Annotated in this window: 55 protein-coding genes and 1 pseudogene (1 of these 56 only partly in view); 36 read left to right on the top strand and 20 right to left on the bottom strand. The window is 75.2% G+C overall.

Annotated elements, in window-relative coordinates; all coding sequences use genetic code 11:
- Nucleotides 1–396 carry the start of a pyridoxal-phosphate dependent enzyme gene (locus MUU72_RS19725; protein WP_248014632.1) on the bottom strand. Its footprint begins 525 nt before the window's first position, so 396 of the gene's 921 nt are visible here — the first part of the coding sequence; its start codon is at nt 394–396; its stop codon lies beyond the left edge, outside the window.
- Nucleotides 397–638: 242 nt separating this feature from the next.
- Here MUU72_RS19725 and MUU72_RS19720 point away from each other — a divergent pair, with 242 nt between their 5' ends.
- Both MUU72_RS19720 and MUU72_RS19715 read left to right on the top strand, forming a co-directional pair.
- Nucleotides 639–1,622, top strand: a complete 984-nt coding sequence (locus MUU72_RS19720; RefSeq protein ID WP_248014631.1) for a LysR family transcriptional regulator — start codon at nt 639–641, stop codon at nt 1,620–1,622.
- A gap of 259 nt (nt 1,623–1,881) precedes the next feature.
- Nucleotides 1,882–2,490 (top strand): N-acetylmuramoyl-L-alanine amidase, encoded by a 609-nt coding sequence (locus MUU72_RS19715; protein ID WP_248014630.1) that lies wholly within the window; start codon nt 1,882–1,884, stop codon nt 2,488–2,490.
- 33 nt (nt 2,491–2,523) lie between these two features.
- On the opposite strand, the gene MUU72_RS19710 is transcribed toward MUU72_RS19715, so the two are convergent.
- Together MUU72_RS19710 and MUU72_RS19705 are read right to left on the bottom strand one after the other, a co-directional pair.
- Nucleotides 2,524–3,018, bottom strand: coding sequence for a hypothetical protein (locus MUU72_RS19710; RefSeq protein WP_248014629.1), 495 nt, complete (start codon nt 3,016–3,018; stop codon nt 2,524–2,526).
- A 191-nt stretch (nt 3,019–3,209) separates the two neighbouring features.
- Nucleotides 3,210–3,836, bottom strand: a complete 627-nt coding sequence (locus MUU72_RS19705) for a PadR family transcriptional regulator (RefSeq protein ID WP_248014628.1) — start codon at nt 3,834–3,836, stop codon at nt 3,210–3,212.
- 100 nt (nt 3,837–3,936) lie between these two features.
- On the opposite strand from MUU72_RS19705, the gene MUU72_RS19700 reads away from it, so the two are divergent.
- A complete protein-coding gene (locus tag MUU72_RS19700) occupies nt 3,937–5,163 on the top strand; it encodes an FAD-dependent monooxygenase (RefSeq protein ID WP_248014627.1) in 1,227 nt (408 codons plus the stop codon).
- Between the two features lie 33 nt (nt 5,164–5,196).
- Here MUU72_RS19700 and MUU72_RS19695 read toward each other — a convergent pair whose 3' ends face one another.
- Nucleotides 5,197–5,802: a LysR substrate-binding domain-containing protein gene (locus MUU72_RS19695; protein WP_248014650.1), complete on the bottom strand. Its 606-nt coding sequence runs from the start codon at nt 5,800–5,802 to the stop codon at nt 5,197–5,199.
- 201 nt (nt 5,803–6,003) lie between these two features.
- On the opposite strand from MUU72_RS19695, the gene MUU72_RS19690 reads away from it, so the two are divergent.
- Nucleotides 6,004–6,639: a PadR family transcriptional regulator gene (locus MUU72_RS19690; RefSeq protein WP_308403840.1), complete on the top strand. Its 636-nt coding sequence runs from the start codon at nt 6,004–6,006 to the stop codon at nt 6,637–6,639.
- Between the two features lie 202 nt (nt 6,640–6,841).
- Nucleotides 6,842–8,020, top strand: a complete 1,179-nt coding sequence (locus MUU72_RS19685) for a DUF2306 domain-containing protein (protein ID WP_248014625.1) — start codon at nt 6,842–6,844, stop codon at nt 8,018–8,020.
- 371 nt (nt 8,021–8,391) lie between these two features.
- On the opposite strand, the gene MUU72_RS35905 is transcribed toward MUU72_RS19685, so the two are convergent.
- Nucleotides 8,392–8,718 carry an alpha/beta fold hydrolase gene (locus tag MUU72_RS35905; RefSeq protein WP_372503219.1) on the bottom strand — a complete coding sequence of 109 codons (327 nt, stop codon included), beginning with the start codon at nt 8,716–8,718 and terminating at the stop codon, nt 8,392–8,394.
- Nucleotides 8,699–9,085: pseudogene (locus MUU72_RS35900) on the bottom strand (alpha/beta fold hydrolase); the annotation flags it as partial. The pseudogene MUU72_RS35900 and the gene MUU72_RS35905, both read right to left, overlap by 20 nt.
- A gap of 263 nt (nt 9,086–9,348) precedes the next feature.
- Between MUU72_RS35900 and MUU72_RS19675 the strand changes: the two are divergent.
- Entirely contained in the window at nt 9,349–9,762 is a 414-nt protein-coding gene (locus MUU72_RS19675; protein WP_248014624.1) for a winged helix-turn-helix transcriptional regulator, read from the top strand.
- A gap of 413 nt (nt 9,763–10,175) precedes the next feature.
- Entirely contained in the window at nt 10,176–11,039 is an 864-nt protein-coding gene (locus MUU72_RS19670) for an isocitrate lyase/PEP mutase family protein (RefSeq protein WP_248014623.1), read from the top strand.
- Nucleotides 11,040–11,224: 185 nt separating this feature from the next.
- On the opposite strand, the gene MUU72_RS19665 is transcribed toward MUU72_RS19670, so the two are convergent.
- A complete protein-coding gene (locus MUU72_RS19665; protein WP_372503218.1) occupies nt 11,225–12,226 on the bottom strand; it encodes an AI-2E family transporter in 1,002 nt (333 codons plus the stop codon).
- A 266-nt stretch (nt 12,227–12,492) separates the two neighbouring features.
- Entirely contained in the window at nt 12,493–13,119 is a 627-nt protein-coding gene (locus MUU72_RS19660) for a DNA polymerase ligase N-terminal domain-containing protein (protein ID WP_248014648.1), read from the bottom strand.
- A gap of 573 nt (nt 13,120–13,692) precedes the next feature.
- On the opposite strand from MUU72_RS19660, the gene MUU72_RS19655 reads away from it, so the two are divergent.
- The 7 genes from MUU72_RS19655 (at nt 13,693) to MUU72_RS19625 (ending at nt 19,776) form a co-directional block, all read left to right on the top strand.
- Nucleotides 13,693–15,003, top strand: a complete 1,311-nt coding sequence (locus MUU72_RS19655) for an NAD(P)/FAD-dependent oxidoreductase (protein WP_248014647.1) — start codon at nt 13,693–13,695, stop codon at nt 15,001–15,003.
- Between the two features lie 135 nt (nt 15,004–15,138).
- Complete coding sequence (locus MUU72_RS19650) at nt 15,139–15,294, top strand: DUF6131 family protein (RefSeq protein WP_248014622.1); 156 nt, start codon at nt 15,139–15,141, stop codon at nt 15,292–15,294.
- 111 nt (nt 15,295–15,405) lie between these two features.
- A complete protein-coding gene (locus MUU72_RS19645) occupies nt 15,406–16,929 on the top strand; it encodes an aminotransferase class I/II-fold pyridoxal phosphate-dependent enzyme (RefSeq protein WP_248014621.1) in 1,524 nt (507 codons plus the stop codon).
- Nucleotides 16,922–17,752, top strand: a complete 831-nt coding sequence (locus MUU72_RS19640) for an Fpg/Nei family DNA glycosylase (protein ID WP_248014620.1) — start codon at nt 16,922–16,924, stop codon at nt 17,750–17,752. Before MUU72_RS19645 ends, MUU72_RS19640 begins: the two co-directional genes overlap by 8 nt.
- A gap of 68 nt (nt 17,753–17,820) precedes the next feature.
- Nucleotides 17,821–18,420, top strand: coding sequence for a hemerythrin domain-containing protein (locus MUU72_RS19635; RefSeq protein WP_248014619.1), 600 nt, complete (start codon nt 17,821–17,823; stop codon nt 18,418–18,420).
- A gap of 238 nt (nt 18,421–18,658) precedes the next feature.
- Complete coding sequence (locus tag MUU72_RS19630) at nt 18,659–19,003, top strand: Ig-like domain-containing protein (protein ID WP_248014618.1); 345 nt, start codon at nt 18,659–18,661, stop codon at nt 19,001–19,003.
- 104 nt (nt 19,004–19,107) lie between these two features.
- On the top strand, nt 19,108–19,776 hold the full coding sequence (locus MUU72_RS19625) for an AAA family ATPase (protein ID WP_248014617.1): 669 nt from the start codon (nt 19,108–19,110) through the stop codon (nt 19,774–19,776).
- On the opposite strand, the gene MUU72_RS19620 is transcribed toward MUU72_RS19625, so the two are convergent.
- Nucleotides 19,751–20,737, bottom strand: coding sequence for a quinone oxidoreductase family protein (locus tag MUU72_RS19620; RefSeq protein ID WP_248014616.1), 987 nt, complete (start codon nt 20,735–20,737; stop codon nt 19,751–19,753). The two genes, MUU72_RS19625 and MUU72_RS19620, sit on opposite strands and share 26 nt — an antisense overlap.
- Before the next feature lie 184 nt (nt 20,738–20,921).
- On the opposite strand from MUU72_RS19620, the gene MUU72_RS19615 reads away from it, so the two are divergent.
- Nucleotides 20,922–22,238 carry an MFS transporter gene (locus MUU72_RS19615; protein ID WP_248014615.1) on the top strand — a complete coding sequence of 439 codons (1,317 nt, stop codon included), beginning with the start codon at nt 20,922–20,924 and terminating at the stop codon, nt 22,236–22,238.
- A 125-nt stretch (nt 22,239–22,363) separates the two neighbouring features.
- Complete coding sequence (locus tag MUU72_RS19610; protein WP_248014614.1) at nt 22,364–22,960, top strand: Type-2Aa cytolytic delta-endotoxin; 597 nt, start codon at nt 22,364–22,366, stop codon at nt 22,958–22,960.
- Between the two features lie 85 nt (nt 22,961–23,045).
- On the opposite strand, the gene MUU72_RS19605 is transcribed toward MUU72_RS19610, so the two are convergent.
- The 3 genes from MUU72_RS19605 to MUU72_RS19595 form a co-directional block, all read right to left on the bottom strand.
- A complete protein-coding gene (locus MUU72_RS19605) occupies nt 23,046–23,219 on the bottom strand; it encodes a hypothetical protein (RefSeq protein ID WP_248014613.1) in 174 nt (57 codons plus the stop codon).
- 343 nt (nt 23,220–23,562) lie between these two features.
- Nucleotides 23,563–24,903: a PP2C family protein-serine/threonine phosphatase gene (locus MUU72_RS19600; RefSeq protein WP_248014612.1), complete on the bottom strand. Its 1,341-nt coding sequence runs from the start codon at nt 24,901–24,903 to the stop codon at nt 23,563–23,565.
- Nucleotides 24,904–24,931: 28 nt separating this feature from the next.
- Nucleotides 24,932–25,633, bottom strand: a complete 702-nt coding sequence (locus MUU72_RS19595) for a UdgX family uracil-DNA binding protein (RefSeq protein ID WP_248014611.1) — start codon at nt 25,631–25,633, stop codon at nt 24,932–24,934.
- 232 nt (nt 25,634–25,865) lie between these two features.
- On the opposite strand from MUU72_RS19595, the gene MUU72_RS19590 reads away from it, so the two are divergent.
- From MUU72_RS19590 to MUU72_RS19580, 3 genes are all read left to right on the top strand, one after another.
- Complete coding sequence (locus MUU72_RS19590; RefSeq protein ID WP_248014610.1) at nt 25,866–28,448, top strand: ATP-dependent Clp protease ATP-binding subunit; 2,583 nt, start codon at nt 25,866–25,868, stop codon at nt 28,446–28,448.
- Nucleotides 28,449–28,488: 40 nt separating this feature from the next.
- On the top strand, nt 28,489–29,010 hold the full coding sequence (locus MUU72_RS19585) for a DUF6328 family protein (RefSeq protein ID WP_372503217.1): 522 nt from the start codon (nt 28,489–28,491) through the stop codon (nt 29,008–29,010).
- A gap of 83 nt (nt 29,011–29,093) precedes the next feature.
- Nucleotides 29,094–29,330, top strand: coding sequence for a metallothionein (locus MUU72_RS19580; protein ID WP_248014609.1), 237 nt, complete (start codon nt 29,094–29,096; stop codon nt 29,328–29,330).
- 68 nt (nt 29,331–29,398) lie between these two features.
- Here MUU72_RS19580 and MUU72_RS19575 read toward each other — a convergent pair whose 3' ends face one another.
- The 3 genes from MUU72_RS19575 to MUU72_RS19565 all read right to left on the bottom strand — a co-directional run bounded on the left by MUU72_RS19575 (nt 29,399) and on the right by MUU72_RS19565 (nt 31,721).
- Nucleotides 29,399–30,511, bottom strand: a complete 1,113-nt coding sequence (locus MUU72_RS19575; RefSeq protein WP_248014608.1) for a hypothetical protein — start codon at nt 30,509–30,511, stop codon at nt 29,399–29,401.
- Nucleotides 30,512–30,706: 195 nt separating this feature from the next.
- The gene (locus tag MUU72_RS19570; protein ID WP_248014607.1) at nt 30,707–31,507 is read right to left on the bottom strand and encodes a VOC family protein; all 801 of its coding nucleotides are present in this window, start codon (nt 31,505–31,507) and stop codon (nt 30,707–30,709) included.
- A gap of 10 nt (nt 31,508–31,517) precedes the next feature.
- Complete coding sequence (locus MUU72_RS19565) at nt 31,518–31,721, bottom strand: hydrophobic protein (RefSeq protein WP_308403839.1); 204 nt, start codon at nt 31,719–31,721, stop codon at nt 31,518–31,520.
- A 204-nt stretch (nt 31,722–31,925) separates the two neighbouring features.
- Here MUU72_RS19565 and MUU72_RS19560 point away from each other — a divergent pair, with 204 nt between their 5' ends.
- From MUU72_RS19560 to MUU72_RS19530, 7 genes are all read left to right on the top strand, one after another.
- Nucleotides 31,926–32,114: a DUF6381 family protein gene (locus tag MUU72_RS19560; protein ID WP_248014606.1), complete on the top strand. Its 189-nt coding sequence runs from the start codon at nt 31,926–31,928 to the stop codon at nt 32,112–32,114.
- Nucleotides 32,115–32,160: 46 nt separating this feature from the next.
- Nucleotides 32,161–33,138, top strand: a complete 978-nt coding sequence (locus MUU72_RS19555) for an alpha/beta hydrolase family protein (RefSeq protein WP_248014605.1) — start codon at nt 32,161–32,163, stop codon at nt 33,136–33,138.
- A gap of 129 nt (nt 33,139–33,267) precedes the next feature.
- Nucleotides 33,268–34,380: a hypothetical protein gene (locus MUU72_RS19550; RefSeq protein ID WP_248014604.1), complete on the top strand. Its 1,113-nt coding sequence runs from the start codon at nt 33,268–33,270 to the stop codon at nt 34,378–34,380.
- Nucleotides 34,361–37,483: an AAA family ATPase gene (locus tag MUU72_RS19545; RefSeq protein WP_248014603.1), complete on the top strand. Its 3,123-nt coding sequence runs from the start codon at nt 34,361–34,363 to the stop codon at nt 37,481–37,483. The genes MUU72_RS19550 and MUU72_RS19545 overlap by 20 nt, the downstream gene beginning before the upstream one ends.
- The gene (locus MUU72_RS19540; protein ID WP_248014602.1) at nt 37,480–38,631 is read left to right on the top strand and encodes a trypsin-like peptidase domain-containing protein; all 1,152 of its coding nucleotides are present in this window, start codon (nt 37,480–37,482) and stop codon (nt 38,629–38,631) included. Before MUU72_RS19545 ends, MUU72_RS19540 begins: the two co-directional genes overlap by 4 nt.
- Before the next feature lie 78 nt (nt 38,632–38,709).
- Nucleotides 38,710–39,780: a trypsin-like serine peptidase gene (locus tag MUU72_RS19535; protein WP_248014601.1), complete on the top strand. Its 1,071-nt coding sequence runs from the start codon at nt 38,710–38,712 to the stop codon at nt 39,778–39,780.
- 221 nt (nt 39,781–40,001) lie between these two features.
- A complete protein-coding gene (locus MUU72_RS19530; RefSeq protein ID WP_248014600.1) occupies nt 40,002–40,778 on the top strand; it encodes a hypothetical protein in 777 nt (258 codons plus the stop codon).
- Nucleotides 40,779–40,823: 45 nt separating this feature from the next.
- Here the strand turns inward: MUU72_RS19530 and MUU72_RS19525 are convergent, their stop codons facing one another.
- From MUU72_RS19525 to MUU72_RS19515, 3 genes are read right to left on the bottom strand one after another with little or no spacing between them, the layout of a single operon-like run.
- Nucleotides 40,824–41,855: an ABC transporter substrate-binding protein gene (locus MUU72_RS19525; protein WP_248014599.1), complete on the bottom strand. Its 1,032-nt coding sequence runs from the start codon at nt 41,853–41,855 to the stop codon at nt 40,824–40,826.
- 44 nt (nt 41,856–41,899) lie between these two features.
- Nucleotides 41,900–42,775 carry an ABC transporter permease gene (locus tag MUU72_RS19520; RefSeq protein ID WP_248014598.1) on the bottom strand — a complete coding sequence of 292 codons (876 nt, stop codon included), beginning with the start codon at nt 42,773–42,775 and terminating at the stop codon, nt 41,900–41,902.
- Nucleotides 42,765–43,580 (bottom strand): ABC transporter ATP-binding protein, encoded by an 816-nt coding sequence (locus MUU72_RS19515; protein WP_248014597.1) that lies wholly within the window; start codon nt 43,578–43,580, stop codon nt 42,765–42,767. Before MUU72_RS19515 ends, MUU72_RS19520 begins: the two co-directional genes overlap by 11 nt.
- Nucleotides 43,581–43,881: 301 nt before the next feature.
- Here MUU72_RS19515 and MUU72_RS19510 point away from each other — a divergent pair, with 301 nt between their 5' ends.
- Both MUU72_RS19510 and MUU72_RS19505 read left to right on the top strand, forming a co-directional pair.
- Nucleotides 43,882–45,528: a sensor histidine kinase gene (locus tag MUU72_RS19510; RefSeq protein WP_248014596.1), complete on the top strand. Its 1,647-nt coding sequence runs from the start codon at nt 43,882–43,884 to the stop codon at nt 45,526–45,528.
- On the top strand, nt 45,525–46,217 hold the full coding sequence (locus MUU72_RS19505) for a response regulator (RefSeq protein WP_248014595.1): 693 nt from the start codon (nt 45,525–45,527) through the stop codon (nt 46,215–46,217). The genes MUU72_RS19510 and MUU72_RS19505 overlap by 4 nt, the downstream gene beginning before the upstream one ends.
- Here MUU72_RS19505 and MUU72_RS19500 read toward each other — a convergent pair.
- Nucleotides 46,214–47,110: a LysR family transcriptional regulator gene (locus MUU72_RS19500; protein ID WP_248014594.1), complete on the bottom strand. Its 897-nt coding sequence runs from the start codon at nt 47,108–47,110 to the stop codon at nt 46,214–46,216. The genes MUU72_RS19505 and MUU72_RS19500 overlap by 4 nt on opposite strands.
- A gap of 161 nt (nt 47,111–47,271) precedes the next feature.
- On the opposite strand from MUU72_RS19500, the gene MUU72_RS19495 reads away from it, so the two are divergent.
- The 8 genes from MUU72_RS19495 to MUU72_RS19460 all read left to right on the top strand — a co-directional run bounded on the left by MUU72_RS19495 (nt 47,272) and on the right by MUU72_RS19460 (nt 54,695).
- A complete protein-coding gene (locus MUU72_RS19495) occupies nt 47,272–48,081 on the top strand; it encodes an alpha/beta fold hydrolase (RefSeq protein ID WP_248014593.1) in 810 nt (269 codons plus the stop codon).
- A gap of 221 nt (nt 48,082–48,302) precedes the next feature.
- On the top strand, nt 48,303–48,740 hold the full coding sequence (locus MUU72_RS19490; RefSeq protein ID WP_248014592.1) for an alpha/beta fold hydrolase: 438 nt from the start codon (nt 48,303–48,305) through the stop codon (nt 48,738–48,740).
- Nucleotides 48,686–49,000, top strand: coding sequence for an alpha/beta fold hydrolase (locus MUU72_RS19485; protein ID WP_248014591.1), 315 nt, complete (start codon nt 48,686–48,688; stop codon nt 48,998–49,000). The genes MUU72_RS19490 and MUU72_RS19485 overlap by 55 nt, the downstream gene beginning before the upstream one ends.
- A gap of 190 nt (nt 49,001–49,190) precedes the next feature.
- Complete coding sequence (locus tag MUU72_RS19480) at nt 49,191–49,799, top strand: GNAT family N-acetyltransferase (protein WP_248014590.1); 609 nt, start codon at nt 49,191–49,193, stop codon at nt 49,797–49,799.
- 631 nt (nt 49,800–50,430) lie between these two features.
- Nucleotides 50,431–51,189, top strand: coding sequence for a FadR/GntR family transcriptional regulator (locus MUU72_RS19475; RefSeq protein WP_248014589.1), 759 nt, complete (start codon nt 50,431–50,433; stop codon nt 51,187–51,189).
- On the top strand, nt 51,186–52,256 hold the full coding sequence (locus tag MUU72_RS19470) for an asparaginase (protein ID WP_248014588.1): 1,071 nt from the start codon (nt 51,186–51,188) through the stop codon (nt 52,254–52,256). The genes MUU72_RS19475 and MUU72_RS19470 overlap by 4 nt, the downstream gene beginning before the upstream one ends.
- Before the next feature lie 58 nt (nt 52,257–52,314).
- Entirely contained in the window at nt 52,315–53,739 is a 1,425-nt protein-coding gene (aspA, locus tag MUU72_RS19465; RefSeq protein ID WP_248014587.1) for an aspartate ammonia-lyase, read from the top strand.
- A 161-nt stretch (nt 53,740–53,900) separates the two neighbouring features.
- Entirely contained in the window at nt 53,901–54,695 is a 795-nt protein-coding gene (locus MUU72_RS19460) for a carbon-nitrogen hydrolase family protein (protein ID WP_248014586.1), read from the top strand.
- A gap of 20 nt (nt 54,696–54,715) precedes the next feature.
- On the opposite strand, the gene MUU72_RS19455 is transcribed toward MUU72_RS19460, so the two are convergent.
- Entirely contained in the window at nt 54,716–55,099 is a 384-nt protein-coding gene (locus MUU72_RS19455; RefSeq protein ID WP_248014585.1) for an ArsR/SmtB family transcription factor, read from the bottom strand.
- Between the last annotated feature and the right edge of the window lie 220 nt (nt 55,100–55,319).

Here is a 55,319-nt window from a genome sequence, read left to right as displayed (position 1 = left end):
GTAGTGATTCAGCCATACCAGCCGAGGATCGGCCGTCAGCAGTTCCCGGACGCGCTCGATCCGGCTGAGCAGAAACCCACCGCCGGGATCCCGCCTGGTCACGCTGACGAGGTGCGCTCCCAGGGATTTCAGCAGGGCCCGGCGCCCCGGCGGGAGTTCGGGATCGGTGACGCAGGTGAACGGATAGCCTTTTTCGGCGCAGGCGGCGGCGAGGGCCGCCCCGAGACGTCCGGAGGACGCTTCGACGACCGTGCCGCCGGGCCGCAGCAGCCCTTTGGCCTCCGCGTCCTCGATCATCCCGACCGCGGTCGCCAGTTCCGGGATTCCGGCCCCGCCCCGGCCGCCGGGCGTGAGGCAGACCTCGCTGTTCGTGAGATAGACGTCGCTCCCCGGCACCAGTCCGTCCAGTTCCAGAAGTGGTTCAGCGAAAGCCTGCCGCCGGAGAATCCCCGCACAACCAGAAGCAGGAAAGGGAGAGGGCATATTCGACAAGGTTTTAGCGCCGCCACATACTCACAGATCTCGACACCCCCGCGCGAAACAACGGAAATCCCCCTGGAACCGCTGGTCTCGACTATGCCGAGCCACCCGCAAGCGTGTCCAAGACCTGTTGATCATCGGTCTTATAACCTCTGGGCATGGCAATGACCCTGAGACAGCTTCAGTACTTGGTGGCCATCGTGGAGACGGGTTCCTTCACCCGGGCCGCCGACCGGCTCCATGTCTCACAGCCCGCCCTGTCGCGCCAGTTGCAGATCCTGGAACGGTCCTGCGGCGGCCCGCTGATCGAACGCAACGTCCGCCCCATCATCCCCACACCCCTGGGCCGCGCGATACTCCCGCACGCCCGTGCCGCCCTGGTCGAGATCGACCGGGCCACCTCGGCCGCGCTGCGGGTGGTCGGCGTGCACGGCGGCGAACTGCGGCTGACCACCCTGCACTCCATCAGCCTGGGCGTGCTGCCCGCGGTGTTAGGTGTCTGGCGGCGGCTGCACTCCGGCGTGCGGCTGTCGCTCACCGAGAAGCTCTACGACAGCGAGTTGCAGCTGACCATGGCCGCGGGGCAGGCCGATGTGGCGATCGGACCGCCGCCGATGGACTGGGCCGGTGCCCTCTTCCCGCTGGACGCCGAGGAGTTCGTGGTGGTCCTGGCCGCCGACGACCCGCTCGACTGGCCGCCCGGCTGCCGGCTGCCGCTGTCCGCGCTCGCCGGCCGCGAGTGGGTCCACTTCACCGAGCCGAACGGCCTGTCCAGGATCCTCGACCATGCCTGTGCCGGCGCCGGCTTCCAGCCGCGCATCGCGGTACGGACCCAGCAGACGGCCGCCGCGCTGCAACTGGCACTGGCCGGGGTCGGCCCGACCCTGCTGCCCGCCAACATGATCCCCACCAACCACGTCGCCCGGGTCTTCCTCCTCGACCCGCCCGTCCGCCGCTCGCTGGCCGCGTACACCCGGGGCCGGCCCGACGCGCTCACCGCCGCCTTCATCGACGTGCTCACCGAGCACGCCCGCCCGCTCCCGGCTCATGTCGCCGCCCTCGCCGGTCTCTCCGCCACTCCCCCGCCCGGGACACCCGACCCGGTACGACCCACCGACGGCCCGGCCAACCCGCCTGGCTGAGCAGGGACTTGGGCGGCATGACTCTTCCCCTCTCCCGCCGCCAGGCATCGCACGGCACCCCCGCCACCCGATCGGCCGATCCGTTCCCGCCGGTCGCCGCCCTGTCCGGGTCACCCACCAGGGCCCGTGTCGGAGCGCGGACACCGTGCGGGTCGCGGGTAGCTTGCTGTCGGCTGTCCACCGTGTCGTATGCACCGCAAGGCGCCGGGCCGCGCCGACCGCGGGCGCCGGGCACCGAGGCTGGAGGGAACGTCACCCGATGCGTCCGTGCTCGCCCCACCGGCTCAGCCGCCGGCACCTGCTCACGGGCCTCGCCGCGCTGGCCGCCGCCGGGTGCTCGGGCGGCGGCGCGCCGGGTCCCGCCCCGACGCGCCCCTCCCCCGGCTACCCCGAGACCCAGTGGGTCCCGGCGAACGCCACCAACTACACCCCGGCCGACCGGCCCGCCGGCCACCCGGTGCGGATGGTGATCCTGCACGTCACCCAGGAGACGTTCCCCGACACCCTGATGCTCTTCGGCCGCCCCGGCTACCGGGCGTCCGCGCACTACGTCCTGCGGTCCCACGACGGGTATCTCGCCCAGTGCGTCAAGGAGCAGGACGTGGCCTGGCACGCCGGGAACCCGGCGTACAACTGGCGCAGTATCGGCATCGAGCACGAGGGGCGGGTGGACGAACCGCGGTGGTTCACCCCGGCGCTCTACGAGCGGTCGGCGGTGCTGACCGCCGCGATCTGCCACCGCTACGGCATCCCGGCGGACCGCCGGCACATCATCGGCCACAGCGAGGTGCCGGGCGCCGACCACACCGACCCGGGTCCGCTCTGGGACTGGAAGCGCTACATGCGGCTGGTGCACGCCGCGTTCTGAGCGGCCGGCCCGCCGGTCACCGGCCGCCGCGGATCAGCGGTTGCCGTTGAGGTAGGTGATGTCCCAGTGGGAGCCCTCGCGGGCGTAGACGTTGCCCGCCGGGGACCGGTACCTCTTCGCCCGGTCACCGGGGCGCGGACCGGCGTAGTGGAAGTGGCGGGTGATGTACCGGTCGACGCACGACGTCACGTGCACATCGACCTTGTAGCCGTTCGCGTGGCTGTACGTGCCGGCCGCGTGGCCGCGTTCGGTGCCCGCGGTGAGGGTGACCGCGCAGCCGCTCGTCCTCTTGAACGCGATGACGCCGGCGACGGTGGTGCGGTTGATCCCGTCGAAGGAGGTGCACCGCCGGTTGTTCCGGTCGCTGCACCGGCCGGAGGAGGTCCAGGTGATGCCGGCCTTGCGGAACTGCTGGGCCGCGGCGGCGTGGGTGTACTTCGCCGGTGCGGCGGTCGCGGCCGGAGCGCCGGCGGCCAGCAGACCGGCGGCCAGGAGGGCGGCGCACGCGGTGCGGAGGCGTACGGTCATGTCCGTCCTTTCGGGAGGCGATGTCGGATTCCCGTACAGTGCCGCATCCCGCGGACGGGTCCAAGGGGCCGGCGGGGGCGCGTGAGGGCACCCGGCGCCGCGCCGGACGGCCCCCGCGCCCCGCGCGGCTCCCGTTGTCAGGTGGCATACGGGACGGCGGGGGCGTGCCACCACCCACCGCCCGCCGGCGCTCAGCGCGTCTGCTCCCCCGGCTCGTCCGGGTCCGCCTCCTGGAAGGCGGCGAGCATGTCGGGCGTCCAGGTCAGGCTGCCGTCCCGGAGGTCGTCGAGCACGCCGTGCAGCCAGCGCTCCTCGGCGCCGAGGACGGTGATCAGGTACTCGTTCTCGATGAGGGTGATGCGCGGCAGGCCGGCCGGGGCCGCCGCGGTCTGGCGCTCCAGCTCGGCACGTTGAGCCGTGATCCGCTCCAGTCGCCGGCCCAGGAGCGGCGCCACCTCGTCCGGGGTGAGCATCAGCATGTTCGACAGCGCGACCGGGAAGACCGGGAACTCCGCCTTGGGGACCGCGAGCATCTGCTCCAGCCAGTCACGGGTCACCGCCCGGCCCGCGTCGGTGACCTCGTAGACGGTCCGCTCCGGGTACTGCTGCTCGCGTTCGGTCTGCCGGACGGCGATCAGTCCGCCGGCCTGGAGCCGCTCGATGGTGCGGTAGAGCCCGGTCCGCTGGCCGACGTTGACCACCTGCTCCTTTCCCCACTGCTTGAGCAACTGCTGGATGCCGTAGGGGTGCAGCGGCCGGTGGTGCAGCAGGACCAGCACGGTCAGGCCGAGCGGCGAGCTCTTCACGGTGGTGGTCATGGACGTCATCGTAGTCAGCGCGGTAACTAGTTGCGCTGAGACTAGTTGCTTTGCAACTATGGCGGGGCAAGGGTCACGGAGACGGCACCCGGGAGGGGTCATGCACGACAGCAGGGGCGGCGGGGAGCAGCCCGCCGCACACCGCACCGGCCAGGCGCGGACCGCGCTGGTCATCGGCGGCGGGGTGGCGGGCCCGGTGGCCGCGCTCGCGCTGCGCAGGGCGGGCATCGCGGCGACGGTGTACGAGGCGTACCCGGCCGCGGCGGACGGGGTCGGCGCCTGGCTGGGACTGGCGCCGAACGGGCTGGCGGCCCTGGCGGCGGTCGGCGCCGACGCGGCGGTACGGGCGGCCGGGCAGCCGGTCCCGGGGGTGGTGATGGCGGACGGCGCCGGCCACCACCTCGCCCGCTTCGGCGGCTTCCCGGAGCTTCCGCCCACGATGACGATGCCGCGGGAGCGCCTGTACCGGGCGCTGACCGACCACGCGCGCGCGGCGGGCGTCCCCTTCGTCCACGGCAAGCGGCTGGTCGGTGCAAAGGAGGTGCCCGGCGGGGTCACCGCCCGCTTCGCCGACGGGACTTCCGCCACCGCCGATCTGCTGGTCGGCGCCGACGGCATCCGCTCCACCGTCCGCGCCCTGATCGATCCCCGGGCACCCGCGCCGGAGTACGGCGGCGTGCTGAGCTTCGGCGGGTACGCGGCGGCGGACTGCGGCGTCGACGCGGAGCCGGGCACCATGTACTTCGCGTTCGGCCGGGCCTTCATGGGCTACTGGCGGGGCCCGGACGGGCGGCTGATCTGGTTCGCCGGACTGCCCGCGGACCCCCCGCCGAGCCGGGCCGAGGCGGCGCGGGTGCCCGCCGCCGCGTGGCTGGCCCGGCTGCGGGAGCTGTACGCCGGGCACGTCCCCGGTGAGCGGATGCTGCGGCACACCGGGCCGGAGGCGCTGATGGCGGTCGGCCGGATGGAGCGGATGCCGTCCGTACCGCACTGGCACCGCGGCCGCACGGTGCTGGTGGGCGACGCGGTGCACGCCCCCTCGTCCAGCTCCGGGCAGGGCGCCTCCCTGGCCATCGAGAGTGCGGTGGAACTGGCCCGGTGCCTGCGCGATCTGCCCACCCACCAGGAGGCGTTCGCCGCCTACGAGGCGCTGCGCCGGCCGCGGGTGGAGGCCGTCGGCCGCAGCGCCGCGGCCGTCAACGAGGTCAAGGCCGGCAAGAGCGCCCACCCGGTGCCGGAGTTCCCGGCACCGGAGGAGATGTTCCGGGCGCTGCACTTCCACCGCATCGACTGGGCGGAGCCGGTGCGGAGTCCGGCCGGGAGGTAGCGGTCCGCCGTCGCGGCGGGCGCCCGCGCCGGGTCAGCCGGCCCGCACGGGCACCCGCTCCGCGGCGTCGGCGAGGGCGGCCAGGCAGGCGCGGACCGGCGGGCCCTCCCCGCGGGTCAGCCAGGCGGCACGGATATCGCGGCGCAGGGCCGGGCGGAAGGGCAGGAAGCGGACGCCGGGCGGGGCGGCGCGGCGGGCCGTCGCCGGCGTGAGGCAGACCGCCAACCCTCGCTCGACCAGGGTGAGTTGGCTGAGGTGGTCGGCGAAGAGGTAGCGGACGTCCGGTTCGGCGCCGCGGGCCCGGAGGGTCTGGACGAGCGCCTCGTACGGTTCGGCGCCGGGCGGGCAGCAGGCCCACGGCGTGCCGGTGACCGCATCGAGGTCCCCGGGGTCGGCCAGGTCGAGAGCGGTGCGGTCACCGAGCGGGTGCCGGGCGGAGACCGCGAGGAAGACCTCCTCGCGCTCGTCATGCTGGCGCCGGCGGCCCGGTGGGAGGTGCGGCGGGCCGGGTCGCGGCCGGCGCGGTACCTGGCGTTGGACGCCGGTGCCGGGGGGCTGCTCGGCGCGGACCTGGTCTTGTGGGCGGCCGGTGTGCTCAGCGTCGGCGCCTGGGTCGCCACCGTACTGCTCAACGTCCAGGTGCTGGTCTTCCCGCTGCTGGCCCGGCTGGTGACGGGGACCCGGCTGCCGGGGCGGTTCCTGCCGACGGTCCCGGTGCTGCTGGCCGGGGTGGCGCCGGCCGGCGGGGCGCTCGGGCGTCCGCGGCCGGGCAGCGCTCCGGTCGCCGGCGTGGCCTTCGGGACGGCGGCGGGGGTGGCGTACGCGGGGTACCTGTTCCTGATGCGGCTGGGGGCCGCCGCGGGGACGGCGGGACGCGCAGCGGTGAGGCGGGAGCCGGCCACCGGCCGGACCGCCCGCCCGCCGCCTCGCGGTACGGTCCCGGACATGGCTGATTCCCGCAGGGCCGACATGCGCCTGACCACGCCCTCCTTCCTGGTGCTCGGATTCATCGACCAGCTGGGCGAGGCCAGCCCGTACGACGTGAAGGTCGAGGCCGCCCGCACGGTGGCCCCGTTCTGGTCGATGCCGCACGCGCAGGTCTACGCGCAGTGCGACCGGCTGGTCGAGGCGGGTCTGCTGTCGGAGTCCCGGCAGACCGGCGGCCGCAACCGCCGGCTGCTGAGGCTGACCCCCGCGGGCCGGGCCGCCCTGGCGGAGTGGCTGGCCGACTCCTCGTTCGTACCGGTCGAGGCGCGCGAACGCAGCATCCTGAAGCTGTGGTTCGGGGCGCGGCCCGAGGTGCACTCCCCCGTGCAGATCGACGAGCACCGTCGCACCCTGGCCGCGTACGAGGAACTGGCCGACGAGGTCGGGGAGTTGCTGAGCCGGGGGCAGCGGGAGGCGCTGGAGTTCGGGATCCGCTACGAGCGGATGATGGTGGACTTCTGGCAGTGGGTGGAGCAGCGGGGCGCATAGCCCGCGCGCCCGTTCCCCGGGTGCCGTCAACGGCCCAACGTGCGCGGGCCATTGACCGCGGCGGCGGCTCCCCCTTACCTTCTCGATGGTCCAGTTAGGACGGTCCAAGAAGGACCATCACGCAACCGGACCGCTCAGGGCAGGACCTGCCGGGCACGGGGGGCCCGGCAGGCCGCGGCCGCGATCCACCCAGGGAGTCGCCATGAACCGTCCGAGCCGGGCCGCGTGGCGCCGCACGGCCACCGTCGCCGTGGTCGCGGTCTGCGTCGGGTACGCGCCGATCGCGATGACCGAACTGTGGCCGTACGCGTACCGGGGCGCCCCGGCGATCGGCGAATGGCTGCTGAGCCGGGCGGTCTCGCCGCGCTATGTCGCGGACGCCCTCGCCACCCGGATCGGCCCGTACGGGCGCAGCCTGGCCGCGCTCGTCCTGCACGCCGTGCTGGGCGGCGCGCTGATGCTGCTGGGCCCGGCGCAACTGCTGTCCGCGGTGCGGCGGCGGATCCGGCTGCACCGCGCCCTGGGCGTGGTGTTCGCGCTGACCGTGTACGCCTCGATGGCGGGCGCGGCGGTCTATCTGGCGCGGACCGCGCCGGGCGACGCGTTCAGCGGGGCGGCGTTCTGGATCGTGCTCGCCACGATCCTGGTCGGCACGGTCATGAGCGTGACGTTCGGCCTCCTCGCCGCCGTCGGCGGGTTCCCCGACCTGCACCGGCGGTGGATGCTGCTGTGCTACGGCTACCTGATGACCGCGCCCCTGCTGCGGCTGGAGTGGGGCGCGCTCCCGGCGCTGCTGCCCGGGCTGTCCATGGCGGACGTCAACCGGGTCGCGGTGATGCACCTGGGGTCGGTCGTGGTGTTCGGCGCGCTGATCGCCTCGCGGGCGGCGGACCGGCGGGCGGCGGTGCCCGGTGTGCGCGGCACCTGGGTGCCGGGCCCGGTGCTGGTCGCGGCGCATCTGGTGGGCGCCGCGGCGCTGGTCTGGATCGCCCGGTCGTTCCTGGAGTGGGGCGCCGCGGGGGAGCGGCTGCTGGCCGGCTATCTGGTCCCGTTCGCCGCGGCGTACGCCGTCATGGCCGGCTGCCACCGGCGGGCGGGCCGGGCCGGGCGGAGCTGGGCCCGCGAGGAGTGGCGGCTGCACCTGACCGCGCTGTGCCTGGCCCCGCCGTTCTCGGCCGGTGCGGCCGCCCTGTTCGAGCGGTACGCGGGACTCGACCGGTACACGGCGCTGACCGCGGGCGTCGCGATCGGCTGCGGCATGCTCGCGTTCGCGGCGACCACGGTGGTCAGCCTGCGGGTACTGGCCGGGCGCGAGGTGCGCAAACGGGAGCGCGTCACCACCGCCCGCGCCCCGGAGCCGACAACCGCCCCGGCGGGCTGAACGGCACCCCGGCCAGGGCAGCGACCGGAGGCGAGGCGCAGATGAGCAGCACACCGGGCACCCCGGCCGGCGCCGAGAGGGAGACCTCCGGGACCGCCACCCCAACGCCCACCGGCGGCCGCCGACTCAGCGCAGGAATACCCCTGTTGACCTCCACCGTGGCCGTGGTCAGCCTGCCGGTCATGGTGGGCGGACTGCTGGCGGCCGGGGTGACGGGCCGCTGGCTGCCGGCCCGAGGGCAGGCCGCACCCGCGGGGTCCTGAGGGGCGTTGCGGAACGCCGACCATGCTGTCCGTCCGCCTGCCCGCCTGCCCGCCTGCCCGTAACTCCCTTGACAGCAAGGCGGGTTACGCATGCCGGGCCCGCTCCGGTCACGCTGCCTGTGCCTCCTCGCCGGCCAGGAACGGGCGCAGCAGGGCGAGCAGGGCGCGCGGCCGGTGCAGCGGGATGATGTGCCCGCAGTCCTCGATGACGTGTCCGGTGAGATCGTCGGTGACCGGGCGGAGCTGGCGTTCCAGCGCGGCTCCGACGGGCCGGGCGCCCAGTGCCATCGTCGGCACCGTCAGGCGGGCGGTGGCGACCGCCCGCTCGATCTGTGCCGCGCTCTCGGGCAGCGCCCGGTAGTACGAGAACGCGCAGCGCAACGCCTGGCGGCCGGTGTAGGCGCGGGCGAAGGCGTCCCGGAGGGCGGGGCGCACCCCGTCGCCGAGCGTGCCGGCCCGCCAGCACCGTCTCGGCGAGGCCGGGCGCGGCGGAGTGGAAGCCGAACCACCACGGCGGCCCGTCGGCGAGGAAGTCCTCGGCGCCGGGCAGCCCGCCCAGCAGGGACTCCATGACGACCAGGCGCCGGACGAGACCGGGGCGGCGCAGGGCGAGCAGGAAGGCCGGCGCGGTGCCGGCGTCGATGCCCACCACCGCGGCCGAGGGCACGCCGAGCGCGGTGAGGAGCGCCGCGGCGTCCTCGGCCAGGGTGCCCGCGTCGTATCCGGAGGCGGCCCGGCTGCTCGCGCCGAACCCGCGCAGGTCCGGCGCGATGACGCGGTAGCGCCCGGACAGGTCGGCCATGACGTCCGTCCACACCTCCCAGGTGTGCGGGAAGCCGTGCAGCAGCAGGACGGCCGGGCCCGATCCGGAGAGGGCGACGTTCAGGTGGACGCCGTTGGCGAGGACGCGCCGAAGCTCAGGCATGGAGGAACTCCAGGAGTGGTGAGGGGTGGTGAAGGGTGAGGGGTGGTGAGGGGTGGGGTGAGGAATGGTGACAAGGTCACGCTAGGGAACTAACCTGGCCCCTCCAAGACGGCACTTTCCCTTCAGGTGGTGAGCCCCAGGTGACCGCATCGAGGCCCGGTGAACCCGGTCGGCGGCCCGGTGAGCGCGGGGACCTGCTGGATCCGCTCTGCCCGACCCGCCAGTTGCTCGACCGCATCGGCACCAAGTGGACGTCCCTGGCGGTCAAGGTGCTGGCCGAGGAGGCTCCGGACGAGCTCCGCTTCGCCGAACTCCAGCGGCGCATCCCGGGCATCTCCCAGAAGATGCTGTCCGTGACCCTGCGGAGCCTGGTCCGCGACGGCCTGGTCGCGCGCCGCGTCGAATCCACCGTGCCGCCCGCCGTCCACTACCGGCTCACCGAGCTCGGCCTGTCCCTCGACGTACCGCTCGCCGCCCTGCGGCTCTGGGCCGAGACGCACATGCCGGAGATCGCCCGCAGCAACCAACGCGCCGACGCGTCCCGCTCCGCCTAGAGCGCGGAGCGAACGCGCTGGTCACAGCCGGTCGTTGCGGACCGCGACAAGGTCGGTCACCCCATGGCGGGCCGCCAAGGCGCCCGCCCGCGTTCGCTCACGATCCACTCGTGCCGGGCGCCTCAGGCCGGCCCCGCCGCAGCCGCTCGCGGCGAACGGCTCAAAAGCGACGCCCACCAGCGCGCATTACCCGCTCGTGATTGTGCCATGACCAACCCTTTGCCTAATCTGCTGGTACGGAGGGCGCCGAGCCGCGCTCCGCACGGGCCGGTTCGGACGGCACACAACGGGGGCACGCCGCAGCGGCGTGCCCCCGTTCCCTTCGGCCCGTGACGCCTCGCGCCGACCACCGCTCCAGCAGGCAACGGGTCGGCCGCGACGCGTAGTTCACGCGACACGCATCGGAGGGTACCGTGAACCACCCCGACCGATTAAGGGCCTCGATCCAGGCGCCGGGCACCACCCCGCTGATCGGCGTCTTCGACATGTTCTCCGCGTCCCTGGCGGCGCGCCACTACGACGGGATCTTCGTCTCCGGCTTCGGCTTCGCGGCGTCCCACTACGGTCTGCCGGACATCGGGTTCATCGCCTGGCCCGACATCGTCGCGTTCGTCCAGCGGCTGCGGCTGGCCTTCCCCCGGCAGCACCTGCTGGTGGACATCGACGACGGCTACGTCGACCCGGAGACCGCCTGCCACGTCGTCCAGCAGCTGGAGGCCATCGGCGCCTCCGGGGTGATCCTGGAGGACCAGCAGCGGCCCCGGCGCTGCGGCCATGTCGACGGCAAGCGCGTGCTGCCGCTGGACGAGTACCTCGCCAAGCTCGACCTGGTCCTGCGGTCCCGACGGGACCTGGTCGTCGTCGCGCGCACCGACGCCACCGAGGAGGGGGAGATCCTGCGGCGGGCCAAGGCACTGGCCGCGACCGACGCCGATGTGATCCTCGTGGACGGCGTACGCAGCGCCGACCGGATCCGCCAGGTGCGCCGGGTCATCGGCGACAAGCCGCTGCTGTTCAACCAGATCGCCGGCGGCAAGTCGCCCCGGCTGTCACTGAGCGAATTGCAGCGCCTCGGGGTCGATGTCGCGATCTACAGCACGCCCTGCCTGTTCGCCGCCCAGACCGCCATCGACCAGGCACTGGCCGAACTGAAACGGGCCGACGGGCGGCTGCCCGAGCACGTCGAGGGCGCCGTCGGCGTCGGCGAGTGCCTGGCACTGCTGGAACGCAACCTCAGCCGCCACCACGACCGCGCCCCGGCCGACGCCACCCGCTGACCCCGCCCCACACCACTGACACCCCACCGGCACCGGGGCCGGGCCCGCGCACCGCCTGGACCCCAGGCACCGGGGCCGCGCCGGGGCGTCCCGCACCATTCCCACCGGACGCCCCGGCACGGCCCGTCCGCACCGGCGCCGTTGTCGTCACCCCGGCCCCGCGGTCGCCGGGGACGCCCGTGCCGCTACGTCCGCAGCGCCCCGTACACCGACCACACCACCGAGGTCAGCGGCACCGCGACGACCGCGCCGAGGACCCCGGCGGTCACGCCCCCGCAGACCACCGCCAGCGCCACCACCACGGGGTGCAGGCGGACCGCGCGGCTCATCACCAGCGGGTGCAGCACATGCCCTTCGATCTGCCCGATGACCACGATGAGCAGGATGACGAGCACGGCCACCAGCGGGCCCTTCGCGGCCAGGGCGACCACCGCGGCCACCGCCAGCGCCACCGGCGAGCCGACCAGCGGGACGAACGCGGCGAAGAACTCCAGCACGGCCAGCGGCAGCACCAGCGGGACGCCCAGCACGAACAGCGCCACTCCGACGAGGATGGCGTTGGTCGCGGCGACGATCACGATGCCGCGGGTGTAGCCGGTGAAGGTGGACCAGGCCGCCCGGCCCGCCGTCCGCACCCGGCTCCGGCCGCGCTCCGGGAGCTGGCCGCCGAACCACAGCCACATCCGGGTGCCCGAGTGCAGGAAGAAGACCGAGCAGAACAGGGCCAGCGCCGCCACCGTCAGGACCTCCACCAGCCGGCCCACGCCGCTGACCGCGGTGTTGACGAGGTTGCCGCGGTTCTTCGTCACGAAGCGCGAGATCCAGTCCTGGACGTGGGCCAGGGCGCCGTGCCGCAGGTGCAGGGGCGGGCCCTCCAGCCAGCGTTCGATCCGGCTCACCCCGCCGGCGAAGATCTGCCGCAGCCCCGGCCACTCATGGGCCACATTGGCCCCGATCAGGCTCAGGATGCCCAGCACCAGCACGATCCCCAGCAGCAGGGCGGCGGTGACCGCGAGCGAGCGCGGCAGGAAGCGGGACAGCAGACAGGTCAGCGGCTCCAGCAGGGCGGTGAGCACCAGCCCGAGGAAGACCGCGAGGGTCACCAGGTGGAACCGCCCCAGCGTCATGAACACCACGTACACCGCGGCACCCACCACCAGCAGCCGCCATCCGTAGGCGGCGGCCACCCGCAGCGGTCTGGGTACCACCACGGTCTCGCGCAGCCCGGGGCCCGGCAGCCGGCGGGCCGGGCGGGTGCGGCGGGCTCGGATCGGCACCTTGCGCCGCCACCTCCTCGCACCGACGGGCCTCCACGGGCCCTGGCTGGGCCCTCACGTCACCGGTATCACCGCGCGCCGGTCACCGAACGCGACCGGCCGGTATTCCCTCGAAGGCACCCGGCCGCACCCCCCGGCCGCCTCCTGCCGGCCCGTTCGACTCCTGCCGGCCCGTCTCAGCCGCGCTCCCGGTGGCCGCCGCCCTCCTCGGCCGCCACCTGGCGCAGCGTGCGGCCGCTGAGCACGGAGCGGGCCCGGCGGGCGTCGGGGGTGCCGCGCCGCCCGGCCCGGTCGTCCTGCTCCTTCACCAGCAGCCAGGACTCCCGTTCGCCGGAATCCGGGCCGCCGCGGAAACGGGTGAGCGCGTAGCCGCCGTGCAGCTTGCTCCCGTCGAGCCGGAAGGCGATGTGGCCGTCCGCCAGGGACTCCTGGAAGGAACGGGTGCGGCCCTTGCGCTTACGGCTCAGCGGGTGGTAGCTGCCCTCGTCCCAGACGATCACGGTGCCCGCGCCGTACTCCCCGTCCGGGATGACGCCTTCGAACCCGCGGTACTCCAGCGGGTGGTCCTCGGTGGGCATGGCCAGCCGCTTGTCGTGCGGGTCGGTGGACGGGCCCTTGGGGACGGACCAGGACTTCAGCACCCCGTCGACCTCCAGCCGGAAGTCGAAGTGCAGGGTGCTGGCGTCGTGGATCTGCACCACGAAGCGCGGTGCCCCGCCGGCCCCACCGGGCCCGCCCGCGGCCGGGCCGCCCGCCGGTTCCCGGGTCCGGCCGAAGTGCCGCTTGCCGCGGTACACGGTCAGCCGGTCGGCGGCCGTGCTGCCCTTGGTGGCCTTGGTTCCCTTGGCGTCCCCGGTGTCTGCGGCTTCGGCTTCCGCTTCGGCCTTGGTAGCGGCCTTGTCTTCGGCTTCCCGGGTGCCTGTGGGGCCCGGAGAACCTGTGGGGTCCGGAGCGCCTGGCGGGTCAGGGGTGCCTGGCGTATCCGGGGTGGCCGGCGGGTCCGGCGTGTTCCCGGTGTGCTCGGCCCTTCCGGCCATGTCGTCCTGCCTTCCCTCGCGGCGTCCGGCTCCTGTGGTGGTGGCGTGTTCCCGCGCGGCGCGGGCGGAATCCGGGCGCCGCGCCCCCGCGGTTCTCCACTCTGGCGCGCCGCGTCCGGGGCCGCATGCGGACGGTCCCGCCCGGTGGCCGGCGGTCCCGGTGGGGCGCCGGTTACCCGGTTCGGGGGAGTAACCGGCCCGGTGGAGGGGCACGCGAAGCCCACGGGCGGAAGGTTGGAGAGCCCGAGCGCCGCGCGGACCGCGCCGGCGCCGGCCCGGCCCGTCCCCGGAACGTCCTCGACCGTAGGAGTGCACGTGAACCGCCGTCGTCCTCGGATCGTGATCGTCGGAGCCGGTTTCGCCGGCTACAACTGCGCCCGCGCCCTCGCCAAACGGGCCCGGGGCGCGGCCGAGATCGTGCTCGTCAACCCCCACGACTACTTCCTGTACGTCCCGCTGCTGCCCGAAGTGGCCGCCGGGATACTGGAGCCCCGGCGGATCTCCGTCTCGCTCACCGGCACCCTGCCCGGCGTCCGGCTGGTCCTCGGCCAGGCCCACCACGTGGACTTCGACGCCCGCCGGGTGCTGTTCACCGACCCGGAGGACCGGGAGGGCGAGCTGGAGTACGACCGGCTGGTGCTGACCGTCGGCAGCGTCAACAAACTGCTGCCGATCCCCGGTGTGGCCGAACACGCCCACGGCTTCCGCGGGATGCCCGAGGCGCTCTACCTGCGCGACCACATGACCCGCCAGGTCGAGCTGGCCGGCGCCGCCCGGGACCCGGCCGAACGGGCGGCGCGGACCACGTTCGTGGTGGTGGGCGCCGGCTACACCGGCACCGAGGTGGCCGCGCACGGCGTGCGGTACACCGAGGCGCTGGCCCGCCGCAACGCCGGGCTGCCGGACGGGACCCGGCCGCGCTGGCTGCTGCTGGACATCGCCGACCGGGTCCTGCCCGAGCTGGACGAGCGGCTGTCGCGGACCGCCGACCGGGTCCTGCGCGACCGGGGCGTGGAGGTCCGCACCGGCACCTCCGTCAAGGAGGCCACCCCGGACGGGGTGCTGCTGGACGACGGCGAGTTCGTCGCCAGCCGGTCGCTCATCTGGTGCGTCGGCGTCCGGCCGGACCCGCTGGTCGCGGCGATGGGACTGGAGACCGACCACGGCCGGCTGTGCGTGGACGCGTTCCTGCGGGTGCCGGGCCGGCCGGAGGTGTTCGCCTGCGGGGACGCCGCCGCGGTACCGGACCTGACCCGGCCCGGCCGGCTGACGCCGATGACCGCGCAGCACGCGCAGCGGCAGGGCAAGGTCGCCGCCCACAACGTGGCGGCGTCCTGCGGCCAGGGCACCGAGCGCGCCTACGAGCACCACGACCTGGGCTTCATGGTGGACCTGGGCGGCGCACAGGCCGCCGCGAACCCGTTCCACGTCCCGCTGTCCGGCCCGCTCGCCGGCGCGGTCACCCGCGCCTACCACCTGATGGCGATGCCCGGCAACCGCACGCGGGTGGCGGCCGACTGGCTGCTGGACGCCGTCCTGCCGCGCCAGGGCGTCCAGCTGGGGCTGGTCCGCTCCTGGTCGGTTCCGCTGGACACCGCCTCCCCGGAGGTGGCCCGGGTGCCGCGGACCTCCGATGGCGGGCCGGGATGACGCGTGCCACGCCTGCTCACACCGCCCCTGACCTGCTCTTTCCCCCTCACCTCGGCCTGCCGGGGCACGAGTTGCCGTTGCTCCGACCGAGGCACACAGTAAGAGGGACACACCACGACGAGATCGGAGCACATCGTGATCGTTCTCGGCATCATCCTGCTCGTGGTCGGCTTTCTGACCGGCATTTCCGTCCTGTGGACGATCGGCATCATCCTGCTCGTCATCGGAGCGATCCTCTGGCTCCTCGGCACCCTGGGGCACGCGGTCGGCGGCCGGCGGCACTACTGGTAGCCGCGACCGTCGACAGCCGTACGGGAGGCGACCGCCGTACGGGAGTGACCAGCGAGGCAGCCGAAGAGAAGCGCAGCGCACCGCGGCGTGCCAGGGAGGCCGGTACCTGACATGTCTTCCTCGTCCCCGACCCTCGACCACACCCACGCACCCGTTCTGGAGGCCCTCGCCGAGTACCACGCCGCGGGCCGGCTGGGCTTCTCCCCACCCGGCCACAAGCAGGCCCGCGGCGCCGACCCGCGGGTCCGCGAGGTCCTCGGCGACGCGGTCTTCCTCGGCGATGTGCTCGCCTCGGGCGGTCTGGACGACCGCCGCACCGGCAACCGGATCCTGGCCCGCGCCGAGGAGTTGATGGCCGACGCGGTGCACGCCGCCCACACCTTCTTCACCACCTGCGGCAGCTCCCTGTCCGTCAAGGCGGCGATGCTGGCGGTGGCCAGTCCGCACGAGCCGCTGCTGATCGGCCGGGACGCGCACAAGTCCGTCGTCTCGGGGCTGATCCTGGCCGGCATCCGCCCCATCTGGGTGGAGCCGCGGTGGGACCCCGAACGCCACCTCGCGCACCCGCCGTCCGCCGAGGAGTTCGAGCGGGCCTTCGCCGCCCACCCGGACGCCCGCGGCGCCCTGGTCACCAGCCCCACCCCGTACGGTGCCTGCGCGGACCTGCGGGCCCTCGCGGAGGTCTGCCACCGCCGGGGCCGTCCGCTGATCGTGGACGAGGCGTGGGGCGCGCACCTGCCGTTCCACCCGGCCCTGCCGTCCTGGGCGATGGACGCGGGCGCGGACATCTGCGTCACCAGCATCCACAAGATGGGCAGCGGCCTGGAGCAGGGTTCCGTCTTCCACCTCTCGGGCGATCTGATCGACCCGGCGCGGCTGCGGTCGCGCGCCGACCTGCTGGGCACGACCAGCCCGTCGGTCCTGGTCTACGCCGGGCTCGACGGCTGGCGCCGGCAGATGGCGCTGCGCGGCCGGGAACTGCTCGGCCGCGCGCTGGACCTGGCGTCGCGGGTCCGCGCGGCGATCGAGGAGATCCCGGGCCTGCACGTGCACGGCCGGGCGGACTTCTGCGGCCCGGGCCTGGCCGACGACTTCGACCCGCTGCCGGTCGTCATCGACGTCAGCGGGCTGGGCACGACCGGGTACGCGGTGGCCGACTGGCTGCGCGCCCACCGCCGCGTGGACGCCCACCTCTCCGACCACCGCCGGATCAACACCCAGCTCACCCACGCCGACGACGAGGCCACCACCGAGCTGCTGCTGACCGCGCTGAAGGACGCCGCCCACCACTTCACGAGCACTCCCCCGGCCGACCGGGAGGGCCCGCCCCGTGCCGTGGCCGTGCCCCCGCCCGCCGAGCTGCGGCTGCCGCAGGGCTGCCTGCCGCGCGATGCCTACTTCGGCCCGGTCGAGGACGTCCCGGTGCGGGAGGCCGCGGGCCGGATCGCCGCGGAGATGATCACGCCCTATCCGCCCGGCATCCCCGTCGCGCTCCCCGGCGAACGCCTCAACGAGCCCGTACTGCGCTATCTGCGCACCGGTGTGGCGGCCGGGATGAACCTCCCCGACGCCACCGACCCCCAGCTCCGCACCGTCCGGGTCCTGGCCCGGGACGCCGAGCCCGCCGATGCCTGAACTGCCCGACGTGGAAGCCTTCCGGGAGGTCCTGGTCTCCTGCGCGCAGGGCCGGACGGTGCGCCGGGTCGCGGTGCGCGACGCGGGGGTGCTGCACGGGGTGAGCGCCGCGCGGTTGCGCCGCTCCCTGGAAGGGCGGGCGTTCGCCGCCCCCGAGCGCCGCGGCAAGTGGCTGCTGGCGCCGCTGGACGACGGCGCGCCCACCCTGCTGCTGCACTTCGGCATGACCGGCTCGCTGGTCTGCTGCCGCCCCGGCGACCCGCTCGCGCCGCACGACCGGGTGCTGTTCGAGGTGGCGGCCGACCGCCAGCTGCGCTACCGCGACCAGCGCAAACTCCAGGGCCTGTGGCTGGCGGCCGGCCCGGACGACCCGGTCCTGGCCCGCGCCCTGGCCCATCAGGGCCCCGACGCGCTGACCGTGGACCGCGGCACGTTCGACGCGGCGCTGGGCCACCGCCGCGGCGGCCTCAAATCGGCCCTGACCGACCAGTCCGTGCTGGCCGGTCTCGGCAACCTCCTGGCCGACGAGATCCTCTGGCGGGCCCGCCTCCACCCCACCGACCGGGCCGGCGCCCTCACCGACCCCGAACGCGCCCGGCTCTACCGCTCGATGCGCCGCACCCTGCGCTCCGCCGTCCGGGCCGGCCGGGTACCGCCCGAACGCACCTGGCTCACCGGTCACCGCGACGACCGCGCACCGGCCTGTCCCCGGTGTGGCACCGCCCTGCACCGCGACCGCGTCGCCGGCCGCGGCACGGTGTGGTGCCCGCGGTGCCAGCCCCCGCCGGGCAACCGCAGACCGCGCGAGCACCAGGCCCGCTGAGGCCGCACCGGACGGCCTCGCCCACCCGCACCCCCACCCGCACCGCACCGGAAGACAGGCACCTTTCCATGGCACCGAACGAGCGCGCGGACCGGCCGGACACCGGCGGAGCCGCGCCCGAACCCACCGACCTGCTCACCGAACTCGCCACCGACCACCGCGCGATCGGCACCCTCCTCGGCCGGCTCGGCACCGCCGCACCCGGCACCGCCCGCCGCAAGGAACTCCTCGACACCCTCACCATCGAACTGGTCCGCCACACGGTCGCCGAGGAGGAGCACCTCTACCCCGCCGTCCGCAAGCACCTGGCGGGCGGCGGCGGCCTGGCCGACCGGAAACTGGCCGACCACCAGCACATCGAGGAGCTCCTGCGGGACCTGGAGCCGCGCGCCGCCGACGACGCCCGGTTCGACGGCCTGGTGGACGAGTTGACCGCCGCGGTCACCCGCCACATCGGCGACGAGGAGCGCACCCTCTTCCCCCTCCTGCGCGAGGGCGTGCACCCCTTCGTCCTGGAAAGCCTCGGCCGCAAGGCCCGCGAGGCGAAGAAGACCGCCCCCACCCATCCGCACCCGCACGCCCCCAGCGCCCCGCCCGCCCTCGGCCTGCTGGCCCCGGGCATCGGCCTGGTGGACCGCGTCCGCGACTACCTCACCGGCCGCCACTGACCCCGGCCGGCCCCTGCGGCACGGCGCCCGCTCCCGTCCCCGCGCCGTACCGCCCCAGCTCCTGCCGCCCCTCACCCCACCGCAGGAACTTCCCGGAAACGGGTCGCTCCTCCGCCGCGGCGCCGCACCCCGCACTTAACATCACCGGCACACCCCGACCCCGAAGAGCCCACCCCCACCCGGATCCATTCCAGGCAGACCACGTCAGAGCAACCAGAGCCAGTCAGGAGGCGGCCTTATGAGCGCAGAAGCGGGCAGCGGCCGGGCGTACACGATCCAGCCGGCCGGCGGCACCGGGCAGCACACCGGTCCCCACGAGACGTTCCCCTACCCCCTGAAGGCCCGGGTCGTGGACCAGGACCAGTCGCCGGTGGCCGGGCTGCCGGTCACGTTCACCTGGGACGCGATGGGCGAGCAGGCGCTCTTCGACGGGGTCGACAGCACCGTGACCGTCCTGACCGACCCGGACGGCTACGCCGAGACCCCCGCGCTGGTGGCCGGGGACGCGGCCGGCACGGTCACCTTCACCGCCCTCGCGGAGGGCGCGCCCCCGGTGACGCTCCAGATCGCGGTCGCCCACTGACCGGCCGCACGCGCCGCCCCGCTGCCCCTCCCCCGCCGCCGGCGTCCGGTCGCGGGCGCGCCGGGCGGCGGACGGAGCGTGCCGACAGGGTCTAGGGTCGCCGCATGCGCGAGGTGCGAGTGGTGCTCATCGGCGGGACGTCGAACGTCGGCAAATCGACTCTGGGGCAGGTGCTCGCGGAGCGGCTGGGGTTCGCGTACCGCTCCACGGACAAGCTGGCCCGGCACCCGGGGCGGCCCTGGCGGACCCCGGAGCGGGAGGTCCCGGCCCATGTCGCCGAGCACTACGCCGCGCTCCCCCTCGACGAGCTGATCGCCTCCGTCCTCGACCACTACGCCCGGCTCTGGCCCCGCGTCGAAGCGCTGGTCACCGCGCACGCGACCGGCGGGGCGGCGGAGACCGGGCTGGTGCTGGAGGGTTCGGCGCTCTGGCCGGAGCGCGTCGCCGGTCTGACCGTGCCGCACACCGGTGCGGTCTGGCTGACCGCCGACCCTGCCGTGGTGCGCGCCCGGGTGCACGCCGCGGGCGGTTACGCCGCGGCGACGGATGCGGAACGGCACCTGATGGACAAGTTCCTGGCCCGGACCGACCGCTACCAGACCCTGATGCTGTCCGCCGTACGCCGCCTCGGCCTCGCCCACGTCGACACCGGGGACGGCCGCTCCCCGGCGGAGCTGGCCGATGCGGTGCTCGCCGCCGTCGCCGCGCAGCGGAGTCCGGGCCGGCTTCCGGCCCCGGCCGCCGGCCCTACCGTCCGCTCCCGGCGACCCTGAGAACCAGCTTGCCGGTGGTGGCGCCGGACTCGATGCGGCGGTGCGCCTCGGCGGCACGGGCCAGCGGGAGTTCGGCGACGTGCACCCGGAGGTCGCCGCCGGCCGCCGCGGCGACCGCGTGCCGCAGTGCCCGGCCCGCGGCGGCCGGGAACGCGGCGGAGAACGCCGCCAGGTTGAAGCCCGACACCGTCTTGTTGGTGAACCACAGCTCGTTGGCGGGGAGGGCGACGTCGTCGGCGCCGGAGGCGTTGCCCATCACCACCAGCCGCCCCATCGGCGCCAGCGCGTCCAGGCCGGCCCGGCGCGCCGGCCCGCCCACCATGTCGACCACGATGTCGAACTCACCGGCCCGCGCGACCTCGTCGCGCAGGATCACCTCGTCGTAGCCGAAGCCCTGGGCCGCCTCGATCTTGGCCGGGGCGCCGACCGTACCGACGACCCGCCCCGCGCCCAACAGCCGCGCCACCTGGCCGAGTTGACTGCCGACACCGCCCGCCGCGGCGTGCACCAGGACCCGTTCGCCGGCCCGGAGCCGCGCCACCCGGTCGAGCACGAGGAAGGCGGTGGTGCTGTTCGACGGCAGTGCCGCCGCGAGGTCCAGGCCCAGGCCGGGGTACGCGTCGAGCGGGGCGACGAGGTCGGCGGAGGTCACCACCACCTCGCCGTAGCCGCCGCCCGCGACGATGGTCAGGGCGGCGACCGGCTGGCCGACCGCCAGCCCCTCGACGCCCTCGCCGAGGGCGCGGAGGTGTCCGGAGACCTCGATGCCGGGGACGAAGGGCAGCGGCACGTCCACCGCTCCCTGCCGGTAGAGGATCTCGGCGAAGTTGGCGCCGGCGTAGGCCACGTCGATGGCGACCTGGCCCGGGCCGGGCTCCGGGACGGCCACGCCGGTGACGGTGAGCACCTCGGCGCCGCCGAACTCGGGGATGACCACGGCCTGCTGTTCGTTGTTCGTCATGGGGACGATCCTGCCGGGACGGCACGGGGCGAGGAGAGTGCGGGCTGATCCTGGGTGTGCCACCACCAGGCTCCGGCGGACCGCGCACCCCGGGCGCTGTTACGGTCGGGGCCATGGGTGGGGTGGCGGGACGTCCGGGGCGGGCAGCGGCCAGGGGCGCGGGGCCCGGTGCAAAGGGCCCGGCGTGGGCGTGAGCCGGGCGCTGATCGACGTCGCGCCGCTGCGTGCGTCGCGCGCCTTCCGACGGCTGTGGGCCGGGCAGACGCTGTCCGGGTTCGGCGCCCAGATGACGCTGGTGGCCGTGATGTTCCAGGTCTGGCGGATGACGCACAGCACCACCTGGACCGGTGTGGTCGCCCTCGCCCAGGCGGTCCCGCTGATCGGCCTCGGGCTCTTCGCCGGCTCGCTGGCCGACCGGGTCGACCGGCGCGCGTGCTACGTCGTGATGACGGCGGGCCAGGCGGGGTGTTCCGTACTCCTGGCGGTGCAGGGGTTCCTGGGCGAGGCGGTGCCGGTGGCGGTCGTGGTGCTGCTGGTGGCGGTGCAGTCCTGCTTCGTGGCCGGGAGCGGTCCGGCCGCGAAGACGTTCCTCCCGGCGCTGCTGCCCCCGGAGCAGCTGGCGGCGGGGCTGGCGTTGCGGCGGATCTCCTTCCAGGGCGCGATGCTGGTGGGTCCCGCGCTGGGCGGGCTGGTGCTCGGCGGGCTGGGCGTCGGCGCGTGCTACGCGGTCGACGCGCTGAGCTTCGCCGGCGCGCTGTACGGGGCGCTGGGGCTGCCGCCGCTCACCGCCGAGGGGTCCGCGGCGGCGCGGCCGGGCCTGCGGGGCGTGGCGGACGGGCTGGCGTTCCTGGTCCGTACGCCGGTGATCCGCGGGGCGCTGCTGACCGACCTGGCGGCGACCGTGCTGGCGATGCCGATCAGCCTGTTCCCGCTGGTCAACGCCGAGCGTTTCGGGGGCGATCCGCGGACCCTGGGACTGTTCCTGTCCGCGGTGGCGGTGGGCGGCATCGGCGCGTCGCTGTTCTCCGGGACGTTCACCCGGCTCCCCCGGCAGGGGGTGGTGATGCTCTGCGGTGCGGTCGGCTGGGGCGTGGCGCTCGCCCTGTTCGGCCTGTGCACGGACCGGTGGCCGGGGCTGGCGTGCCTGGTCCTGGCCGGGGCGGCCGACACCGTGTCGGTGGTCGCCCGGAGCACCCTCGTCCAGTCACACACCCCGAACGCGCTGTGGGGGCGGGTCGGTGCCGCCGAACAGATCGTCGGGCAGGCCGGCCCGGACCTCGGGAACCTGCGGGGCGGGGTGGTGGCCGATGCGACGTCCGGGGCGGTGGCCCTGGTCAGCGGTGGTGTGCTGTGCGTGGGGGTGGTCGTGCTGGTGGCGCTGGTGACGCCGGGACTGCGGCGGGGCGGCGCGGCGGGTGCGGGCGGCGGCGCGCCGAGCGGGGCGGCCGGGGGCGGCCCGGTGGGCGGCGGTCCGCCGCACGAGGCCGCGGCCGGCCCGTGATCCCGCCGCCGCGGAACGGCGTAGGGCGGCGGCGTCCCGGTCCGGGCCGGTGGTGCGGGCGGCCGGGGGCAGCGGCATACTTGCCGGTCGGCGCGACGCGATCTTTCCGCATGTGAGGAGCAGTCATGTCCGACCAGTCCGCCGCCGAGAAGACGACGTTCAAGACGGTCTTCGAGGTGGCACCCGCCGTCCTGGAGCAGGCGCAGGCCATCGCCGGCGCGTTCCAGCACGCGATCGCGCCGGCCACCGTGGACTTCGACTTCGGGGAGATCAGCCGGGCCGCGGCCGCCATCCCGGACAGCTCGACGGTGAAGATCGTCCGCGGCTGGGGGCTCCAGGAGACCGCGCCCGTCGGCGTGATGGTGATGTCGCTCCGGGAGGCCGTGCGCCAGGCCCTCGTCCAGCCGTACGCCAACCCGGCGTTCTGGGAGAAGACCGAGGCCGCGCTCACCGAGGTCTTCATCGGCCTCGGCAGCCAGGAGGGCACCCATCTGTCCTTCTACGGCGATTCCTTCGAGGGCACCAGCTACTACTACAACCTCCTCTTCGCCCTCCACGACGAGGAGACCGAGGGCTTCGTCCACGCCATCGCCCTCTGTGTGAACGTCACGCTCGCGCTGAGCCCGGAGAAGGCCCGGGCGCTCACCCTGGACGAGGTCGTGCAGTGCGCGATCCGCCTCAACGCGATCGCCGTCCGGCAGGAAGTCCCCGCGGCCGGCTGACGGCCGGCGGCCCGCTCCCGTTCACCGGGCCGCGCCCCTCACAACGCGACGCCCCGCCCCTGGCACGCCAGGGGCGGGGCGCTCTTCATCGCTCGCTTCCTATCGGGTTCGCGTGTACGGCGTCCGCCCAGGCAGCGAGCAGCTGCTCGTACTCGGTCAGTTCCTCGGGCCAGAGCGGCCGACCGATGCGGGCGGCCATGAAGGCGCGTATCGCGCGATTGGCCTCGGCGGTGGCGTCGGGGACGCAGGAGGTCGCCATACGCAGATGATATTGCGCGCGGGTGGTCTGCGGCTATTACCGCGTTTGGATGAAACTGGCAAGCTCTGCCCTTGATGTGACGGCTGGGCGGCTCGCCGGGGATCCGGGCGCCGGCCCAGGGCCGCCGGGCGAGGGTTCCCGCGCCCGGCGCCCCGCACGGCGCGGAGCCGCTTCCGTCGCGCGGGGCGGGGACCTGGGACCGGGCCGGCCGCCAGGTGCCCCGGGGCCGGGGGTGGTTGAGCGGGCGGTGGCCCGGGCGGAGCGGCGCGGCGGACCGTTCGGCGGTCCGCCGCCCAGGCGTTCCTGCCCCACGCCCTACGTCACCACGGAAAGTTGTCCGTGATCAGTGCTGCGGATGCCATTCGATGAGGAGGATGGTGGCGTCGTCGCGGAGGGCGTCGTTCTGGTGCTCCATGAGGGAGTGGATCAGGCGGCGGAGGGCCTCGGCTGCGAGTTCGCCGGCGGCGGTGGCGCGGATGATGTCCGCGGTGAAGCCGTCCAGGCCCAGCGGAGTGCCGTCGGGCATCCGGGCCTCGGTGACGCCGTCGGTGTAGAGCAGGACCCGGTCGCCCGGTTCCAGACCGGCCTGGTGGACCCGGCGGCGGGTCCCGGCGAGCCGGGCGGGCATCCCCATCGGCGGCTCACCGGGGGTGTCCAGCGCTGCGTCCAGCACGTGCTGGTCGCGGATCAGCAGGGGCGGCGGGTGGCCGCAGTTGCACCAGGTGAACACGCCGCTGGCCAGGTCCAGCTGGGTGGCGATGCCGGTGCAGAACTGGTCCGGCAGCCAGCCGGCGAGCACCTCGTCCACCGCGTCGACGAGGTCGGTGAGGGAGCCGCCGCGGCGGCGGGCGCTGCGGCAGCCGGCCAGCGCGAGGGACGTGGTCATCCCGGAGGCCAGGTTGTGGCCCATGGCGTCGAGGATCACGGCGTTCAGGGAGGACGCGGTGAGGGAGTGGTCGAAGCCGTCGCCGCCGAGTTCGTAGGCCGGCTCCAGGACGGCGGTGGAGACGGCGCGGTCGTTGCCGATGCTGCGCGGCGGGAGCAGCGAGCGCACCATCTCGGCGGGCAGCGTCATGGTCTCCGTGCGGGCCTGCTGGACGAACTGGTCGCTGAACGCCCGCCGCGAGGTGATCACCATGGCGAGCACGGCGGCCAGGGTGCGGCAGCGGCGCAGCCGGGCGCTGTCCAGGCAGTCCATGTGGGCGCCGAGCACCCCGAGGCGGTCGTCGCCGTCGACCAGCGGCAGCCACGCGATCAGCTGGCCGGGCCCGGCGGCGGGGTCGCCGGCCTGCTCGACGCGCAGACTCAGCGTGCGGTACGTCCAGCCGGCCAGGGACGAGTCGACCGGGAGCCGCTCACCGCCGGCCATCGGGGTCAGGTACCGCTGCTGGAGGTCGACGACGTAGAGGCAGACCTTGCGCAGGCCGATGCTGCCGGCGTAGCGGTCGACGAGGGCGGGCAGGGCGGTGGGGGCGGTGGTGTGCAGTCCTGGAGCAGCCGCTCGCCGTCCGCGGTCAGGCCCCGCTCGTCGTCCGCCATCGGTGTTCCCTTCCGGGCCGGTGCCGACAGCGCCGGTCCCCGCGCGCCCGGTGGGCGGCCGCACCGCGCCCGACCGCACCGCGCGCGACCGGCGCTCCGACGAGCCAAGCCGCTCGGGGTCCGGGGCGCCATCCCAGGGCGCCATCCGGGGCGCGGTGCGCCGAGCGGTGGGATCAGTCCAGGGCCCGGGCGGCGACGCGGAGGTCGGAGACCAGGCCCGCGTAGGCGGTGTCGCGCTCGTCGGAGCGGAGGATCGCCGAGGGGTGGAGGGTGGCCAGGACCAGGCCGCCGGAGCCGCCGGGGTCCCCGCCCGCGCCGTCGCCGGACGCGGGCATCGCCAGGAGCGTTCCGCGGTCCTTGGTGACGCGGAACGACGGCCCGAGGAGCGCCTTGGCCGCGGTGGCGCCCAGGGCCACCGTGACCTCGGGCGCGACCAGCCGCAACTCGGCGTCCAGCCACGGGCGGCAGGCGGACAGTTCGCGGAGGTTGGGCGCCTTGTGGATCCGGCGCTTGCCGCGCGGGGCGGTGGTGAACTTGAAGTGCTTGACCGCGTTGGTGAAGTAGGCGCCGCCGGCGTCCAGACCGGCCTCCGCCATCGCCTTGCGCAGCAGCCGCCCGGCCGGGCCGACGAACGGTTCGCCCTGGCGGTCCTCCTGGTCGCCGGGCTGCTCACCGACCAGCACGAGCCGGGCGGAGGCGCTTCCCGAGCCGAAGACGGTACCGGTGGTGTCGCGGAAGAGCGGGCAGCCGCGGCAGTCCGCGGCCGCCCGGCGGTACGCCGCCAGCCCGCCGCGGCGGGGCAGGTAGGGCGTGGCGTCGTAGCCCTCCCCGGCGTCCTCGGGCGGGGCGGTGGTGCCGGTGTCGGGTGGGGTCATCGGGTGCTGCCTCCTCCTGCGGTGCGCCGGGGCGCGGGGGCGGCCGGCCCGGCGCCTACTCCGGTGGTTCCATGGTCGCCGCCTGTGCTCCCGGGTGCGAACGCTCCTTCCGGCGCCGATCCTGAAAAGCGAAGGAGTCGCACGTCGCGGCGACCACGCACCGGAAGTGAGCAGGACGTACCCGACGAGGCAGCGTGTCGCGGCACCGTCGTGACAGCGGAAACGGACACACATGAGCAACGGATTCGTGGGTCCGGAGGGTTCTGGACCGGACTCGTTCGGCGACTTTCTCGCGCGGTTCTTCGGACGCCCGGCGCAGTCACCCGGGGGCGGCGGCTCGCCGATGCCCCGGCAGGCGGACATCGCGCGGCTGATGAGCGGCCCGGCCCGGGACCTGGTGACCTCCGCCGCCGCGTACGCCGCCGAACACGGCAGTCCGGAGCTGGGGACGGAGCATCTGCTGCGGGCCGCGCTGAGCACCGAGCCGACCCGGACCCTGATGCGGCAGTCCGGCGCGGACCCGGACGCGCTGGCGGCCGAGATCGACCGGAACGCCGGGTCGGGGCCGCAACAGCAGAGCGTCGCGGTGACCCCGGCGGTCAAGCGGGCGCTGCTGGGCGCGCACGAGCTGGCACGGGGCACCGGTGCGTCGTACATCGGTCCCGAGCACGTGCTGGAGGCACTGGCGGCGAATCCCGATTCGGCGGCCGGGCGGATACTGCACCTGGCGCACTTCGACCCGCAGGCCAGTGCGGGCGGGCACAGCGGCGCCGGGGCGCACCCGCCGTCCGGGTCGAGCGCCGAGCACGGCCCCGCGCCGCACCACGACACGCCCACGCTCGACAAGTACAGCCGGGACCTGACGGACCTGGCGCGGGCCGGCCGGATCGATCCGGTGATCGGGCGCGAGGAGCAGATCGAGCAGACCATCGAGGTGCTGTCGCGGCGCGGGAAGAACAATCCGGTGCTGGTCGGCGACGCGGGCGTGGGAAAGACCGCCATCGTCGAAGGGCTGGCGCAGCGGCTCGCCGACGGGGAGGTGCCCGAGACGCTGGCCGGGCGCCGGATCGTGGCGCTGGACCTGACCGCGGTGGTGGCCGGTACCCGCTACCGCGGTGACTTCGAGGAGCGGATGAACAACATCATCGAGGAGGTCCGGGCGCACTCCGACGCGCTGATCGTCTTCATCGACGAGCTGCACACCGTGGTCGGGGCGGGCGGCGGGACCGGCGAGGGCGGTGCGCTGGAGGCCAGCAACATGATCAAACCGGCGCTGGCCCGCGGTGAGCTGCACGTCATCGGCGCCAGCACGCTGGAGGAGTACCGGCGGCACATCGAGAAGGACGCCGCGCTGGCCCGCCGCTTCCAGCCGATCCTGGTGCCGGAGCCGACGGTGCCGGACACGGTGGAGATCCTGCGCGGGCTCCAGGACCGCTACGAGGCCCACCACCAGGTGCGGTACTCCAACGAGGCGGTGCTGGCGGCCGTGGAGCTGTCCGACCGGTACATCACCGACCGGTTCCTGCCGGACAAGGCGATCGACCTGCTCGACCAGGCGGGCGCCAGGGTCCGGCTGCGGTCGGCGACCAAGACGCCCAGCGTGCGCGATCTGGAGCGCGAGGTGGAGCAGCTGGGCCGGGACAAGGACCAGGCGGTCGCCGCCGAGCAGTACGAGCGGGCGACCGAGCTGCGGGACCGGATCGCGGCGCTCGCCGAGCAGATCCGGACCGTCCAGGAGTCGCCGGACGAGCGGCCGGTGGGCGGTGACGGGCGGATCGTGGAGGTGACCGCGGAGGACATCGCGGAGATCGTGTCCCGGCAGACCGGGGTGCCGGTGAGCAGTCTGACGGAGGAGGAGAAGGACCGGCTGCTGGGCCTGGAGGGGCGGTTGCAGCAGCGCGTGATCGGGCAGAGCGACGCGGTGACGGCGGTGGCGGAGGCGGTACTGCGGTCCCGGGCCGGACTGGCCGACCCGAACCGGCCGATCGGCAGTTTCCTCTTCCTCGGCCCGACCGGGGTCGGCAAGACGGAACTGGCGCGGGCGCTGGCCGAGGCGCTGTTCGGCAGCGAGGACCGGATGGTGCGGCTGGACATGAGCGAGTACCAGGAGCGGCACACCGTCAGCCGGCTGGTCGGCGCCCCGCCCGGATACATCGGCCACGAGGACGCCGGCCAGCTGACCGAGGCGGTGCGGCACCACCCGTACTCGCTGCTGCTGCTGGACGAGGTGGAGAAGGCGCACCCGGACGTCTTCAACATGCTGCTCCAGGTGCTGGACGACGGGCACCTGACGGACTCCCAGGGGCGGACGGTGGACTTCAAGAACACCGTCATCGTGATGACCAGCAACCTCGGTTCGGAGGCGCTCAGCGGCGGCCGCGGGGTGCTGGGCTTCGGGCCGGCGGAGGGGGCGGGCGCCGACGACGGGGCCCGGGAGCGGGCGCTGGCCGCGCTGCGCGGCCACTTCCGCCCGGAGTTCCTCAACCGGCTCGACGAGATCATCATCTTCCGCCAGCTGACCGACGAGCAGCTGCACCAGATCACCGGACTGCTGCTGGACGGCACCCGCCGCCGGCTGCACGCGCAGGGCATCTCGGTGGACTTCAGCCCGTCGGCGGTGGACTGGCTGACCCGCCGCGGCCACCAGCCCGAGTACGGGGCGCGGCCGCTGCGCCGGACCATCCAGCGCGAGGTCGACAACCGGCTGTCGCGGCTGCTGCTCGACGGGGCGCTGTCGTCCGGGGACCGGGTCCGGGTGGAGGTCGAGGACGACACCCTGGCCTTCCGGGCCACCGCGCAGGAGCACCGCCAGTGAGCACCGCGGCGAAACGACGGGCCGGACGTGGGGAGTTGAGCTGAACGGGCAGCGCAAGGGCCGGGACCGGGGCGAGCCGGAGCTGATCCTGCCGCGCGGCCGGAACGAGACGGAGGAGGAGCGCGCCGACCGGCGCTGGAGCGAACTCCTCCAGGAGGTGCGGGTCATCCAGACCGGTGTGCAGATCCTGTTCGGCTTCCTGCTCACCGTGGTGTTCACCGCGCGGTTCGCCACGCTCGGTACGGCGGACCGGACCATCTACGCCATCACGCTGCTGCTGGGCGCGGCGACGACCGGTGCGCTGGTGGGGACGGTGACCTTCCACCGGCTGGTGACCGGTCACCGGCTCAAGCCCCAGACGGTGCTGTGGGCGGCGCGGCTGGCGCTGGTCGGGGTGGTGCTGCTGCTGGCCACGGTCGCCTCGGCGCTGCTGCTCATCCTGCGGCTGGCGCTGAACGACACGGTCGCGCCGTGGGTGGTGGCGGGGCTGGTGGTGTGGTTCGTGGTGTGCTGGTTCGTGCTGCCGGCGTGGGTGCTGCGGCGGTATTCGTCCTCGGAGTGACCGCCGGCGGCCGGCTCTGCGGGGCGGCGGGCGCGGTGCGACGATGAGAGGGCCCGGGGGATCCGCGGAATGGAGGGTTCACCATGACGGTCTGCGAGGTCTGCGGGAACGACTACGCACGGGGCTTCGAGGTGCGCATCGACGGCGAGTCCCACACCTTCGACTGTGTGGAGTGCGCCGCGCATCTGCTCGCGCCGACGTGTGAGAACTGCCGGTGCCGGATCCTGGGGCACGGCCTGGAGGCGGGCGGCCGGTTCTTCTGCTGTGCGCACTGCGCGCGGCTCCAGGGGGTGCGGCAGCTGGCCGACAGCGTGGCCTAGGGCCGCGGTCCGGACACGCGATGCGGCGGCCGCCCCCCCGGGGGGCGGCCGCCGCATCCGCGCGCCGGTCACACACCGGCCGTCGCGGGGCTCACCCGGCGCGGGCGGAGCAGCAGCGCGGCACCGGCCAGGCCCGCGCTGAGGATGGCCAGGCCGACCGCCAGCAGCTCCGGCCACGTCGAGGCATCGCCCAGGCTGCTGCGCAGCGGGACCAGGACCCCGGCCCGGGACAGGGCGTGCAGCACGATCACGGTGACCGCGGCGGCCGCGCTGGCCGCCCAGACCGCGGCGGTGTCGCGCAGGGCCAGGCAGCCGGCCAGCAGCAGGTAGACCGCGGCGATGGTCATCGACAGGGCGTCCGACGAACCGCCGTGGGTCTCCGCGGCGCCCACCGGCAGGTGGCTCAGCCCGCACAGGGCCAGCGCCGCGGCGGCGGGCCAGCGCAGGACGGACCGCAGCACCCCGCCGACGGCCTGGCCGGGCGCGGCGGGTGCGCCGGCGGCGTGCCAGCCGGCGCCGGCCGGGGGCACGTTGGCGGCCGGCCAGGGGGCGCGCTGCGGCCGGGGCGGGGCGTCGCGGTGGGTGGCGTCCCGCATGACCGGCTCGCCCGGGGCGGCGCCCGGTCCGGGGTGGGGGGTGGGGTAGCCGTGGTCGGGCGCGGGGTGGCCGTAGGGGTCCGGGTAGGGGTCGAGCGAGGGGTCGTTGACGGTGGGGAGGGTGGCGGTGGCCGGGCCCGCGGTGTCGTGGTGGCCGTCGGGGAAGTCGCCGCCGGCCGGCGGTGCCCCGTCGGCGGGGCGGCCCTCCTGGGCCCGGTCGAACAGCTTGATCAGCTGGGCGACCTCGTCGACGGACCGGCCCACCGCCGCCGCACGCAGCGCCTCGTAGCTCGCCTCGGCGGTGTGCGGGGCTTCGCCGAGCATGGCGAGCAGCGGCCCGACCTCGCTCACCGGGCGGGTCATCGCCGCCACCCGCAGGGCTTCGTCGCCCGGGTTGGGGTCTTCGCCGCTGCGCTTGAGCAGTTCCACGAGGGCGGCGACCTCCTCCACCGGTCTGGTGGTGGCCGCCGTCCACACGAGGGTGCGAAACGAGACGTTCTCCTGGCTGGTGGTCGGATGGTCTTCGCCGTGGCCCGTCGGGGACAGGCCGGCTTCGCCCCCACGAGGAGCTGGTTCAGGTGACATGTAGGGACTCCACTGAACGAGGTGAGAGCGGCTGCGCCAAGGGCGCCGGCGCTCATCGGGCGTTGTGCGTGCTTGATCGGTTCTGTTGTGGTTCAGCCAACGTCCCTCTTGGCGGGCGGCGCCAGTGCTGGCGGGCCATCCGGTGGAGACACGCCGCGGGCCCGGCCGGCGACCGGGCGTGTCGGCCGGGGGGCCTCAGTCCTGTGTGGTGGCGACGGTGAAGAGTCCGCCCTGCGGATCGCGGATCACGGCTTCGCAGCCGGTGCTGTCCACCATCGGCGTCACCGGCAGCGCGAAGCCGCCGGCGGCCACGGCGGCCGCGGTGACCTTCTCGATGTCGTGCACGGGGAAGTACACGTGCCAGCGGGGGCGGACGTGCGGGTCGGGGGCGGCCTCCACGGCGCCGCCGCGCAGCGCGGCGACGGTGCGCCCGCCGGCGTCGCGGACCACCACCTCGTCGTGCTCGTAGGTGATGTCGCAGCCGCCGGGCCGGTCCGGGGACCAGCCGAAGACCTCGCCGTAGAAGATCGCCGCCTCGAAGGCGTCGCGGGTGCGCAGTTCCAGGCACATCGGCGCGCAGCCCTGGCCGACCGCCCAGGAGAGCGTCTGGCCCTCCCACAGGCCGAAGACCGCACCGTCCCGGTCGGCGGCGAGCGCGGCGCGCCCCTTGCCGAATTCCAGCGGGCCGACGGCCACGGTGGCGCCGCGCTCGCGGATCCGGGCGGCGGTGTCGTTGGCGTTGGCGACGGCGAAGTACGGGGTCCAGGCGACGGCGACCCGCCAGCTGGGCCCCAGCGCGCCGAGCCCGGCGACCGGCTGGCCCTCGGCCAGCGCGATGGAGAACTCCGGGCCCAGGACGCCGGGGCGGAAGTGCCAGCCGAGGACCTCGCCGTAGAAGTCCTGTGCGGCCTGGAGGTCGTGGGTCATCAGGCTGACCCAGCAGGGGGCGCCGCCGAGCGAGGCGGTGGAGACGGTGCGGGGTTGGGTGGCGGGCATCGGGGACCGCCTACCAGCGGCGGCGGCCGCCCGTGCCGCGCGGGCCCGTCCTGCGGAAGAGGAGAGCGACCACCAGCGCCGCCACCACCAGGGCGATGACGGCGAACCAGAGCAGTTTCAGTGCGAAACCGGCGCCCGCCAGGAGCAAAACGAGCAGCAGGACGAGGACGATCAGGGCCATCGGGATCCACCTCCGGACGGGCTGGTTCCCCACCTGGCCCCATTATGCGCTCCCGGGGGCGGCCCCACCCGGGCCGGAGCGGCGCCCGGAGCGGCCGGTGTCCGCGGGAGCGCGCCGGGTGACGCTCCGAGGTGCCGAAGGGCGCGGGCCCTGATTCGCTGGGAGCAGCGGCCGCGCGTCCGGCCGCGCACCCGCGGTGCCCGACCGGGACCCGTCGGCACGAGGAGGAGGAACGCCATGGGAGCGGGAGAGACTCACGAGCGCCTGGAGCAGATGCGGGAGAAGGCCAGGGAGCTGGCCGAGGCCGCGGAGCGGGCCGACGATCCCAAGGAGCGGCAGCGGCTCCAGGAGAAGTCCCGCCGGCTGCGGAGCCGGAGCGAGCAGGAGAGCGCCATGCGGAGCGGGGACATCTATCCGTCGGAGTGAGCCCGGCACGGTGCGGCGCCCCGCAGGACCGGCGGAAGGAGGTGGCATGCACCGCAGACGCCCCAGCGTGGTCTACGTGCACGGCAACGGCAACAAGGTCCGTGCGGACCTGCTCAGGTCGCAGTGGGACCGGGCGCTCTTCGGCCGGGAGATGGCCGGGGTGTCCCGGATGGCGTACTGGGCCCCGCTGCGGTACGCCGCCCCGCTGCCGGACTTCGCGGCGGACGAGCTGGACGGCGGGCCGGCGGTGGGCGCGGAGGCGCCCGCGCGGGAGGGCCCCGGGGTGTTCGATCCGCCGGAGGAGTTCGTGGCGCGGACCGTCGCGGACGCCTGGCGGGGCGCCGGCCGGGACGCGCTGGAGGGCCGGGCGGCCGGGGGCCCCGCGGACAGCGCGGGCGAGCGCGCGCTGGTGGGCTGGCTGCGGGAGATGACGTACTTCGCGGAGACGCTGGGCGAGGCGGAGTCCGACGCCGGGCCCGGGGCAGCCGGGGACGGCGCGGCGCTGCCGCTGGAGGTGCTGCCGCTGCCCCGTCCGCTGCGTACCGCGGTGTTCCGGGAGCTGGTCCGGCGCACCTTCACCGATGTCCACGCGTACTTCTTCGGCGGGGCGGGGCCGGCGATCCGGGAGGTGGTGGGCGAGGCGCTGGCCGGGCCGGCGGACGGGCCGCTGGTGGTGGTCGGCCACAGTCTGGGGTCGGTGGCCGCCTACGAGGTGCTGCGGGAGCGGGAGCAGGAGGTGGAGCTGCTGGTCACGCTGGGGTCGCCGCTGGTGATCGGTGAGGTGCGGGACCAGTTGGCGCGGCCGCCCGCGGTGCCGGCCGGGGTGCGGGCCTGGCGCAATGTGTCGGACCTGCGGGACCTGGTCGCGCTCGGGCACACCCTGCGCCCGGACTTCACCCCGACCGAGCTGATCACCGACGCGCTGGTCACCAACGGCAGCCGGAACCACCACGGGATCGCCGAGTACCTCGCCCAGGCGGCGGTCCGGGAGCCGGTGCAGCGGGTCGTCGGGCAGCTGGTCTGAGCACGGGTTTCCGTCGCGTTGGGGCGCTTGCACCCCGGAAAACCGGGTGAAAGCATGACAAACAGCAGGAACGACGGGGCCGGTCGGGTGGGCTCCCCCGCGGAGCGGCCGGGTAGGTGCGGCATGCCGTTGAGCGAGACGGAATGGGAACTCGTCACGATGTGGCTGGAGAGGTATCTCCTCGACACCGTGGACCCGCACAGCGCCCTCCTCCAGTACGGACTCCCGCAGGACTTCCTCGGCGGGCTCCGGCTGGGGCAGGTCAGCCGGGACAACGCCCGCTCCCTGGTGCACGCCTCGCGCCGGGACATCGCACGCCAGGTGGCGCTGCTCGAAGTGGTCACCGCGCTCGACCGGCTGGCGGTCCTGCCGGAGAGCGGCACCGCCCGGGAGTTCCTGCGGCGGTTGCGCGCGGACGCCGCGGCGCACGGCACCCGGGACACCTTCCGCAGCTGCGTCCTCCAGGGCGGCACCGCGGCGTTCATCGACCGCGAGGACCTGCGCGAGACGCTGCGCCGCTTCGTCGCGGACCCGGAGAAGTCGGTCCTGCTGGTGGACGGCGAACCGGACAGCGGGCGCTCGTACACCTACACCTTCCTGCGCCACATCGGGCAGCACAGCGGATTCCGCCCGGCCCGGGTGACGCTGTCGCGGACCTCGACCGCGCGGCAGGTACTGGAGCGGCTGGCCGCGTTCGTCGGCGGGCAGGACGCCGGGGACGAGCCGTCCGGCCCCGCCGGGACCGGCGGTCCGGCGCCGTCCCTGGAGGACGCGGTGCACCGGATGGTCGGCCGGGCCACCGCCGCCGACGAGCGGTACTGGCTGGTCCTCGACGAGTGCGACAAGCTCGATCCGCACTCCGATGTCTGGGACTTCATCGGCCAACTCGCCCTGGCGGTGTACGAACACGCCGCGCTGCGCGGCGACCGGGCGCCGCGGCTGGTCCTGCTCGGCTACGGCCGTTCGATGCGCCCGCTCCCCTACGACCTGCGCGGCAGCCTGTGCTGGGACACCGCCCGGGTCATCGAGGCGGACGACCTGCGGCGCTTCTTCGACCAGCTCTTCCGCGAGTCACCGCCCGCCGCCCTCGACGGCGGGGACGGGGAGATCGCCGGGCTGGTCGAGGTGGCGGTGGCGGAGGTGCTGCGCGCCGTCCGCGCCCGGGACGGGAGCGGGGAGAGCTACATGCGGCGGCTCTGCGCGGCGGTGGAGGGGGCGATCCGTGTCTACCGGACCCTCTGACACCGGGCGCCTGGCCCCGGCCCGGCTCCGGGAGGAGTTCGCCGCCCGGCTCCGGCGCGAGCTGCGCACCGACGAACCGGCCGGGCGGACCGTGCCGGACGCCCGCCGGGCCTACCGGGAGGCGGCCTGCCTGCTGGCCCGCTTCGATCCGCGGCGGCTGCGGCTGCCCGGTGAGGACCGGCCGAGCGGCGGCGCGGCCATGGCGCTGCTGGACGACTGCACCGCGGTGGGCGGCCCGGGCGGCCGCGCCGCCTGGACGCTGACGCCCGAGGCCCGGGACGCCGCGCTGCGCGGGCTGGCCGGACCGGACGCGGCCCGGCGGGCACTGGAGGCCAACCGCGAGCAGTTCCCCACCGAACCCGGCGGCCCCGAAGCGCTCTGCCTGGGCTTCCTCCAGGGCACCCTGCCCCCGGCGGCCGCCCTCCTGGCCCGCTGGTCCGCCGACGAACTCGCCGACGCCCTCCAGGCGGTGCTGTGGCTCTCCCGGGTCCCCGGCGTGCGCGGCCTCCCCGAACCGGCCGCGCTCCAGGCCGCACTGGAGCGGGCCCGGCTCCTGGAGCCGCTGCGGCGCCTGGTGGCGGGACCGTTCCTGGGCCGGGAGGACGAGCTCGGCCGGCTGCGCGCCTACACCGGCCTGCCCGGCAGCGGCCCGGCGGCGGAACCGGTGGCGGAACCGGTGGCGGAACCGGCGGCGGAACCGGCCGGCGGCGGAACCGGCGGGCCGGCGCCGGCGCTGGTCATCCACGGTCCGGGCGGGATGGGCAAGAGCACCCTGCTGGCCAAGTTCCTGGTGGACAGCGTGGACGGGGCGGCCGGCGGGGCGGCGTTCGGGGGGCCGGGCGGATTCCCGTTCGCCTACATCGACTTCGAGCGGCCGACCCTCTCGCTGCGGGAACCGGTCACCCTGATCGCCGAGGCGGCCCGCCAACTGGCCGTGCAGTACCCGGCGTTCCGGTCCGAGCTGGACGCGCTGGCGGACGAGTGCCAGCAGGCGGCGGCCAGTCAGCGCGAGGAGCAGGAGCGGGTGGCGCAGCTGTGCCGGCTGGCCACCACCCGGGTGCTGGGCCGCAGTTCGTCGCAGGCGTTCCAGTCGCTGGCCACCGAGCGGGAGACCGGGCTGATCCGGCGGGTGGCCGAGGTGCTGGCGCGGGCGGTGGCCGCGGCCGGGCAGCAGGACCCGCCGTTCGTGCTGGCCATCGACACCTTCGAGGAGGCGCAGTACCGGGGCTCGCCGGTGCTGAGCCGGATGTGGGCGATCTGCGCCGCGTTCCGGCACGGCTATCCGCGGCTGCGGGTGGTGGTCTCCGGGCGGGCGCCGGTGGAGCACCCGGCCCGGACCGCGGATCCGCTGGAGATCGAGCTGCCCGAGCTGGCACCGGCGGCCGCGGTGGCGCTGCTGCGCTCCCTGGGCGTCGGCGATCCGGACGTCGCCGCGGCGCTGGCCGAGCGGGTCGGCGGGCATCCGCTCAGCCTGCGGCTGGCCGCCCGGGCCGCGGCGCTCGCCGGCGGCGCGGACGGGCCGGCCGGCGACCTGGTCCGCGGACTGCCCGAGCGCCGCGAGGAGGTGTTCCGGCGCGTCGACCGGATGCTGGTCCAGGGCGTCCTGTTCGACCGGATCCTGAGCCACATCACCGACGAGGACCTCCGCCGGCTCGCCCATCCGGCACTGGTCCTGCGCGCGATCACGCCGGGGGTCATCGCGGAGGTGCTGGCCGGGCCGTGCGGACTGCGGGTGCCGGACCCGGCCGCGGCGCACCGGCTGTTCGCCGAGCTGAGCCGGCTGGACCTGGTCGAACCGGCCGGGCCCGGGGCGGTGCGGTACCGCGGCGACGTCCGCGCGATCATGCTGCGGCTGCCCGGCGGGGACCGCACCGAGGTGATGCGCGCGGTCGAGCGGCGGGCGGTGGCGTACTACGCGGCCCGGGACGGGGTGGAGGCGCGGGCCGAGGAGATCTACCACCGGCTGCGGCTGGACGAGGACCCGCGGAGGGTGGAGGAGCGCTGGCTGCCCGGCGTCGAACGGTTCCTGGCCGGGTCCCGGCAGGACCTGCCGCCGCGGGCCGCGGGGCTGCTGACCGCACGGCTGGGCGGCGGCGCACCGGACCGGGTGGCGGCCGGCGCCGACCAGGAGGACTGGGAGCGGATCGCGGCCCGCGAGGTGGAGGACCTGCTCGCTCAGGGGTTCGCGGCGGCGGCGCTGACCCGGCTGGCGCAGCGGCGGCCGTGGACCCCGTGCAGTCCGCTGCACTCCCTGCTGGCCGAGGCCCTGGGCCGGCTCGGGCGGCGCGACGAGGCCCGGACGGCCGTCGCGGACGCCATCGGACAGGCCGAGCGCGCCGGCTGCGCCGAGCGGCGGCTGGAGCTGCTGCTGCTCGCCGCGCGGCTGGCCGAGGAGGCCGGCGATCCGGCCGGGGCCGACCGGCAGTTGCGGGTGGCGGAGGACGCCGCGCTCGCCCTCGGCCAGGACCTGGAGGCGATGGGCGCCCGGCTGGCCCGGGCCCGGCTGCCCGCCACCGGCCCGGAAACGGCCCGCTCCGGCGCCCAGGCCGGGCGTCAACTCGCCACCCAGCTGCGGGAGTTGCCTGCCGAGGTGCTGGCCGGCCAGCCGGTCCTGGTGCGCGCGGTCGCCTCCCAGGTCTACGGCCAGGACCCGGGGGCGCTGGCCCGCGCCCTGGAGCTGGTGGGGCTGCCGACCGACGACCGGACGCTGGACACCCTGGGCGCCGCGATGTGCCGGGCCACCCGCCGCCAGCCCTCGCTGCTGGGCGCGGTGATGGGGATCCTGGACGAGGCGGCCGGACCGGCCGGACCACCGCCGCCCGGCGGCCGGGCGGCGGGCGGCGCCGGGGCCCCGCCGGCCGGCCCCCGCCCCACCGGCATCACCGGCATCCTCCGCCTGGCCCGCGACCGCGGCACCCTCAACTCCCTGGCCCGTCGGCTGCTGACCATCCCCGACACCGGCGGCGACCTGCTGGCCGGGGTGGCCGCGGCGATGGGCGTGGGGACCGGTGCCCGTACGACGCCGGAGGCGGCCGCGGCGCAGGGGCCCGGGCACCGCCGGCCGGACGAAGGGAGCGGCCCGCCCGGGCCTGACCAGCCATGACCGCCTATCTCTCGCAGGACGCGCTCCTCCGGGTGCGGGACGCCGCGCTGGAGAGCGGGCTGACCGACCCAGCCGTCCGCCCGCTGCTCTTCGACGGTGTGCTGCCCAAGTACCGCGGCACCCTGCCGATGCTGGCGGCCCCGATGCGCCAGCTGCACTCCGACCTGGCGCAGATGAACCAGGTGGAGCGGCTGGTGGACGGCTCGGTGCCGCTGGAGATCTGGCTGCGCAACGCGGTCGCCCAGACCGCCGAGGCCGAACCGCTGAAGGTGTTCCAGCAGGCCCTGGACGAGGTGGCCCGGCAGGCCGGCGGCGAACCGGACGTACTGGCCGGCACGGCGGCACCGGAGCTCAAGGAGCAGATCGTCTTCCGCGACGACACCGTCCCGATCGGCTTCCTGCGCGGCGGCGCGCTGGCCGGCGCCTCGGTGGCCCGGCTGAAGGTGCCGCCCTACCAGGACGGCGCCCCGCTCCAGCCGAACGGCTTCCCGCACGCCGGCACCGGCTGGCTGGTCACCCCCACCCTGCTGGTGACCAACCACCACGTCGTCAACGCCCGTACCGGCACCGGCCCGGAGCGCCCGCTGGCCGCCCCCGAGGACCTGCTGCTCCAGGCCCGGCACACCCGGGCCCGCTTCGGCTACGACGCCGACTCCGACGGCACCGACGACTCCGCCGCCGAGGAGGCCGGGGTCAGCGGGCTCGCGGCGGCCGACCCCGAACTGGACTACGCGGTGCTGCGGCTGGCCGACCCGTCCACCCGGCCGGTACTGAAGCTGGCCCGGCGGCCGCTGGCGGTCCCCGACGGCGACTGCGTGGCGGTCAACATCATCCAGCACCCCGGCGGCCTGCCGAAGCGGGTGGCGCTGCGCAACAACCTGGTCTACGAGGCGGACGAGCACGACGTCCGCTACTTCACCGACACCCGCGGCGGCTCCTCCGGCTCCCCGGTCCTCACCGACGACTGGCGGGTGGTGGCCCTGCACCGGGGCAGCCGCCGGGTGGAGAACGTGCGCTTCCAGGGCCGGACGACCGCGTTCGTCAACGTCGGTACCCAGATGACCGGGGTGCTGCGCCACTTGGCGGACCACGCCCCGGACGTCCACGCCGAGATCACCGCGGCGCAGGACGGGGGCGGAACGGGCTGAGCGGACGGCCCCGGGCCGCCTGCCGGCCCGTACGCCCGGCCACCCCACCGACCGCAGGACCCCCACGAGGAGGACGAGATGGCGAACCGGAGCCGATCACCGGTGGCGACCGGGCCCGAGCGGGTCTTCGGCGATCTGCGGACGGTCGCGGCCCGGGTCCGGGACCAGCTGTCCGGGGAGGAGCCCGAGTCCGCGGTGGAGCTGCCCCCCGAGGAGCTGCCGGCCGGGCAGATCTCGCAGTACGCCCGGCAGGAACGCGCCCGGGTGCTGTCGGCCGGCGCCAGCGGGCTGGACAAGCTGGCGGCGGGCCGGGCCGACGAGATCAGCGACGACGAGTCGTTCGGGATGGAGGCGGTGGTCCTGCTCGAAGGGCGCCCGGCCATCCTCGTCCAGCACCAGGACTTCCCGGCGCAGCAGGGCGACTGGGCGGTGCTGGACGCGCACCGGGCCGCGATCCGGGAGACGCTGGCCCGGGTCGGCCGGGTGGCGGTCTCCGGGCACCTCAGCCTGGACTGGCTCGGCACCGGTTTCCTGGTCGGCCCGCAGACGGTGATGACCAACCGGCACGTGGCGGTGGAGTTCGCCCGCGGCGCCGGTGACGGCTGGGTCTTCCAGCAGGGGCTGGGGGCGGCCCTGGACATCGGCGAGGAGTGCCGGTCCGATCCGGACCCCGCCGACGGCGCCCCGTCGTACGAGGTCACCGAGGTGCTGGGGATCCACGAGGACGCCGATCTGGCGCTGCTGCGGGTCGCCCCGTACCTCGGCGGCAGTGCGCTGCCCACTCCCCTGGCGGTCGCCGCGGACGCGCCGCCGGACCTGCCGGGGCACCCGGTGTACTGCGTCGGCTACCCGGCCTGGGACGGCCGCCGCAATGAACCGGAGTCCATGCGCCGGATCTTCATGGACGTCTACAACGTCAAGCGGCTCCAGCCGGGCACCACCACCGGCCTGGAGCCGGAAGGGAACGTGATGCGCCACGACTGCTCAACGCTCGGCGGCAACAGCGGCTCGCCGGTCGTCGACCTCACCGACCACCGGGTCCTCGGCCTGCACTTCGGCGGCCGCTACGGCCTGGGCAACTTCGCCGTCCCGCTGTGGCAGCTGGTGGAGGACCCGCTGCTGGTGCGGGGGGAGGTCAACTTCGTATGAGCGGCGTCCGGAACGAAGCACGGGACGGGGTGCGGGGCGGGGCACTGCCCGGGCGGCGGACCCTTCTGAGGGCCGGGCCGGCGGTGCTGCTGGGGGCCGCCGGATGCGCGGGGCGGCAGGCCGGGCCGGCGGCGCCCGCCCGGCCCGGCGCCTCCGGGACGGCCCCGGCGCTGCCCCGGCCACCCGTGTGGCGGCCCGGCCCCGGAGAGGTGCACCCGGAGGTGAAGAGCCGGGCGGTGGAGCTGGTGCGGGCGATCGGGGCGTGGCCGGCCGGGGAGCGGGACGCGGCGATGGCGCGGGTGGGTGCACTGGGACTGGCCCCGTCGCTGGTGGACCGGGCGGGGGCCCTGCGGCCCGGCGGCACGGAAGCGGTGCTGGAGGTGGTGACGGCGCAGTACGGCGGGATCCTGGCGGACGCGGCGAGCGTGCTGGTGGTGTGCCGGCAGTGGGTGCGGCGGGCCGACGGGACGGTGCTGCCGGGCGGGACGACGGTGGACGTCCGGCTGCGCCGGGCGCGGCCGCGCTGGACGGCGACCGCCCTGCACCCGGCGGCGCCCGGCGCCCCCGCGGCGGCCCCGGGCGAGGCCGCGCGGCGGGTGCTGGCGGCGGGCCCGGGCATCGAGCTGCCGCCGGCGGCGGCCGCGGACGTGCGCAGCGGCGCGGTGCACACCAGTGTGCTGGAGGCGCTGCTGGAGCTGGCCCGCGGGCACCGGCTGGCGGTGAGCGTGCTGCGGTCCGGGCACCCGCTGACGGTGTTCGGGACCGACCGGCCCAGCGACCATCCGCGCGGGCGGGCGGTGGACGTATGGCGGATCGACGGGCACCCGGTGGTCGATCCGGCGACGCCGCGGGGGCTGGTGGAGTCGTTCATGCGCCGGGCGGCGGCCGCCGGGTCGTACAACATCGGCGGCCCCTACCTGCTGCCGGGCGGGGCGCCCGGGCAGTTCTTCTCGGACGCCACCCACCGGGACCATGTGCACCTGGGCTTCCGCAGCTGATCCCGGTGGGTGCGGCGCAGTCCGCAGGGCGGACCTGACGGGCCGTCATTTCTTGACGAACTCGGTGGTGTACGTCTTGCCCAGGTCGATGGTGGCGTTCTGGAGGTTGGGGTTGAACGCCTTGAGGACGCGTTCGACGGTGGCCGGGCCGTCGGCCGGCATCACGCCGTCCTTGGTGAACATCGGCAGGGTGTCCTTGATGGCCTGGGCGTACAGCTCCTTGCCGCCCTGGGCGTAGTCCGCCGGCATCTTCGCGGCGATCTCCTCGGGCGTGTGGGTGGACATCCACCGGAGGGTCCGGACGAACGCCTTGGCGAGCTTGCGGACGGTGTCCTTGTGGCTGTTCACCCAGTCGGTGTTCATGTAGAGGCTGGAGGACGGGTAGAGGCCGCCGAGCGCCTGCTTGGAGCCCTCGGGGGTGCGCATGTCGAGGAGCACCTTGCCGATCTTCTTGTCGACGACCTGGGCGACGGTGGGGTCGGTGGTCATCCCGGCGTCGATGGAGCCCTGTTCGAGGGCGGACAGGAAGGTCTGGCCGGCGCCGACCGCGACCGGGTGGACGTCCTCGGTCCGCACGCCGTTCTTGACCGCCAGGTACTTGGTGAGGAAGTCGGTGGACGAGCCGAGGCCGGTGACGCCCAGCTTCTTGCCCTTGAAGTCCTTGGCGGAGGTGATCTGGGACGCGGCCTTGTTGGAGACCACCTCCACCTCGCCGGGCGCCTGGGCCAGCTGCACCACCGATTCGACCTGCTTGCCCTTGGCCTGGAGGTCGAGGGTGTGGTCGTAGAAGCCGACGACGCCCTGGACGTCGCCGGAGATCAGCGAGGTGGTGGCCTGGACGCCGGCCGGTTCGGTGAGCAGGGTGACGTCGACGCCCTCGGCCTTGAAGAAGCCGAGCTGCTGGGTGAGGCGGGCCGGCAGGTAGATGACCTTGTCCAGGCCGCCCACCATGATCTTGATCTTGCCGTCCTTGGCGTCGGCGGTGGTGCCGGCCGAGGAGCCGCCGCAGGCGGTGAGACCGGTCAGGGCGAGCGCGGCCGCGGTGAGGGCGGCCGGGATCTTGAGCTGGGTGCGCATGGTCACGTCCTTGTGAGGGGGGGCGGTGCGGGCGGGGGGCGGGGTCAGCGGGCGTCGCCGGTGTCGGCCGGCTTCCAGCGGAAGAGCCGCTTCTCCAGGAAGGCCAGGAGCCCTTCGGCGAGCAGCGCGACGACGGCGAGGATCACCATGGCGGCGTAGACCCCGGCGGCGTTGAAGGTGCCCTGGGAGGCCGAGACCAGCAGGCCCAGGCCCTTGGTGGCGCCGATGTACTCGCCGACGATGGCGCCGATCAGCGCGAAGCCGAAGCTGACGTGCAGGCTGGTGAAGATCCAGGAGGTGGCGGCGGGGATGACGACCTGGAGGGTGACCTGGCGGTTGCTGGCGCCCAGGATGCGGGAGTTGGCGACCAGGTTGCGGTCCACCTCGCGGGCGCCCTGGAAGGCGTTGAAGAAGACCGGGAAGAAGACCAGGACGACGGCGGAGGCCACCTTGGAGGCCGGGCCGAGGCCGAACCAGATCAGGAAGATGGGCGCCAGCACGATCCGCGGCAGCGCGTTGAGGACCTTGATGTACGGGCCGAGCACATCGGCCAGGAAGCGGATCCGGCCGAGCGCGATGCCCAGCACCACGCCGCCCAGGACGCCGATGACCCAGCCGAGCAGCGCCTCGTAGAGCGTGTACCAGACCTGCTCCCACAGGGGGCCCTGCGGGGTGCCGTGGACCGTCCACTGGGTGATCTGGTCCCAGATCTTCGACGGCATGGAGAAGTTGAACGGGTCGATGACGGCGGCGCGGGCCAGCCCCTCCCACAGCGCGAGCAGGCCGACCAGGAGCACCACGCGGGTGCCGTGGACGAGGAACGCGTGGTTGCGGGCGGCCCGGGCGCGGGCCTGGCTGCGCTCCCCGGGGGTGCCGGCCGCGGGGGCGGCGGCCGGGGCGGTGGCGGTCTCAGGCGGCATCGGCGGTACCCCTCTCGCGGGTGATCCGGACCTCTTCGCCGAGCGAGGACCAGATCTCCCGGTAGATCTCGATGAACCGCGGCTCCAGACGCACCGACTCCACCCGGCGCGGGCGCGGCAGGTCGATCGCGAAGACCTCCTTGACGGTGGCCGGTCCCGCGGTCATCACCACGACCTTGTCGGCGAGCGCGATGGACTCCTCCAGGTCGTGGGTGACGAAGACGACGGAGGCGCCGGTGCCGGCCCACAGGTCGAGCAGCTCGTCCGACATCAGGGCCCGGGTCTGCACGTCGAGCGCGGAGAACGGCTCGTCCATCAGCAGGATCTCGGGGTCGTTGACGAAGGTGGCGGCGAGGGCGACGCGCTTGCGCTGGCCGCCGGAGAGCTGGTGCGGGTAGCGGTCCTCGAACGCGGCGAGGCCGACCCGGCCGAGCCATTCACGGGCCCGCTCCCTGGCCTCGGCCTTGGGGACGCCGCGGAAGCGGGGCCCGGCCATGACGTTGGAGAGCACGGTGCGCCAGGGGAAGACGGCGTCCTGCTGGAAGACGAAGCCGACCTTGTCGCCGATACCGCGGACCGGTTCGCCGGCCACCAGCACCTCGCCCTCGGTGGGCTCGGTCAACCCGCTGACCAGGGTGAGGGTGGTGGACTTACCGCATCCGGTGGGCCCGACCACGGCGACGAACTCACCGCGGCCGACGGTGAGGTCCAGGTCGCGCACGGCGGTGTGCAGTCCGCCCGAGGGGGTGCGGAAGGTCTTGCTCGCTCCCCGCAGCTCGATGGCAGGGCTCGTATGGCTGTTCATGGACCGGGAGGCTAGGAGCGGGCCGGGCCACCGCGGCAGCCTTGTGGGCGCAAGCCGTCTTTCTGCGCGCAAACCCTGTTGTGCCCATTTTGCTCACGCTAGAACAACAAAAGTCCGCCGGGGACTGGGCAGCCGGGCCGCGGCGGCTTACGTTGCGGGGGCACCGCAGCAACAGGAAGAGTCAATTCCGCATCGCGCGCCGAGCGGCGCGCGGCCCGGACAGGCACCGCGCGGCCACGACAGGCACCGCGGCCACGACAGGCACGACACGGCACGACACGGCACGACAAGGGGGGACGGTATGCGGATCCGCTGGCCCCGTCGCGTCTTCGCACAGGTCCTGACCGCACAGCTGGCCATCACCACCGGTGTGACGGTGCTGGCCACCGGCCTGTTCCTGGCCCCGCTCGGGCACGCCCTGGACGACCAGGCGATGCGCCGGGCCCTGGCCATCGCGCAGACCGCGGCCGCCGACCCGGACCTGGTCCGCGACCTGGAGCACACCGCGCCCGCCGCCCGCGGCCCCGTCCAGTCCTCGGCGGAACGGATCCGCCGGGCCACCGGCGCGCTCTACGTCGTGGTGATGGACACCCGCGGCGTCCGCTGGTCGCACACCAACGCCGCGGAGATCGGCCACCACGTCTCCACCGACCCCGCCCGCACCCTGGCCGGCCAGGAGGTCCGCCAGATCGACACCGGCACCCTGGGCCGTTCGGCCCGCGCGAAGGTGCCGCTGCGCGACGGCCGCGGCGAGATCGTCGGCGCGGTCTCGGTCGGCATCGGCTACGACAGCGTGCACGGGCTGCTGCTCGGTGCCATCCCGGGGCTGCTGCGGTACGCGGGCGCGGCGCTGGCGGCCGGGGTGCTGGCCGCGGTGGGCGTCGCCCGGAGCCTGCGCCGCCGGACGCACGGCGTCGCCACCGCCGACATCTCGGCGCTGCTGGACGAGCGGGAGGCGATGCTGCACGGCATCCGGGAGGGCGTCGTCGCCTTCGACCGGCGGGGCCGGATCCGGCTGGTCAACGACGAGGCGGCACGGCTGCTGGGGCTGACCTCGGACGCGGCCGGCCGCGCCCTGGACGAGGTGCTGCCGCCGGGCCGGACCACCGACGTGCTGGCCGGCCGGGTGGCCGGCAGCGACCTGCTGGCGGTCAGCGGCGGCCGGGTGCTGGTCGCCAACCGCGTACCGACCCGGGACGGCGGCGCGGTGGTCACGTTGCGGGACCGCACCGAACTGGAGCTGCTGGGCCGGGAGTTGGACAGCACCCAGGGGCTGCTGGACGCGCTGCGCGCCCAGGACCACGAGCACGCCAACCAGCTGCACACCGTGCGCGGACTGCTGGAACTGGGCCGCTACGACATGGCGGTGGAGTTCGTCGCCGAGGTGGCCAGCGCGCACCGGGCGTCCGCCGAGCAGATCGCCGAGCGGGTGCACGACCCGCTGCTGTCCGCGCTGCTGGTCGGCAAGGCCGCGATCGCCGCCGAACGCGGCGTCTCGCTGCGGATCTCGTCCGCGACGCTGCTGCCGGACGCGGTGGTGGACCCGCGCGACCTGGTGACGGTGCTCGGCAACCTCATCGACAACGCGCTGGACGCCACCGCCGAACGCCGCTGCGCGGAGCCGTTCGTGGAGGTCGAACTGCGCACCGAGGGCAGCACCGCGGTCGTCCGGGTCAGCGACACCGGGCCCGGGGTCCCGCCCGGGATGCGGGACCGGATCTTCGCCGAGGGCTGGTCCACCAAGAGCGCCACCGTCGCCTCCCGGGGGCGGGGCATCGGGCTGGCGCTGGTGCGCCGGCTCGCCGAGCGCTACGGCGGGATGGCCCGGGTCACCGCCCGGGCCGGCGGCGGCGCGGTGTTCACCGTCGTCCTGCCCGAGGCGCTGGACCCGGCCCTCCCCGCCTCCGCCGCCCCCCGCCAGCTCACGGCCACAGGAGAGTCACCGTGATCGATGTCCTTGTCGTGGACGACGACTTCCGCGTCGCGGAGATCAACGCCGCGTACGTGTCCCAGGTGCCCGGCTTCCGGGTCGCCGGCCGCGCCCACACCGCGGCCCAGGCGCTGGCCACCCTGGAGCGCCACCCGGTCGACCTGGTCCTGCTCGACCACTACCTGCCGGACGAGACGGGCCTGACCCTGGTCCGGCGGCTGCGCCAACTGGGCCACCACACCGACGTGATCATGGTGACCGCGGCCCGGGACGTGGCCACCGTGCAGGCGGCCATGCGCTACGGCGCCCTCCAGTACCTGGTCAAGCCGTTCGGCTTCTCCGGGCTGCGGGCCAAACTGGACAGCTACGCCGCGCTCCGCCGTACCGTCGAGGGCGCCGCCGGCCGCGGCGAGGCCGGTCAGGAGCAGGTGGACCGGATCTTCGCGGCGCTGCGCACCCCGGGCTCCCCGCACGCCGAACTCCCCAAGGGCCACTCGGCGGCGACCGTCGACCTGATCCGCCGCATCCTGGACGAGGCCGGGCTGCCGCTCTCCGCCCACGAGGTCGCCGAACGCGCCGGGGTCAGCCGCTCCACCGCCCAGCGCTACCTCAAGCACCTCGAACGCACCGGCCACATCAGCCTCACCCTGAAATACGGCGACACCGGCCGCCCGGAACACCGGTACGCCTGGGCGCGGGCGAGCTAGGGCGTGTCCGCGCCGGCCGCCGCGTTGCAGGCGTCGATCAGGGCGCGCAGGCCCGGGCCCGGCGGGCCGGGGCGGACCGCCAGGTAGGTCCGCATGAGGGGTTCCGGGTCGCGCAGCGGGCGGAAGACCACGCCGGGGACGGGGAGCTGGTCGGCGTGCGGCGCGTAGAAGACCGTCCAGGACGGGGTGGCGTAGCCGATGGCGGCGAGGGTGTCCTGGGCGTTGGTGAACTCCGGCCCGAGAACGGGCTCGTGGCCGGCCGCCCGGCAGGAGCGCAGCACCAGGTCGTACAGCGCGGGGTTGCGGGTGGGCGGGGAGATCCGCAGCGGCAGCCCGGCGAGCGCGGAGAGCTCGACGGTCTCGCGGGCGGCGAGCGGGTGGCCGGCGGGCAGCGCCGCCATCAGCGCGTCCTGCCACAGCGGGAGGAACTCCAGCCCGGGGCCGGGGCGTTCGCCGCGCAGCAGGGTGGCGTCCAGGTCGCCGGCGCGCACCTTCGCCAGCCGCTCGTCGGTGCCGCCGGTGACCAGTTCCAGCCGGTCCCGCCCGGCGGTGCGGGCGAACGCGGCGAGCACCGCGTCCAGCCGCGCGCCCAGGCCGGAGCTGGTGCCCAGCCGCACCGTCGCGGCGCGTTCGGCGCGCAGTTCGTCCAGCGCCTCCCGGGCGCGAGCCTGGAGGGCGAGCATCTCCCGGGCGTACGGCAGCAGCCGGTGGCCGGCCTCGGTGAGCCGCACCGAGCGGGTGGAGCGGGCGAACAGCTCGGTGCCCAGCTCCCGTTCGAGCCGGCGGAGCTGCTGGCTGACCGCGGACTGCACGATGTGCAGCCGCTCGGCGGCCCGGCCGAAGTGCAGCTCCTCGGCCACGGTGAGGAAGTAGCGCAGCTGACGGATCTCCATGGCCCCCCCGTTCGCCGTGACCTCCCCGGCCACGCATTGATCAGCGTTCGCGATGAGTGTAGGCGCGGATCGCCGGTTGGCCGGCGGGCGGGCTCGCGGTTGGGTGGGGGCACCGGCACCGGACGCGGCCCGTACGGGCCCGCGCAGGAGAGGAGAGCCCCGTGCCCAGTCTGGACGTCAACGACACCACGCTCCATTACGAGGACGAGGGGTCCGGCCCCGCGCTGCTCCTCCTGCACGGCTGGGGCACCAGCGGCCGGGTCTGGGGCGCACAGCTGCCCGAGTTCACCCGGGACCACCGGGTGGTCACCGTCGACTGGCGGGGCTGCGGGCGCTCGGCCCGTCCCGTCCGCGGCAACACCCTGGCCGGGGTGGTGAGCGACCTGGTGGCGCTAACCGGCGCGCTGGGGCTCGACCGGCCGGTGGTCGTCGGCTCGTCGATCGGCGCCGTCTTCGGCATCGAACTGGCCGTGCGGCGGCCCGAGTTGATCGCGGGCGTGGTGGCGGTCGGCGCGCCCGGGTACTGGCCGACGGCCGAGGGCCAGGCGGAGCTGGTGACCGGCCTGCGCCGGGACCGGGCCGGGACGGTCGCCGCCTGGGTGCCGGCCTGGTACGCGCCGGGCACGTCCCGCGCGCTGATCGACTGGACCGTCCGGCAGATCCTGGACTCCGGCGTCTACATCGACGACCACCAGGCCGCCGCCGCCGGCTACGACCCGCGCCCGGCCCTGCCCGGACTGCGGGTTCCCCTCCACTATGTGCACGGCGAACTGGACGCCGCGATCCCCGTGGAGGTGGCCCGCGACTGCGCTGCGCTCACGCCCGGCGGCCACCTCACCGTCCTCCCCGGCGCCGGCCACATGCCGCACCAGGAGCGCCCCGACGCGTTCAACTCCGCACTGCGCACCGCACTCGCGCGGATGGCCGAAGCCACCGGCGCCGCCGCCCGCACCGCCCGCGCCACCGCCTGAGCACCCGCCTGAGCACCCGCCCCGCCCGCTTCCCACGGCACCGACCTGCCGGCGAAGGAGACCTTCCCATGCCCCTCATCCGCACCCAGCTCAGCGGCGGCCCGGCCGAGGTCGCGTACGACCGCACCGGCACCGGACCCGGGCTGGTACTGGTGCACGGCACCGGCGCCACCCGCCAGTAGTGGCAGCCGCTGACCGCGGCGGTCGCCGACCGCTTCACCGTGGTCGCACCGGACCTCTCGGGCTCCGGCGGCACCACCGACCACGGCGGGCCGCTCACCCCGGCCGACCTCGCGGGCGAGGTACTGGCCGCCGCGGACGACGCCGGTCTGGACCGCTTCCACCTGGCCGGCCACTCGCTCGGTGCGGCGATCGCCACCCACCTCGCCGCGCACCACCCCGAGCGGGTCGACTCGCTGGCGCTGCACGCCGGCTGGGTCCGCACCGACACCCGGCTGCGGGCCGAGTTCGGCCACTGGCTCGACCTGCTCGGCGCCGACGCGCGGCACGGCACCGCGCACTTCGCCCGGATGCTGCCGCTGGCGGCGTCCGGCCCGGTGTATGGGCGCGCACGAGCACCGAGGAGAACGAGGAACTGGTCCAGGTGCTGGCGCAGACCCTGGCACCCGGGACCACCCGGCAGACCGAGGTGGACCTGACGGTGGACCTGCGGACGGCGCTGGGCCGGATCACCGCGCCGACGCCGGTGCCGGCCAGCGCCCACGACCGGATCATCGGCGCCGATCAGCAGCGTGCGCTGCTGGCCGGGGTCCCGCACGCCCGCTACGCGGAGATCGACGCCGGACACGGGGCGCCGGCCGAGGACCCGGCCGGCTTCACGGCCCTGATCACCGCCTTCCTGGACGAGCACCGCGGCGCCGGCGCCCCGGACGCGCCGACGGCCGCGGCCCGTGCCTGACCCGGCGGGCCCGGGCGCGGACCGCGGTGTCCCGCCGCGGCCACCGATCGCCGCCCGGGCCCGTCCCCACCCGGCCCGGCCCGCGCGCCAGGATCCAGGGGGTGTCCGTGAAGTCGCGTCGTTCGCCCGGAGGGCGGCCGGGCGCCGCCCGGCAGACGGGACTTTGCGGACACCCCCTAGGCTGCCCCGCATGCATCCCGTAACGATCAACGACCCCGTCGGCGGCCAGGAGCCCGTCCTCCTGACCGCCCCTGAGGTGACCGCCGACCCCGGGCTCGCCGCGGAGTTCGCCGCCTCGGTCCACCAAATCCTCGCCGAACTGGTCGGCGCGGGGGCGGCGCTCGGCTGGGTGGAGCCGCCCGGGCCGGACGAGGTGGCCGCGCTGGTGGAGCGCGTCCTGGCCGCCGTGCGGGCCGGCGACGGCGCCCTGCGCGCCGCGTACACCGGGCGCACCCTGCTCGGCCTGGGCTACTGGCTGCGCTACGACCGCCCCACCCACCGGCCGCACGCCGACCTGGAGAAGCTCGCGGTGGCCGGCGCCGCCCACGGCCGCGGTATCGGCCGGTCGCTGACCGCCGCGCTGATCGCCGACGCCCGCGCGGCCGGCATCGAGGTCCTGACCCTGGACGCCCGCGGCGACAACACCCACGCCCTGCGGCTCTACCGCGCCCTGGGCTTCCGCGAGTACGGCCGGCTGCCCGCCTTCGTCGCCGTCGGCGAACGCCGCTGGGACAAGGTCTTCTACCTGCTGGACCTCCGCACACCGGCGGACGGCGCCGCCGCGGAGGCCGGTGCCTGAGAGCACGCACTCCGGCCTCCCGGCCGCGGCAGGACGCTGAGCGCCTCCCCCCGCGAAACGGGTTCCCCGTGAACGGCCGACCCCGCTCCCGCCCCTTCGGGCAGCGGACCCACCACAGCGCCGAGTCACGGGGACACGACCGGCCGGCGAACCGGCCGTCGCCCCGGGCACCCGGCGCACCGCACCCGGCGCGCCCCGCGTGAAACGGCGGAGGCGCGCACCGGACCGTCGGCCCCGCCAAGGAGCCCCGTGCGCCCGGGCAGGCACGCCCGCAGCTGAGCACGACGCACATCGAGCGCGTACGCGCGTCCCCGCACGGCCTTGGCACAGCCCGTGCAGTGAGGCGTCGAGGCTTCGGGGCGGCGAGCAGTTCGGCGGGATCGCCGGTATGCCGGGCCGGGGAACGGCGGCCCTCCCACGGGAGCGCCCCGGGCCGCGCCGGCCGTACCGGTACACCGGCGCGGGGTCCGCAACCATGGGGGCGTCCCCGCCCAGGTCCTCCGGCGGCCCCGGGAGACGGGAGGCGCCGGCCTCGGTGCCGGCCGCACGGGCCCCGGGCCATCGCCGACGGGCTTCCTCGGCTTCCTTCCAGGGCTTGACAGCTCCCCTGCCGGGGGCGGACGATCCCGGGGTGAACCTGTCAGACAGCCAGACAGCTATCCCCGATCCGACCCCGCCGCCCCGCCGGGTGAGTGCGATGGAGGCCGTCCTGAGCCACCTCCGCGCGGCCATCGAGCGGGGCGAGTACGCCGTGGGTGACAAGCTCCCCTCCGAAGCCGAGCTGTGCCGCCGGCTCGAAGTCAGCCGCCCGGTGCTCCGGGAGGCGCTCCGCGCGCTCCAGACGATGGGGCTCACGGTCTCCCGTACGGGCAAGGGCACCTTCGTCGTCTCGGACGGCGCGGTGCCGGACCCCACCTTCGGCGACTACGCCGCCAGCGACCTGCTGGAGGTCCGCCGGCACATCGAGATCCCGGTCGCCGGGTACGCGGCGGAGCGCCGCACGCCCGAGGACCTGGACCGGCTCGGGCACCTGCTGGAGCGGATGGAGCGGGAGACCGACACCACCGCCTGGGTCGCGATGGACACGCTGTTCCACCTGGCGGTCGCCGAGGCCGCCCGGAATCCGGTCTTCCGGCGGGTCATCGAGGAGATCCGCGACGCGCTGGCCCGCCAGTCGGCGTTCCTCACCGACGTCGGCGGCCGGCGCGAGCAGTCCAACCGCGAGCACCGGGCGATCGTGGAAGCCCTGGTGGAGCAGTCGGGGCAGGACGCCGCGGAGGCCATGCGGCACCACCTGGCCCGCGTGGAGTCCACGCTGTCCACCATCGTGCGGCCGGCGCACCGCGCGGCCCCGGCCGACGGCGCCGCGGACCCTGAGGAGCGGCGATGACCGCGCCGGCGCCGCGCACCGCGGCCCCCGGTACACCCGGCCCCGGCTCGCCCCCCGGTATACCCGGCCCCGGCACGGCGCCGGACGCCCCGCCGCCGGTCCGCACCCCGGCCCACGCCCCGGTCGCCGAGCTGGTGCGGGGCGGCCTGGTCGAGGGCGTCCACCACGGCTCGGTCGTCGTGCTGGCCGCGGACGGCACGGTGGCGTACCGGCGCGGCGACATCGAGGCGGCCTTCTACCCCCGGTCGGCGCTCAAGCCGCTCCAGGCGGTCGGTCTGCTGCGGGCCGGTCTGCCGCCGCTGGACGACGAGGCGCTGGCCCTGGTCGCCGCCAGCCACTCCGGCGAGGACCGCCACCTGGCCACCGCCCGCCGCATCCTGCACTCCGGCGGGCTGACCGAGGACGCCCTGCGCAACGTCCCGGACCTGCCGTACGGCGCCACCGAGCGGGCGGCGTGGCTGGCCCGCGGGCGGGTCCCCAGCCGGCTCGCCCAGAACTGCTCGGGCAAGCACGCCGCGATGCTGGTCACCGCGCGCACCCGGGGCTGGCGGCTGGAGAGCTACCTCCGTCCCGGCCACCCGCTCCAGGGGGAGCTGGCCGCGACCGTCGAGGAGCTGACCGGCCAGGGCATCGCCCGGGTCACCGTCGACGGCTGCGGCGCCCCGCTGTTCGCGGTCTCGCTGCTCGGTCTGACCCGGGCCGCGGCCCGGCTCGCGACGGCCGCCCCGGGCACCGCCGAGGGCCGGGTCGCGGACGCCATGCGCCGGTACCCGGAGATGGTCTCCGGCCGGGAGCGCGACACCGCGCGGCTGGTCGGCGCGGTGCCCGGGCTGCTGGCCAAGGACGGCTTCGAGGGTGTCCAGCTCGCGGCGCTGCCGGACGGCCGGGCGGTCGGCGTGAAGATCGCGGACGGCGGGGACCGGGCGCGGATGCCGGTGACCGCCGCCGCGCTGGCCCGCTGCGGCGTCGATCCGGAGCTGCTCGCGCCGTTCGCGGCCGTCCCCGTCCTGGGCGGCGGCAGGGAGGTCGGCGCCCTGCGGGCCGTCGACCCGCCCCCGGCCTCCTAGGCAGCAGCCCCTCCCCCTCTTCCCACCACCCTCCTCACCCTCCAAGGAACCTCCCGCCATGACCTCCGGCCACCGCCGCGAGCACGACCTGCTCGGCGACCGCGCCATACCCTCCGACGCCTACTGGGGCGTGCACACCCTGCGCGCCGTGGAGAACTTCCCGATCACCGGCACCGCCATCTCCGCCTATCCGCACCTGATCGACGCGCTCGCGGCCGTCAAGGAGGCCGCCGCCCGGGCCAACGCCGACCTCGGACTGCTCACCCCCGAGCAGGCCGGTGCGATCGCCGCGGCGTGCCAGGAGATCCGGGACGGGCGGCTGCACGACCAGTTCGTCGTCGACGTCATCCAGGGCGGCGCCGGCACCTCGACCAACATGAACGCCAACGAGGTGATCGCCAACCGGGCGCTGGAGCTGCTGGGCCACGCCAAGGGCGACTACGACCGGCTGCACCCCAACGAGCACGTCAACCTCAGCCAGTCCACCAACGACGTCTACCCGACCGCCGTCAAGGTCGCCACCGTGCTCGCGGTGCGGGAGCTGCTGGCCGCGATGACGGTGCTGCGCGAGGCGTTCGCCGCCAAGGCGGAGGAGTTCCGGGACGTCCTGAAGATGGGCCGCACCCAGCTCCAGGACGCGGTGCCGATGACGCTGGGGCAGGAGTTCTCGGCGTACGCGGTGATGCTGGAGGAGGACCAGAGCCGGCTGGCCGAGGCGGTGACCCTGATCCACGAGATCAACCTCGGCGCCACCGCGATCGGCACCGGTCTCAACGCGCCCCGGGGCTACGCCGAGGCGGCCCGCCGCCATCTCGCGGAGATCACCGGCCTGCCGCTGGTGACCGCCGCCAACCTCGTCGAGGCCACCCAGGACTGCGGCGCGTTCGTGCACCTCTCCGGTGTGCTGAAGCGGATCGCGGTGAAGCTCTCCAAGAGCTGCAACGACCTGCGGCTGCTCTCCTCCGGTCCGCGCGCCGGGCTCGCGGAGATCAACCTGCCGCCGGTGCAGGCCGGTTCGAGCATCATGCCGGGCAAGGTCAACCCGGTGATCCCGGAGGTGGTCAACCAGGTCGCGTTCGAGGTGATCGGCAACGACGTGACCATCACCATGGCCGCGGAGGCCGGGCAGCTCCAGCTCAACGCCTTCGAACCGATCATCCTGCACGCGCTGTCGGAGAGCATCACCCACCTGGGAGCCGCCTGCCGCACCCTGGCCGAGCGCTGCGTCACCGGCATCACCGCCAACACCGGGACGCTGCGGGCCGCCGTGGAGAACTCCATCGGGCTGGTCACCGCGCTCAACCCGCACATCGGCTACACCGCGGCGACCGCGATCGCCAAGGAGGCGCTGGCCACCGGGCGCGGCGTCGCCGAACTGGTCCTGGAGCGCGGTCTGCTGCCCGAGGAGCGGCTCGCCGCGCTGCTGCGGCCGGAGGAACTCGCCGGTGCGGGTGGGGAGTTGGCGGGCGCCGACGGGGCCTGAGCGCGGGACCGGCCCGGGCGGGCGCGCCGGGGCCGCGGCGGCCCGGCGCGCCGCGGGCCCGGGGGTGCGCTGGGCGGGCGCGGCACCACGGCGTACCGTCCAGTCCGAGGCGGCCGGCGGACGCGCGGGCCGCGTGACCGAGACGACAGGAGTGAGCCCCGATGCGTATCGCGCTGTGCCAGATGACCTCGTCGGCCGACCCGCGGGAGAACCTCGCGCGGGTGGCGGAGCAGGTGCGCCGGGCGGCCGCGGAGGGCGCGCGGCTGGCGGTGCTCCCGGAGGCGTCGATGGTGCGCTTCGGGGTGCCGCTGGGGCCGGTCGCCGAGCCGCTGGACGGGCCGTGGGCCGAGGGCGTGCGGGCGGTGGCCCGGGAGACCGGGGTGACGGTGGTGGCGGGGATGTTCACCCCGGCGCCGGACGGCCGGGTGGCCAACACCCTGCTGGCCACCGGCCCCGGCGTGGAGGAGTCCTACGACAAGATCCACCTCTACGACGCGTTCGGGTTCCGGGAATCGGACACCGTCGCCCCCGGCGACCGGGTGGTGACCCTCGACGTCGAGGGCGTCCGGGTGGGCCTGGCGACCTGCTACGACCTGCGGTTCCCTGAGCTGTTCCGGGCCCATGCGGAGGCCGGCGCGGCACTGTCGGTGCTGCCCGCGTCGTGGGGCGCGGGCCCCGGCAAGCGGGCGCAGTGGGACCTGCTGGTGCGGGCGCGGGCGCTGGACGCCGGGGTGTGGGTGGCCGCGGTCGGCCAGGCCGCGCCCGACCAGGACGCCGATCCGGAGGTGCCGACCAAGGCGCCGACCGGGGTGGGCCACAGCGCACTGATCGGGCCCGACGGAACGGTGCGGGCGCGGCTGGGCGGTGCGCCGGGGCTGCTGGTCGGCGAGGTGGACCCGGCCGAGGCCGAGCGGGTGCGGCGGGCGGTGGGGGTGCTGGACAACCGGCGGCTGTAGCCGGCCCGGGCCCGGCCCGTTCAGCGGGCCGGGGCCTCGGCGGTCCGGGTCGGGGCGTCGCGCAGGCCGAGCCGCAGGTGCTCCACGTGGTGGAGGGCCTGGTCGAGCAGTTCCGCGACGTGGTGGTCGTAGAGGGCGTAGACGATCGACCGGCCGTTGCGTTCGCCGGTGACCAGGCCGAGGTTGCGCAGCAGGCGGAGCTGGTGGGAGCAGGCGGACTGCTCCATCCCGACGGCGGCGGCGAGGTCGCCGACCGCGCACGGCCCCTCCTGGAGCCGGGCGAGGATCCGCAGCCGGGACGGGGTGGAGAGGGCCTGGAGGGTGGCGGCGACGTCAGCGGCCCCTACGGCGTCCAGGCGTTCGCGGGTGGTGGCGCTGCCGTTGTCATCGATTCCATGGCCCATGGGAGCCATCCTAAGGAGCCCCGCCCACCACGCGCGTGGCCCCGGAGGCCGGGCAGTCTTCCCCGTGCCTCCGCGGACCGAGCAGGCGGCGTCCGGCCCACGGGCGCAGGAGGCGAGCGGCGGCGGGACGGCCCCGGCGCCCCGGCGCATCAGGCAGGGCACGCCAGGTCATCACCATTTCACCGGTCGCCCCTACGATCGGGCTCTCCCGACGGGGTGC

The organism is Streptomyces rhizoryzae, assembly GCF_023155275.1.
GTDB lineage: Bacteria > Actinomycetota > Actinomycetes > Streptomycetales > Streptomycetaceae > Streptomyces > Streptomyces rhizoryzae.
The sequence above is the reverse complement of the archived record's forward strand: the minus strand, read 5'-3'. Positions and strand labels throughout refer to the sequence as shown.

What these genes read in the sequence shown, in the direction of transcription:
- MUU72_RS19720 (WP_248014631.1), top strand. Translation starts at nt 639, where the DNA reads ATGGCAATGACCCTGAGACAGCTTCAGTACTTGGTGGCCATCGTGGAG.
- MUU72_RS19715 (WP_248014630.1), top strand. Translation starts at nt 1,882, where the DNA reads ATGCGTCCGTGCTCGCCCCACCGGCTCAGCCGCCGGCACCTGCTCACG.
- MUU72_RS19710 (WP_248014629.1), bottom strand. Translation starts at nt 3,018, where the DNA reads ATGACCGTACGCCTCCGCACCGCGTGCGCCGCCCTCCTGGCCGCCGGT.
- MUU72_RS19705 (WP_248014628.1), bottom strand. Translation starts at nt 3,836, where the DNA reads ATGACCACCACCGTGAAGAGCTCGCCGCTCGGCCTGACCGTGCTGGTC.
- MUU72_RS19700 (WP_248014627.1), top strand. Translation starts at nt 3,937, where the DNA reads ATGCACGACAGCAGGGGCGGCGGGGAGCAGCCCGCCGCACACCGCACC.
- MUU72_RS19690 (WP_308403840.1), top strand. Translation starts at nt 6,004, where the DNA reads ATGCGGCTGGGGGCCGCCGCGGGGACGGCGGGACGCGCAGCGGTGAGG.
- MUU72_RS19685 (WP_248014625.1), top strand. Translation starts at nt 6,842, where the DNA reads ATGAACCGTCCGAGCCGGGCCGCGTGGCGCCGCACGGCCACCGTCGCC.
- MUU72_RS19645 (WP_248014621.1), top strand. Translation starts at nt 15,406, where the DNA reads ATGTCTTCCTCGTCCCCGACCCTCGACCACACCCACGCACCCGTTCTG.
- MUU72_RS19640 (WP_248014620.1), top strand. Translation starts at nt 16,922, where the DNA reads ATGCCTGAACTGCCCGACGTGGAAGCCTTCCGGGAGGTCCTGGTCTCC.
- MUU72_RS19635 (WP_248014619.1), top strand. Translation starts at nt 17,821, where the DNA reads ATGGCACCGAACGAGCGCGCGGACCGGCCGGACACCGGCGGAGCCGCG.
- MUU72_RS19630 (WP_248014618.1), top strand. Translation starts at nt 18,659, where the DNA reads ATGAGCGCAGAAGCGGGCAGCGGCCGGGCGTACACGATCCAGCCGGCC.
- MUU72_RS19625 (WP_248014617.1), top strand. Translation starts at nt 19,108, where the DNA reads ATGCGCGAGGTGCGAGTGGTGCTCATCGGCGGGACGTCGAACGTCGGC.
- MUU72_RS19620 (WP_248014616.1), bottom strand. Translation starts at nt 20,737, where the DNA reads ATGACGAACAACGAACAGCAGGCCGTGGTCATCCCCGAGTTCGGCGGC.
- MUU72_RS19610 (WP_248014614.1), top strand. Translation starts at nt 22,364, where the DNA reads ATGTCCGACCAGTCCGCCGCCGAGAAGACGACGTTCAAGACGGTCTTC.
- MUU72_RS19605 (WP_248014613.1), bottom strand. Translation starts at nt 23,219, where the DNA reads ATGGCGACCTCCTGCGTCCCCGACGCCACCGCCGAGGCCAATCGCGCG.
- MUU72_RS19600 (WP_248014612.1), bottom strand. Translation starts at nt 24,903, where the DNA reads ATGGCGCCCTGGGATGGCGCCCCGGACCCCGAGCGGCTTGGCTCGTCG.
- MUU72_RS19595 (WP_248014611.1), bottom strand. Translation starts at nt 25,633, where the DNA reads ATGACCCCACCCGACACCGGCACCACCGCCCCGCCCGAGGACGCCGGG.
- MUU72_RS19590 (WP_248014610.1), top strand. Translation starts at nt 25,866, where the DNA reads ATGAGCAACGGATTCGTGGGTCCGGAGGGTTCTGGACCGGACTCGTTC.
- MUU72_RS19580 (WP_248014609.1), top strand. Translation starts at nt 29,094, where the DNA reads ATGACGGTCTGCGAGGTCTGCGGGAACGACTACGCACGGGGCTTCGAG.
- MUU72_RS19575 (WP_248014608.1), bottom strand. Translation starts at nt 30,511, where the DNA reads ATGTCACCTGAACCAGCTCCTCGTGGGGGCGAAGCCGGCCTGTCCCCG.
- MUU72_RS19570 (WP_248014607.1), bottom strand. Translation starts at nt 31,507, where the DNA reads ATGCCCGCCACCCAACCCCGCACCGTCTCCACCGCCTCGCTCGGCGGC.
- MUU72_RS19560 (WP_248014606.1), top strand. Translation starts at nt 31,926, where the DNA reads ATGGGAGCGGGAGAGACTCACGAGCGCCTGGAGCAGATGCGGGAGAAG.
- MUU72_RS19555 (WP_248014605.1), top strand. Translation starts at nt 32,161, where the DNA reads ATGCACCGCAGACGCCCCAGCGTGGTCTACGTGCACGGCAACGGCAAC.
- MUU72_RS19540 (WP_248014602.1), top strand. Translation starts at nt 37,480, where the DNA reads ATGACCGCCTATCTCTCGCAGGACGCGCTCCTCCGGGTGCGGGACGCC.
- MUU72_RS19535 (WP_248014601.1), top strand. Translation starts at nt 38,710, where the DNA reads ATGGCGAACCGGAGCCGATCACCGGTGGCGACCGGGCCCGAGCGGGTC.
- MUU72_RS19525 (WP_248014599.1), bottom strand. Translation starts at nt 41,855, where the DNA reads ATGCGCACCCAGCTCAAGATCCCGGCCGCCCTCACCGCGGCCGCGCTC.
- MUU72_RS19520 (WP_248014598.1), bottom strand. Translation starts at nt 42,775, where the DNA reads ATGCCGCCTGAGACCGCCACCGCCCCGGCCGCCGCCCCCGCGGCCGGC.
- MUU72_RS19515 (WP_248014597.1), bottom strand. Translation starts at nt 43,580, where the DNA reads ATGAACAGCCATACGAGCCCTGCCATCGAGCTGCGGGGAGCGAGCAAG.
- MUU72_RS19510 (WP_248014596.1), top strand. Translation starts at nt 43,882, where the DNA reads ATGCGGATCCGCTGGCCCCGTCGCGTCTTCGCACAGGTCCTGACCGCA.
- MUU72_RS19500 (WP_248014594.1), bottom strand. Translation starts at nt 47,110, where the DNA reads ATGGAGATCCGTCAGCTGCGCTACTTCCTCACCGTGGCCGAGGAGCTG.
- MUU72_RS19480 (WP_248014590.1), top strand. Translation starts at nt 49,191, where the DNA reads ATGCATCCCGTAACGATCAACGACCCCGTCGGCGGCCAGGAGCCCGTC.
- MUU72_RS19470 (WP_248014588.1), top strand. Translation starts at nt 51,186, where the DNA reads ATGACCGCGCCGGCGCCGCGCACCGCGGCCCCCGGTACACCCGGCCCC.
- aspA (WP_248014587.1), top strand. Translation starts at nt 52,315, where the DNA reads ATGACCTCCGGCCACCGCCGCGAGCACGACCTGCTCGGCGACCGCGCC.
- MUU72_RS19460 (WP_248014586.1), top strand. Translation starts at nt 53,901, where the DNA reads ATGCGTATCGCGCTGTGCCAGATGACCTCGTCGGCCGACCCGCGGGAG.
- MUU72_RS19455 (WP_248014585.1), bottom strand. Translation starts at nt 55,099, where the DNA reads ATGGGCCATGGAATCGATGACAACGGCAGCGCCACCACCCGCGAACGC.